Genomic DNA, 48,580 nt, shown 5'->3' with positions numbered 1-48,580 from the left:
TTTGGTCGATGCACCGGCAATAAGTTGGTTGATCGAACTTTCAATGAAAATAATTGACGTAATCACCATCGCCAACAACTGCACTGCTTTTTTATTGGTAACAAACTGAGTTTTTCTGTTAAGGCGCGAACTAAACTTCGAACGCCCCCGGTCACGACAATTAAGCGCATGATCCCGCCAATCATCACCATAAAAATAACGGTACGAGTATTACCTGGAGAAGAGAATATATCAATAATTCCATTTAAAGTGCCACTGATCCCCTGAAGTAGATTGTGATCATTAATAACCGTAAATCCAACAACTATCCCCATTAATAACGACAATATTACCTGCCGAGTAAAAATCGCCAAACAAATAGTTACCAGTGGAGTTATAATTGTCCACACGCCATAATCATGCATATGACTACCCTATTAATTATTGTATAAAGGAAAGGGCTTGCTCTGTGTCTGCTATTAAATCATTAATATCTTCGATACCGATTGAAAGCCGTAGTGTTGTATCGTATATGCCTATATTTTCCCTCTCGTTTTGAGACATAGAACCATGCGACATTGAAGCAGAATGGTTAACCATACTTTCAACGCCCCCAGTGATTCGGCTAAAACAAAATAATTTAGCTTGGCAAAAAGGTTTTCACCGCTGTTATATCGCCTTTTAATCGGATACTGGACTACCGCCCCGCCAGAACGCATCTGTTTTTTACACAATTGATATTGAGGATGTGATTCCAGACCAGGGTAATGGACATCTAGTACCTTAGAATGTTGTGCTAAAAACTGCGCGATTTTAAAGCATTACTGCATTGACGTTCCATACGAACATCAAGTGTTTCATGCCGCGTAATGCCAAATAGGCATCAAACGGCGAAGCAATAGCCCCAACGGTGGTTTTACAAAAATCCAGTTGGTCAGCAATATTCTGCACATTGGTAATAACTGCACCACCAATTAAATCTGAATGCCCACCAATATATTTACTGGTAGAGAGCATAACAATATCAGCACCTAAAGTGAGCGGCCGTTGGTTCCAGGCACTGGCAAAGGTATTATCCACGCAGCTCATTATTCCCCTGCTTTTGGCAACCTGGCATACCACTTCAATATCAACTATTCCAACAGTGGGTTAGTGGGCGTTTCAATCCAGATTAAAGCTGTATTCTTCTGAATATGGCTATTTACTGACGCCAGATCGTTAGATCGACATAACTGAATGTGGTGCCTGAAGTGTGTTTACGCAGACGTTCAAACAACCGATAAGTACCGCCATAGACCCTTTCATTACTAATACATGGGAATCTTTAGGTAGCAACTCCAATATAAGTGCAGTTGCTGCCATACCGGAAGCGGTCGCTGTGGCATAGATACCACCTTCTAACTCAGCCAAGGCGGTTTCATACGCATATCTTGTCGGGTTACTGCAACGGGAATAACAAAACTCCCCTTCTTCGCCTAAATTGGGTTGAATGAAAGAACTGGCAGTAGTAATTGGTGGAAAAAATAGCATTATTGCCCCGGTCAACTTGATTCCGGCATGGATAACCAGAGTCGCGATCGATTTTGACTTATTCATTATTGTCCCTTTAAATTTTTACGATAACCCACCGATCATTATAATAATGACGTTAGGCACGCAGTTAAACCGTAATATTATTTACGTGTCATTATACTGATAATTTCTTTATCTGTTTGCCTCATCGGCGATAACACTAATTTACATAAATTGTTGATAGAACCTTCAACATTACAAGAAACAATGCCATCACGCTCCCTGCAACGCTATTTTGTTGCGCCATCAACACCGACTTAAATGCGCAGGCGGTGGCAGTAGACACTTTCATCGCACAACTATTTGATGCACCATCACAAATAATCCCACTGATATCACTGATCATATTACTGACCGCGTAGGAGATAGTCTGAAAATCTTGGGTCAATAACCAACTCATACCTGCCGCTGCGCCCATTGCTGCCGTTGAAGCCGCACACAATGCAGACAATCGGGTATAACGCATATGAATTGAAATTGCAGCCAAATGAGCCAATGCTAATGCCCTGGCCAGGGTTTCATCATCGGTATTTAGATGTCTGGCAAGTGTCACTACCGGCATTGTCACGGTAATCCTTGATTACCTGAGCCATAATTTGACATCGCGGGTAAGGGTGCGCCTCCATACGGCATCTGACGCCGCAGTGGTGTTGATCAACATTTGGCTCAGTAAGTCAGTGCTGATAAAGCCGTTTTTCCTGGCCTGCGACAGCGCCCCACTCACGTTCAAACCATAGCTCTTCCTTTGCCCCTCATCAGAAAGCGCAGTATTAATCTCAGCACTTTTCAACATAAACATAATATCTTTAGCACCAACATCGGTCACAAATTTAAATGCGTCGTTAAGTGAAAATTCGGGTAGTGCGCCCTTTTCATTGTCGGTGATTAAGTCTCGGGCTAATATTTGTTTTATATTATTAATATATACTTGCGTGACATTGGTATGGCCACCTTGAATCACAACCCGGCAGTGTTCATCAAGGCTATATAACGTAATATCAATAAAATAAAGTCCGCAGCATCTACTGCGTTTAAACACACTTTACCTGATTCATTGAACATATAAGCTTGGGTAATTTGTGCCGCAGTAATGTCTTTCAATACTTCTAAATCGGCATCCGCGTTACCGCCAATAGCCCCTATCGCCGCCGCAAGAGTCACTCCGCAATAAGTTGTTCCCGGGATAGTGACCCCATCGCATTTTTATACAGATTCTCCGATATCTCCCCCGTTATTTTTAATATCGGTGCGTTGAGATATTTGGCAGCCACCGCAGCAGCATACGCAATAGCAATAGGTTCAGTACAACCTAATGAAAGTTTTACTTCTTTTCTCAACCAATCGAGCAACTGTTGATGCGTAATTTTTTGCATTTGAAATAATTAATCAGTGATTTTATTTATTTTTATCTTATGGTTTTAATGGGAGAAATACTTTTCATATTTTCCTGTTGTTTTTAATAGCTGGAGAATATTATTCTCTTTAATGAAAAATTAAAATACAGATAAATTTAATTAAAAATACATGAAATACAACAAGTTAAATAATTTACTTACCATAAGTACCACACCCAATGAGATACTAGTCACAAAACAATAAAGAGAATATTTTCCCCCTTGGGCGAGATTCTTTCTCTGAATCCATAAACCGCCGATTAAAAAGGCGAGTTAGCTACTGCCAACTCGCCTAAAATAAAACCTAAGCTATCACGATATTCTCGCTTCAACCTGTCCTAGTTTGATAACCCGTGCTACTGAGGAGACTGCTGCATGGTCCAGTTGAGCACTTGGGTGGCTAACTGGTCACTGGCCAGGCCAAAGGCCTGAATCACCTCATTCATCTCGCTACCTGTTATCGGTTGGCGAATTTCAAACTGGCGGGTCGCAATAATCCTACGGTCCGAAATTCTTACCAGCCGGGCATCAAAGCGGATCAGCACTTCGCTGCTACCAACATGATATACCCCTTGGAACGCAGACAAATCACCACTCAACTCCACATCAGCCTGTAGGCTGTCATCATCGCTACTGACTGCGCGGATTCGTCCATCACTACGGAACGCCTGAATAAGACGATTGCGCACCAGAATCGGCGCTGAATCACTCCAACGAGAGTTTTTATAAACTGCAATCTCCTGGCCCTGAGGCTGCACCGCTATGCGTGAGCTATTAAGAAACTGGTTCGTCGCCGGTTGTGAAACCCGTAATGACCAGTTTACTGTCTGCGCGCGCGGCGCACTCACTGCTGGTGGCACCGGCAGAAGATAAACTTGTGATACGGGGGCCGAGGGTAAAATGGTACAGGCAGAGAGCAGTATCGCCCCGCCAGATATCATCAATAGCCACACACGGCGGCCTGCATAGCGCATTAGATTAAGAGAGAGCATTAAGGCGTAAACTCCTGTGTTCTTTCACGGCCGCGCAACAAGGCCGCTGGGTTTTCTTCCAAACGAGAAACGGCGGCACGTAATGTCGCTAATGTTCTGCGCAGCTCATCCACAGCCGGCCCCAGCTCATTCATCCCTTGCATCCCGTTATTGAGTGAGGTTTTATTTTCATTCACCAATTTATTGAGGATGGTACTGGTATTTTGCAACGATGCCATGGTCTTGGCGGCATCATTGACCAGTTGTTTCCCCTGCCCATCCATTAAGCCGTTAGCATTACGCAGCAGGCGATTAGTTTGGGCCAGTGTCTCATTAGCCTGTTTACTGGCCTGCGCCAACTGCTGTAACAGGGTACGAAGATCGCCACGTTGATCAGCCACGGTTTGAGTGACCAGCGCGAGATTATCCAGTGTCGTTATCAGGCGCTGCTGGTTATCCGGTGCCAGCAGCTGGTTCAAGCGCACCAACACTTCATTCGCATTGGTCATGAAATTCTCACCGTTAGCCAGTAACTGACTCATCGGCGAAGGGGTGGCAATAATGATAGGAACATCGCCATCTTTGCCTTCCAACAACGGGCTGTCCTGGCTGCCACTGCTGAATTGAATATTTGAAGTGCCGGTAATACCCGCAACTGTCAGGCGGGCTTGAGTATCCTCGCGTATCGGAGTAGATGCAGAGACGCGGATACGTGCCCAAACCTTATTAGGATTCTCTCGGTCCAACCGCAATTGTGTCACCTCACCGACTCGAATCCCGCTGTACTGAACGGTGCTGCCCTGTGACAGGCCACTCACCGGTTCATTGAAAACGATATCGTACAATCTGAACTGGCGGTCAGAACCGGAATTTGTCAGCCATAGGCAAAACAGCAGCGCGGCACTCACCACAATAAGAGTGAACAAACCAATAACAACATGATGAGCACGGGTTTCCATATTACCACCTCTCTCCACTGTTAATTGCCGCTGCCTGATAAGCAGCCCGGCCTCGTGGGCCATGAAAATACGCCTGAATCCAGGCATCATCAGTCGCCGCAACTTTATCCAGAGTATCAACCACCAGCACTTTTTTCTGCGAAAGCACCGCCACACGATCACACAACGTATACAGCGTATCCAGATCGTGAGTTACCAAAAATACCGTCAGATTGAGGGCATCCCGCAGGGTGCGGATCAAACTGTCGAACGCCGCCGCACCGATGGGATCAAGGCCCGCTGTCGGTTCATCAAGAAACAGAATATCTGGGTCCAGCGCCAAGGCACGGGCTAACGCAACACGTTTGACCATGCCACCCGACAGTGATGCCGGATACTTACTGCCAGTGCCCGGCGGTAACCCGGCCAGTGCCAGTTTAACCTGAGCCAGACGCTCAGCCTCAGCCCGGGTAACCCGGCGTTTTCTATTAATGGCAACGCCACGTTTTCGGTCACGGTTAGAGAGCTGAACAGTGCGCCTCGTTGAAATAATACGCCAAATCGGCGCTCGACCATGGAGCGGGATTGACCTGACAGTGTCATTAAATCTTCACCAAAAACATGAATTTGCCCGTCAGTCGGACGACGTAGCCCAACAATACTGCGTAACAGAACCGATTTACCGGTACCCGAGCCGCCAACCACGCCCAAAACCTCGCCGCGCTTAACATCAAGATTTAACCCTTGATGCACGCACTGTGCGCCAAAGCAGTTAACCAGAGAGCGAATTTGAATAATTGCATCTTGCGTCATTTGGCTCACCACCCCATTTCCATGAAAAATAGCGCTGCCACGGCATCAAGCAAAATCACCACAAAGATCGAATGCACCACACTGGTGGTGGTATGGACCCCGACAGATTCAGCGCTACCCGTCACTTTGAACCCCTCCAGACAGCCAATAATAGCAATCAGGAAAGCAAAAATAGGGGCTTTGCTTATACCCACCAGAAAATGCTGCAACCCATTACTGTTTTGCATAATCGACAAAAACATGGTTGGAGAGATATCCAGTGTTAAGGCGCACACCACCATGCCACCAAAAATACCACAAACCATACCAATAAAGGTCAGCATCGGCAGAGAAATCAATAGTGCCAAGACGCGCGGTAGCACCAGCAATTCGACCGGATTCAAGCCCAGCGTCTGGATAGCATCAATCTCTTCATTGGCTTTCATCAAGCCAATTTCAGCGGTAAAAGCACTGGCTGTCCGCCCTGCCATCAGGATAGCGGTAAGCAGTACCGCAAATTCACGTAAAAAAGAAAATACCACCAAATCGACGGTAAAAATGCCCGCGCCGAAGGTAGTGAGTACGGTGGCACCGAGAAAAGCGATAACTGCCCCCACCAAAAAGGTGAGCAACATAATGATCGGTACAGCATTGAGGCCAATCTGTTGAATATTGGCAATTAATGAGGTAATGCGCCAGCGTGAGGGCCGAAAGAGTGTTCCCAGCAAGGTTTCCAGCGTCAGGCCAATAAAGCCCAATAGTGACTTAATATCTTGCCATAAGTTATCTACCGAACGGCCGGTGTTAGCCAGCATCTCCAGCCAAAATCGTGCGGGTTTTTCTGACGGCTCAGGCGCTAAGTCAGGCAATACATGGCTTACCGTTTCAAGTAAGGTTCGCCGTTCTTCTGGCAATTTAGGCGCAAGTTCGCGTAAATTTGCCACACGATTCTCACCCAGAAGTAGAGCTAGCAACGTTGCACCGGCGGTATCTAACGCCCCGAGTTGGTTGAGGTCAAATACCACGCCACTGGGCATATTCGCGCGCAACTGCGCCACTTGGGGTTCCAAAAAGCGATAATGCGCCAGTACCCAATCCCCCCTGATATACACTATGGGAGGCTGAGCCGCGCTATCGAGATCAAGTTGTACGGAGGACGTTTGCTCAGTCATTGCTCAGACCTTACCTATTTCAAACCCTAATGTTTCAAACCCTAAATAGGTATATCACACAGTTAAGTAAGAGTAATGACTGTTTAATTAATGAAGTGTTAACCACCCGCTAATCAGTGAGGTGTGGCACTCTGTTTGCCCAATTGCCGTATTTTCTTCCCCGGCAGGGTAAACCACACCACCACCGCCAGCAGAATTAACAGTGCGCTGGCAGTACCTAATACCAAACTATGCGAGGCAGAAAAGGCAAGTTTGGCGCTGGTCAGTAGATGCTCATTCCCACCAAGGCTATTGACCACCTGAATAGTTTCACTGATAGAAGCACTGGCCTGCTCAACGAGATCAGCAGGTAAATCTGCTGGTAATTCAATAGACGCGGTATAGGCCCGCGATAACATCAAACCAAATATTGCCACCCCGAATCCCGCCCCCAGCTCATAAGCCATACCCTCAACCGCCCCTGCCGCACTGGCTTTTTCCGGGGGAGCCGCACTCATAATCGCCGCAGTAGAAGCTAATAACGAGGCTTCAATACTGAACCCCAGCACTATCATCCATCCCCATGCCAGATAAACTTGCGTGGCAAAATCGGTCCAGGCCAGGCCGAGAAAACTCAATGAGCTAAATGCAATACCCGCGCTTGCGACGGTACGTAACCCCAATTTAGCCACCAGCCAACCGGATATCGGCCCGCTAACACCACTGGCAATCATCAATGGCATTAGAAATATACCCGCTTCGAGTGGGCTTTTACCTAACACAAACTGCAATTCCTGTGTCAGCAGCAATTCAAAACCAACCAGCGTTATCATTGCCGTCATGGCCATTGCCATACCAACAGCGATCACCCGCTGGCTTATCAGGCGAAAATCGATCATTGGAGCTGTCGTTGATAACTGGTGACGAACAAAAGCAAACAGCATCGCGCCCCCGATACACGCGGTTAGGAAAGTTACCCTCATATCTCCCCCGCCGCGCAGCCCGGTTTTCGCCGCATAGACCAGCAATAGGATCGCAGTAATCAATACCAGTGCCGGAGCCAATCTCCATGACTGTTCCACCCGCACTGGCTGGCTCGGTATAACCAGCAGCGTGGCAATAACCACTGCAATAATAATAGGGATATTGATCAGGAAGACTGAACCCCAGTAGAAATATTCCATCAATAATCCACCAACCAGTGGCCCCATCGCGGCACCCGTCGTTCCGATGGCAACCCATATCCCCAGCGCCAATGCCCTTTCTCGTTCATCGGTAAAGATATGGCGCACCGCCGACAAGGTTGCCGGCAGGATCATCGCCGCACCTATCGCCAAGAAAGCGCGTGCCGCAATGAGCGCGGCAACCGATGGTGCAAAAGCCGCCGCCAGTGAAGCAAGCCCGAACAGTACCGACCCCAACAACGCCAACCGTTTGAAACCGATGCGATCCCCCAGCGCCCCCATTGGCAGCAGCAAACAGGCCATAACCAGTGAGTAAATATCAATAATCCACAGCAATTCACTGCCCGTGGCTGACAGTGCAATACCCAGCCGTGGGGCGGCCACATGTAATACAGTTGCATCAATAGAAACTGGGAGATACATCAGAATAATAACGTAGAAAATCATCCACTTTTTAGACATACAAAACGCTCAAATAAGGCATATATTAATGTTGAACACCTGTTCAATATGTCAATAATAGCGGAAAGTTGAACTAGCGTCCAATTCATCACATAATGGCTGAAACACTAATAAGTCAGATAAGGAGTCTCTTTGGCCTATTTGAACCGTGAGGAACGCCACGACACCCTTTTGCAGGCTGCGATGCGTGTCGCGATAAGTGAAGGGATGGCGGCAACCACTGTACGTCGTGTTGCCAGCGAAGCCGGCGTGGCTGTTGGGCAAGTTCATCACCATTTCACATCAGTCTCACGACTACGCGCAGATGCTTTTCTACTCTTAGTTAAACAGTCGTTATCTGCTTTTGCGCTAAACAGTCAAAACTTACCTGCCGTTGAACGGATACAGCAAGTGTTGGGCTATCCACAAGATGAAGCCGGCCGAAGAGAAACCCGGTTGTGGAATGAAATTTCAATGCTAGCCGAGCGCGATGAACTTATTAAGGAAGCCTATGCGGCGTCGATGTCAGACTGGCATGCGGCTACCGTGGCGGTGATCCATACCGGCATTACCTGCGATGAATTTCGCTCAGATATCAATGCCAGTGATGTTGCCTGGCGGCTGATCGGGCTGGTGTGCGGTCTGGATGGTCTAACCCAGTTTACCGAGTTAGGTTTTTCAGAAGCAGAAATCTTGCGCCATCTGGCCGCAATGATGAGAAGCGAGTTATTGAAAAACCATTAATAGATTCTCACCTTGGCCGGTACTTAACTCAGAGAGTTTTCCCTGATAGGACAGGCTATAATGATTATCTGATTCCTCAAATCCCCAACGTCATTGGCGTGGCAGCACAGCAACCAATCCCGATGAGCTGACAGAGGTTAGCAATTCAGGTGATAAACATGCCGGGAGCAGCTAACGTCAAGGAAGAAGGGACATATTATAAAGTACATAACATGACTAAACAGACTCCTGTCGCCGACAGTATTTATTACAACGGCACAATTTATACGGCAGATGCTGATAATACGGTTTGCAGTGCCATCGCCATCGGCCAGGGCTATATTCTGGCCACGGGCGGTGAGGAGATCAAACAGCAATTCGCTAGCGCGCATACTCAACTTATCGATCTGGCGGGTAAGTTTATGATGCCCGGCCTGATTGACAGCCATATGCACCCGTTTTGGGGCGGGAAACAACTGATTGGTTGTAACCTCAATTACGCTGCGCTAAGTGTTGAACAGACACTGGATATTATCCAGCAACACCTCGATAGCGATCCTTTTAACGGTGAAAATGACTGGCTGACCGTGCGCGCCTGGCAGCGTCAGGCGATGACACCCGTCGGCGCTGATATGAGCCGAAAGGCCTTGGATTCGCTCAATACCTGCCGTCCAATCGCATTGTTCTCCAATGACTGCCACACGCTGGCGGCCAACAGCCGCGCGCTGGAATTGCTGGGTATTGATGAACACACCCCAGTACCGCCAGATGGCAAAATTGCCAGCGATACCCACGGTAAATTGACCGGTATTTTGGAAGATGCGCCCGCCATGCGCGCCTTTGACAGTATCCCCTCCGCCACAGCGGAAAAGAATGTGCAAATTGCGGCCCATGTGCAGCAAGTACTTAATGCGCAAGGTGTCACTACCGTGATGGATACTCGTGTTTTTGCCGAACAGTTACTGGCTTTCCGTCGCTTGCATGAACGTGACGCATTAACCTTACGGGTACTGGGTGCTAAAGAAGTGACCCCTGATAGCCTGCAAGGCCCACAGGACGCCGCTCGCGTGGTACAAGAGGTGCTAGAGTTCGCCCACCAATGGGGAAGCCACGCATGGACACCCGCACCGAGTTTCGCCGTCGATCACCTGAAATTGTTTATCGACGGGGTATTGCAACCCCCAACCATGACCGCTGCATTACTGGAGCCGTATCGTGCCAACCAGGGTTCAGCACAACAACCTGACTGGCAAGATACCGAGCGCTATGGCGACCTCTATTTTAGCGCGCCAGTAGTCAATGCCGTGATTCTGGAGTGCGCCCGCGCAGGTCTTCATCCACACACTCATACCGTGGGTGATGGGGCCATCGAGATGGTGCTGGATGCAGTGGAACAGATGCGCGCCGCCTTGCCGGGCAAAGATATCCGCCCAGGATTAGCACATAACGAGCTGGTTGCCCCCCATCAATATGATCGTTTTGCCAAACTGGGAGCAACAGCAGTGCTTTCCTTCCAGTGGGCCGGCTTACCGGGGGTACTAATTGATGAAGAGCGTGAGATGTTGGGCGAGGCCCGTTTCCTGCATATGGAGCCAGCAGCACGCTTCCTTGATGCTGGCGCACGTATTGCGTATGGCAGTGACTGGCCCATTGACAGGCTAGATGAATGGTACAACCTGCAAGTGGGTATGACCCGTCGTGCATGGGATCTCGACGGTCATCCGGCTGGCCCACGGCTGGATAATGATCGTGACCTGACGCTGATTGAAACATTACGTTCTGCCACTATTGATGCCGCTTATATGATTGCCAAAGAGCAATATATCGGCTCACTGGAAGCAGGGAAGTTCGCCGATATTATCATTCTGAAAAATAACCTGTTTGAGCAGTCGCCAAACGCTATTTACCAGACACAGGTGGACTCTACGCTGATCGGCGGTAATGTGGTTTATCAAGCCTAGTGAATGCCCCGCATCATTGATTCACGTCGGTGATGCGGGGGGCAAATCTGTCAGGAGCAGAGTTGAGCACGACAACATAGGCTAAGAAGGAAGTCATTGGCGTTACAGCGACCCTTATGTCAAAATCCGCTCCTTTATGTTCTATAGCTGCATAAAAATGCAGCGTAACGGTGCTTTTTCTCACCAGGAGATGATACGGTAATGCCACAAAACATTCAGTTGCGCAGAGTGCTTAAAACCCCCGCGCTGGTCGCTTTCGGGCTTGCCTATATGGTGCCTTTAGGCGTATTCACTACCTATGGACAGGTGACCGTATTAAGTCAGGGGCATTTGCCCGTTGCCTATCTGGTGACTGTTGCCACCATTCTGTTTACCGCCCTCAGTTATTGCCGGATGACCAGCGCCATGCCGCTGTCTGGCTCCGCCTATTCCTATGTTCAGCGTAGTTTTGGCGGGAAAACCGGTTTTCTGGTGGGTTGGGCGCAAATTTTGGATTATCTGTTCCTGCCAATCCTTAATTATTTAGTTTTAGGCATTTTCTTGCATGAGGCATTTCCGGCTATTCCCGCTCCGGTATTTATTATTGCGTCTATCATCAGTGTCAGTCTGCTTAATATTCTGGGCGTGCGTTTACTCACCTCAGTTAATTTCTCGCTGATCGCAGCACAGATGGTCTTTATCATATTATTTATTGCGCTCTCTTTCAGTCAGGCCGATTTAAGCCCGGAAGCGTTAATGAAGCCGCTGCTGGTGAATGCCGGTGACCTATCCGGGTTACTCTCTGGTGCGGCAGTGCTCTGTTTGGCCTTCCTCGGTTTTGATGCCATCGCGACCATGGCCGAAGAGGCGCACGACGCCAAACGCACTCTGCCACGGGCCATTCTCTTTACGGTGATCAGCGCCGGTGCTATTTTTATCGCCGTTTCCTATGCTGCCCATTTGGCCTATCCCGATTGGAAATTGTTGATTCCACATCAGGATACCGCCAGCCTGATTATCTCCGAGCATGTCGGTGGTAAGTGGATGTATAACTTCTTTATGGCCACCTATTTGACCGGCGTTTATGCCTCCGCAATGACCGCGCAGACCAGTGTGTCGCGTATTTTCTATGCCATGGGGCGTGAAGGCGTACTACCACGCAAAGTGTTCTTCCATCTGCATCGCAAATTCCACACACCGTGGCGGGCCATTTTATTCGTTGCCACCATCTCGCTGCTGGCCCTGTTCCTTGACCTGAACTTAGTGGTATCGATGATAAGCTTTGGTGCCCTCGGTGCCTTCACCTTTGTTAATTTGAGTGTGATAAAGCATTTTATTATCAATGAGAAACGCCGCGGTACTGCGGCTATGTTTAAGTACGGGCTATTACCCATGATGGGATTCGTCATGTCGGTGTGGCTGTGGGTTCACCTTGAGCAACGGGCGCTTGAAGTCGGCTTATTGTGGCTATTGGCAGGCTTTATCTACTTGCTGTGGCTGACTCGCGGCTGGCGTAAATCGCCGCCATCCGTTAATCCAGATGATATTTCACACCTGTTGTAAGAAGCACCAACCACTAATAGAAAAGGGCCACATCGTAACATGTGGCCCTTTTACTACTTGCCATAACGACGCTAACCGTCGGCAACGCCTTTCACTCACCATTTACTGTATTGAACGTGCCCTGCCTACTGCCTCACCTAGCTGCCATACCGCCATCGCGTAATGGGTGCTGTGGTTGTAGCGGGTAATCGTGTAGAAATTGGGTAACCCGTACCAATACTGATAACCGGTGCCGACATCCAGACGCAGTAAGCTGGCCTCTTGATAACCCTCTAGCGAACCAGACGGGCTTAGCCCTGCGGCAGATAACATCGAGATAGGGTATTTCGTCTTAAAGCCATTATCAAGGTACGGCGCTTGCCCATTAGCGGGCACCGCGACCATCGCACCTTTGGTCCAGCCATGGGATTTGAAGTAGTTAGCGACACTGCCGATGGCATCTTCCGGATCCCATAAATTGATGTGGCCGTTACCATTAAAATCAACAGCATAGCTTTTGAATGATGATGGCATAAATTGGCCGTACCCCATCGCGCCCGCATAAGACCCCCGCAAGCTGAGCGGATCATTACCCTCCGCACGAGCCATCAACAGGAAGGTTTCCAGCTCGCCAGAAAAGTACTCAGCACGGCGTGGATAAGCAAAGGAGAGTGTTGCCAGGGCATCAATGATGCGCGTTTTACCCATCACCCGGCCCCAGCGAGTCTCAACCCCAATGATTCCGACGATAATCTCTGGTGGCACGCCGTAAACCTCATAGGCGCGTTGCAACGCCTCTTGATGTTGGTTCCAGAAGTTAACACCGTTTTGCACATTATCCGGGGTAATAAACTGTTTGCGATAGCGGTTCCACGCACCATTAGGGCCGGAAGGACGGCCTGCCGATGGCGCTTGTTTATCCATCAAGCGGATAACAAAATCCAGTTTTTTAGTTTGGGCTAATACATCATGCAGTTGTTGAGGCTCAAAACCGTGTTCACGCACCATTTTGTCAACAAATCGGGCTGTGTCGGCGTTATAAGCAAAATCACCGTTTTGCAAATGCCCCACATGTTGCGGCTCAAGCAAGAAACCGCTCTGTATCAGGCCCGCCGATGGCTCGGCAGCAACAGGAGGTGTCGGTTTGCTACTACAGGCAGAGAGCAACGTAAGTAAGGGAACAATAATAGCCAAGTAGCGCATCGAATACCCATAAACCATACAAAAAAGTGATAGCTATGTTAAGTCATTGTCTGCCACGAACAAACAGGAAAATTCGAACAATAAAGGAGGTACGATGCATTTATAAATCAGAACCCACGGCCACAACTGGCGATTAAGGAAAGATGACTGGAGCCGCTCAGATTTACCACCAGGCAGAAGATCGAAGTGATCACAGAACTGGGTCAGTTGATCATACAACAGGTACTATGGCTAAGCGTGATTGTAAGTCAGAACAGGCAGCAACTGAAGAAAAAGAACATAAGCCAATGATTATACAGTGTATTATTCACCTAGTGGCGGTAAAAAGCACCCTCAGCCTAAACTTATCCTGAGCGGTAAGTGGCTGGAAGCATTGGGATTTACTACCGGCTAGCACGTTACTGTTACCCCCGAACACGGCCAGTTGATTATCCGCACCGCGCCCGCCACGGAGGGGAATGTATGAACATCACTTTTACCCCTGAGCCGATCCCTGAACTGACGATCGAAAGCGTGACGTTGGCCAAACTCGGTTTTACCGCTGCAACTGACGCTCCAACATCACCAGCTCTGGATCACTGTCGTCACCGACGCCACCACCTGGGACGCGCTGTGCGAAGCCAGCCAAGACCGGCAAGATTTGGGGGCGGATTGGGTGCGGGAGAACGGCGAGGTGATTATCGGCAGGGATTGGATCACCGATTCTGGGATCACTGACGCGGAACAACTGGAGGTGACCGCCGCGCCCGGTGTTATTCGGTTGTGGCGGCGGGAAGTGTGGGGATTTAGGGCTTAGAAGTAGTAACCCCCAGCCAAGGCTGGGGTTGCTACTTTTAGTTGTAGTAGCTTAGACCTGATCTAACAGTCACCACCATTTAGGATAATCATTAAACGCTGCATATATTGCAGATTTCGCATCGTCCGTTAACTTTTCTCTGCCTTTTGATACTGTGGTATATCCATGCAGTTCTTCTTTAGCACATGACCATTCAAGCCATCCTAAAACTGGATTTACAATCAACTCAAAACATCCATTCATATCTTTAAGATGGGCTATATCATCATTCCGTATATTGTCGATAAATTCATCAAAGCATTGGCATTCAAGCCATACCTGGGAACTGACATTCAAACTATAACTAAATTTATCTACTTGAATCGCCAGATTAAACTTCAATGATGGAATATGTTCATCAAGTTCTATTACGTCCAATGTGATATTGATCGGACTTGTAATTTCTATATCCATTTAATTTGCCCCTAGATAACGAGCATGAATGACTGTTGGCAACTCACCAGCAGCACGTGGAGGTTTGATTTCCAGTTGCCAACCATCGACTGTTATACGCCCATATGACATACCGTTCTTTGTCGCGGTATCTAACGCAGCTTGAAAACTTCTGAGTTCTGTCTGGCTGGCAAGTCTGACCGCCTCTGGCGTATTAGTTACGGCTTTAGATGCCGCATATTCTGCCATGTGTTCTGTAGCATTGCCATGTACCCACACTTTTTGACCGTTAGGTAGTGTCATTTCAAAAGATTTCGGTATAACAGAACCAGGGTAAACAGGCTGGGTCCCTTTTATAGAATCAAATACAGTACCAGTTTTGCCTATATCAGCAGCAATAGACTCGGCCTTACCAGCAACACCATCAGGTAGTTTCTTGCCTGGTAGAAGAATACCTGCCAGCATTCCACCTGTGGCTTCCAGAGCAAGCTGGTTACCTTGAGCCGCTTCTTTCACCTGTCCTGCAACCGCTGACCAGGTTTCACTCTTCATCAGGGCTTTCAGCGTATCTGCCGCTGCCTGATTTTTACCCGCCAGATCGTTCAATGCCTGAGTGCAGTAACTGTCTCCCATGGCGCATGAGGTGAGCGCCATCGCCGCATCAGCACCGTAATCCGCTCCACCTAATAACGCATCACCGCTATCTGCCGCCGCACCGATAATGCTGTTAACAATAGCAGACAATGTCCCTTCACCAAGTTTATCCCTGACCTGATCTTTCAGGTTGGCCGTCACCTGTTTAACTGTTTCACGCGCCGCATCACCACTCAGCGAGTTATTCTCCACCGCGTTCTTCCCAGCCTGCGCGCCGATGAGAAGGCCGGTGCTGCTATCAGTACTTAAGCCACCCAGGATACCGGCAGTTAAGGTACTAATCGCACTAATAATTCTCTTATCAGGTTCGGACAAATCAGCGATTTTCTTGCCTGGATGCACCTCATCCATATAGATGTTGGCTGCCCACACTACCAGTGGCGGAAATTATACAGACACTGCGCAAAACCTGTAAGTTACCGAACCGTAAGCAGCAGTCCACTGATTTTATTGAGATGATGCTGGCTAAGAAACCGCCTGGCAGGAAGTGGACTTGATGAGTTGACTGGCAGGTAAAAAAATCCCGGCTTGCATTTGTCTGGGATTTTTTATTATGAACCGAGTTACCCATACAAAAAATAGTACTGAAAATGAAACATTTGGTAGCAAATAACGCGAATGATTTTCACTATCATTGTTAATTTCTTTCTATACAATTGCTCTGTTTTGCGGTTGCCTGACAATCTCGTTTTCTTCTTTGAGCTTTTAAAAGGATCTCAGTTTATGAAGTTACGTTTCCCCTCTTTCGGCCCTGTCGCCCTACTGGCTTCCTCAATGATGCTGGCGTTCTCCGTCAATGCCGCATCAAATGATGAAGGTATCGTGATTTATAATGCTCAACACGAAAATCTGGTGAAATCCTGGGTTGACGGTTTTACCAAAGATACCGGCATCAAAGTGACTCTGCGTAATGGCGGCGACAGCGAGTTAGGTAATCAACTGGTTCAGGAAGGCAACTCATCTCCCGCCGACGTTTTCCTGACTGAAAACTCGCCGGCAATGGTGCTGGTCGATAACGCCAAATTGTTCGCACCACTGGATGCCGCCACACAAGCACAGGTTGCGAAAGAGTATCGCCCTGAACATGGTCGTTGGACCGGTATTGCGGCTCGTAGCACCGTGTTTGTCTATAACCCGGATAAAATCAGCGAAGCCGAATTACCTAAATCCATTATGGATTTGGCAAAACCTGAATGGAAAGGCCGTTGGGCTGCCTCACCATCGGGTGCCGACTTCCAGGCCATTGTCAGTGCCATGCTGGAATTGAAAGGCGAAAAAGCCACGTTGGAATGGCTAAAAGCCATGAAAACCAACTTCACTGCTTACAAAGGTAATAGCACCGTGATGAAAGCGGTGAATGCGGGCCAAATCGATGGCGGAGTTATCTATCACTATTACCGTTTCGTCGATCAAGCCAAAACAGGTGAGAACAGCGGTAAAACCAAACTGCATTATTTCAAACATCAAGACCCTGGCGCATTTGTGAGTATCTCCGGCGGCGGTGTTCTGGCATCCAGTAAGCACCAGAAACAAGCGCAGGAATTCGTCAAATGGATCACCAGCAAATCAGGCCAGGATATCTTGCGTACCAACACCGCATTTGAGTATGCCGTTGGTGTCGATGCCGCTTCAAACCCTAAATTGGTGCCACTGAAAGACCTGCAAGCACCGAACGTTGAGCCGTCTAAACTCAACAGTAAAAAAGTGGTTGAGTTAATGACTGAAGCCGGTCTGCTGTAATAAGGACAACCGACTGATAGAATGCATTTTTAGCCCGTCACATCACTATGGCGACGGGTATTTAACAAGCCGAGCGCCTTGACTATTATGGCTAATATAAGCACCGATATTGTATCGGTTCCACTGCATAAGGCAGCCCAACGGCAGTATAACCATCGCCCGGGGTTTGGGATTGTGGCTATTGCGATTCTGTTGTCACTGCTATCCCTGCTGCCATTAGGGTTTGTTATTGGTATCGCTATTGATACCGGTTGGCCAACAGTCAAAGCCCTGGTTTTTCGCCCCCGCGTGGGCGAACTACTGATTAACACCGCGCTCCTGGTGCTCTTTACCTTACCGCTTTGTGCCATTATTGGCGTTGCACTGGCATGGCTGACCGAGCGTACGGCCCTGCCCGGCAGGCGGATTTGGTCACTATTGGCTATTGCACCGCTAGCCGTACCTGCTTTTGTACAAAGTTATGCATGGATTAGTCTGGTGCCATCAATGCATGGCCTTGCCGCTGGCGTGTTTATCTCAGTAATTGCCTATTTCCCCTTTATTTATCTGCCCGCATCCGCTGTATTACGCCGCCTTGATCCCGGCCTTGAAGACGCAGCATCATCATTGGGTAGTCCCCCAACAGTGGTCTTCTTTCGCGTGGTTCTGCCGCAACTAAAATTAGCCGTATGGGGCGGTTCGATACTGATTGCGCTGCATCTATTAGCGGAATATGGCTTGTATGCCATGATCCGTTTCGATACTTTTACCACCGCTATTTTTGACCAATTTCAATCCACGTTTAATGGTCCGGCGGCCAATATGTTGGCAGGGGTTCTGGCGTTATGTTGCCTGGGGCTATTGTTAATCGAAGCCACCAGCCGTGGCTACAACCGCTATGCTCGGGTCGGCTCCGGTAGCGCCAGGCGCCAAACTGCATATTCAATGGGTACAACCATCACACTACTGTGTCTGTTATTGCCATTGGTACTCACTGCACTCTCGCTGGGCGTGCCCTTTATCACGCTGGCCCGCTGGCTCTATATTGGTGGAATTGATGTGTGGCTGAATCCTGAACTGCTACCAGCCTTGAAGCAAACACTGGCATTAGCACTGAGCGGTGCGGTTATTATTACATTGTGTGCCGTCCCCATGGCATGGCTATCGGTGCGCTATCCGGGGCGCTTGCACCGTGTGATGGAAGGCTGTAATTATGTCACCAGCTCGCTGCCCGGTATCGTGGTCGCGCTGGCGCTGGTGACCATCACTATCCGTGTTGCTCGCCCGCTGTATCAAACAGAATTCACTATTTTGCTGGCTTATTTATTGATGTTTACCCCACGCGCTTTAATCAGTTTACGGGCCGGGATTGCGACCGCCCCGGTCGAATTGGAAAACGTGGCCCGCAGCTTGGGCAAAACACCCACTCAAGCCGTATGGAGCACCACCATGCGCCTTGCTGCTCCTGGCGCCGCTGCCGGGGCGGCACTGGTGTTCCTCGCTATCTCCAATGAGCTGACCGCCACACTATTACTGGCCCCGAACGGCACCCGAACACTGGCGACTGGTTTTTGGGCGTTGACCAGTGAAATTGATTATGTCGCGGCATCACCCTATGCACTGCTGATGGTGGCACTATCTCTGCCGCTAACCTGGCTTCTTTATTCTCAATCGCAACGTACGGCAGGATTATGAGCACGCTTGAACTTCAGCAAATCGGTAAGTCTTTCCAGTCTGTTACCGTATTAGACCGAATTGACTTGCAGGTTTCCGCCGGCAGTCGCACCGCAATTGTTGGGCCATCCGGCTCAGGCAAAACCACGTTGTTGCGGATTATTGCCGGGTTCGAAACCCCCGATCACGGTAAAGTTATTCTGCAAGGTCATCCGGTATTCGACAATTCAACCCACGTGCCAGCGCACAAAAGAGGGATTGGTTTTGTACCGCAAGATGGTGCGCTGTTCCCCCACTTTACCGTCGCGGGCAATATTGGTTATGGACTAACAGGGACCAAGCAGGACAAAGCCCGCCGAATTGATGAACTGATGGAGATGGTCGCACTGGATCGGCGGTTATCACAACTTTGGCCCCATGAGATTTCGGGTGGGCAACAGCAGCGGGTCGCTCTCGCCAGAGCGTTAGCACAGCGGCCGGTACTGATGCTGTTGGATGAACCTTTTTCAGCTCTGGATACCGCCTTACGCGCCTCAACGCGCAAAGCGGTGGCTGAACTGTTGGCACAGGCAAATATTGCCTCCATTTTAGTGACGCATGATCAAACCGAAGCATTATCATTTGCCTCGCAAGTCGCGGTAATGCGGGCGGGTAAACTGGCGCATGTTGGCCCGCCGCAAGAACTCTATTTGCGACCGATTGATGAACCTACAGCGACTTTCCTTGGCGAAACATTGATTCTTTCCGCCAATATTGATACCGGATGGGCTGATTGTGCACTGGGCAGCGTCAGGGTTGATGATGAGCAACGCCATGGATTGAGCCGGATTATGTTACGGCCAGAACAGATTACTATCACCCCTTTGCCCGCAGATCATCACTACACCACTCATTGTCTGGCTAAGGTTATCAATATTGATTTTGCGGGTTTTATCTCAACACTCACCCTATATCTGGTTGAAAGTAATGAAACGGTAGAGGTTAAAACCATCAGCCGCGAAGGTATAAGTATCGGTTTAATGGTTGACCTGACAATTATTGGCCAAGCGCATATTTTTGCTAACTGAGTAACCTCACAGGGCATTATAACCTTGGTTTTTGGTTCGCATTGCTCAGTATGGCCTTCATCTGGCTAAGGGGTTTTATGCTGCTGGCGTAATCTTCGATACTCCAGCAACGTCAACACAATAACCACCACATCCAGCGCAGTTATTACGATCAATAACACCGAGTGAGTGAAGGTATAACGATAGAGTTGATAGATAATGAATAAGCTGAATATGACTATTGCCGCCGGATAATAACCCAGCTTTTTGCGCCATAATCCAATAATGACCCACAACTTAACCACGCCGTGGATGAGCAGATAAAATGCGGCAAAATGCAGACTGCTGATTGAGAGATTTTGTGCCGCATGCAGTAAATAATGGGCTACCACATCGCCACGGTCTTCAATAAATTCAACTTGCGTGATGCGATGCAGAATATTTAGCAAAAACTGCGGCGTCACAAAATAGGTTAAAATACCGCTGATAATCTCCATCACGGCTAAGATTGCTTTCAGTAATAAGCTCAGTTCAAAAACTGCGTGAATATTCCTTTCACCTAAGATGTTGTTACCATCGAATCTGTTTTTCATATTCAACATCACGCTGATTCTCTACAATATAATACTCGATGGAGAATAGCGTAACAGTTTACGTGGTGCCAGTTAAAGCACCACGTCATAGCCGTATTATCTGCAATACAGGCGAAATTTAGAATGTAATAACTGTTTTTAATTCGGTTCCCCATACATCTTGCGTTTGGCTTACCCCTGCTGGTGAGTGCCAATATTGTAGATCAGGTTGTAATTCCAGCCATGAAGTGACACGGAAACGATAATACAGTTCGGCAGCAACCGAATACCCAGCTATTGGAGAGTAACGTGGATTATTATAATCAGAAACATTATTGATTTGATTCAGATAGCGTTGATTATCTTTATAATAATCACTCAGTTTAACCATTGATACGCCGAATCCCAACCAATCTTGTGGGCGGCTATCAAATAAGCCGCGATAACGGATGCCTGCGGAGGTAGCGTAATGCATGTAATTGGTCCGTTGGTCCGCCAACGACATGCTGTAAAACACACTTAAACCACGGTTGGCGTCATCCTGATGTTTTGTTACCTGCTGATTGAATCCACTGTAAAAGAACCAAGTATTATTATGGTAACGATAGCCACCTGGATCAGTCGCTCCGGGAGCACCAGAGACCCCGTTATAAAGATCCCGTTGGTTTCATTATTTTCCATTTTTAGAATAACCCGCACATCTAATAATAAATACTCGGTACTTCCCCAAAAATAAGTCGTGTTGCAGTGAGGCAAAACAGTTGAGAGCTGCTTATATCACTGCAACATACAAACGTCGCTATTAGCGTTTCAATGCCTCGCCATTACTCTGAATCACATCGCGATACCAATAGAAGCTCTTCTTACGACGGCGTTCCAATGTGCCATTACCACTGTCATCGCGATCGACATAAATAAAACCATAACGTTTGGATAATTCAGCTTTTGAGGCGCTAACCAAATCAATCGGCCCCCAACTGGTATATCCCATCACCTCAACGCCATCTTCGATAGCCTCACCGACCTGGACCAGATGGTCATTGAGATATTCAATGCGATAGTCATCTTCAATATGGCCATTAACATCCGGCTTATCTTTCGCTCCCAGCCCATTCTCAACAATAAACAGGGGTTTTTGATAACGATCCCATAATTCATTGAGCAAGATACGCAGCCCGTCAGGATCGATCTGCCACCCCCATTCCGAGCTGGCCAGATGCGGGTTCTGCACCATGCTAAGAATATTACCTCGGGCTTTACGGTTTAACTCTTCATCGGCGGTCACGCAGCCGCTCATGTAATAACTGAAGGAGATAAAATCGACAGTCTGTTTTAATGCCAGTTTATCTTCAGCAGTAATTTCAACACTAATGCCGTGCTGTTTAAAATAACGAGCCATATAAGAGGGGTAATAACCGCGAACCTGCACATCGCCAAAGAATAGCCATTCACGATTCTGCTGTAATGTTTCCAATACATCGGCAGGCTTGCAAGTTAGTGGATACATCAGCCCACCCAACAGCATATTTCCGATTCGGCCATCAGGGATAATTTCATGCAATGCAGCAACCGCTTTGGCACTGGCAACCAACTGGTGATGGATAGCCTGATACACGGCACTCTTACTGCTTGCTTGCTCTAATCCTACTCCGGTGAATGGCGCATGCAGCGACATATTGATCTCATTAAATGTCAGCCACAATTTAACCTTATGCTGATAACGCTGACACACGGTGCGGGCATAATGTTCAAAGAAACCAATTGTTTTACGATTACCCCAGCCACCATAATTCTTAACCAGCCCATAAGGCATCTCATAGTGGGATAATGTCACCAATGGCGTAATGTTATATTTCGCCATTTCATCAAATACACGGTCATAGAATGCCAGACCTGCCTCATTAGGCTGCTGCTCATCGCCCTGTGGGAAAATACGTGTCCAGGCAATGGATATCCGCAAACATTTAAACCCCATCTCAGCAAATAGTGCGATATCCTCTGGGTAGCGATGATAAAAATCGATAGCTAGATCTTTGACATAACTGTCACCACTCACCCTAGGAATGATATCGCCAAAAATACCATGGGGTTGTAAATCAGAGGTAGATAGCCCTTTCCCCTCAGCAAGATAAGCCCCTTCTACCTGATTAGCGGCAATCGCACCGCCCCAAAGGAAATTATCTGGAAATGCATGTTTCATCGGTTTTCTCCTAAATCAGTATTAACGAATTACGGTTAATAACGGGGCTTGCTCAGTAATAGAGGTGCCTTTAGCACACAGGACATCCTGATAATTTTCACTGTTGCTGATAATTATCGGCGTCGTCAGGTCATAACCTGCTCCGGTAATCGCCGCACAATCAAACTCCAGCAGTAAATCACCTGCGCTGACCCGGTCACCGGCTTTAACATGAGCGGTAAAATATTTGCCATCGAGTTTGACGGTATCAATACCAACGTGGATAAGGACCTCAGCACCAGAATCAGATTCAATGCCAATCGCATGGTGGGTTTTAAACAGTGACGCTACAACGCCATTAACCGGTGACACGACCCGCCCTTGTTGTGGAATAATCGCAATTCCCGCCCCCAATAAACCACTGGCGAAAATACTGTCACTGACATCCGCTAGCGCTAACAATTCACCACTGATCGGGCTGAATATCACTTCGCCCATACCACTGTGGTTATCGGTGATGGATGAGGTGTGAGACAAATCCTCTGTTTCTGCGGTGGCAACAGGCGCTGGCAGGCCAAAAAAGAAGGTGCTGATGGCAGCAAAGATCAACGCAATCAGGGTGCCAATAATGGCGCCCCATACGCTGGCATCGACACCTGTAGCGGGAATTATCTGGGCAAAAGAGAAGATACTGGCAAGGCTGAATGAATAAACATGGGTCTGGCAGAAACCGACGATGACACCCCCTATCGCCCCGCCTACGCAGCCAAAAACAAACGGTTTTTTCGACGGTAAGGTCACCCCATAAACAGCGGGTTCAGTAATACCGAATATCCCCGCAGTAAATGCCGAACCAGCCAGCCCCTTCATTTTTGCATCGCGAGTACGTAAAAAGACACCGAGCGTGGCCCCCACTTGCCCCATAACTGCCGGTAACAACAGCGGCAACATGGCGTCATAGCCCAGTACACTCAGGTTGTTTATCATCAAAGGGACCAAACCCCAGTGCAGCCCAAAGATAACGCAAATCTGCCATAGCCCGGCCAATACACCACCGGCAACAGGAGGAGCAGCCGAATAGATAATTTGGAACCCCGACGCCAATAAATGGCTAAGCCAGGTTGCCAGCGGGCCAATCAGTAAAAAGGTGGCTGGAACGGTTATTACCAGACACAGTAATGGCGTGAAAAAGTTCTTAATATTGCTGTGTAACACCCGGTTAAACCCTTTTTCTAACCGACTACTAACCCAAGCCGCTAATATGATAGGGATAACCGACGAGCTGTAATTGATAAATGTGACCGGAATACCAAGGAAATAGACCTCAGAAGCCCCAGGTTGCCCGGCTGCGTTAAATGCAGCGAGCATCAAGGGGTGTACTAATGCACCACCAATCGCCATGGTAATAAATGGACTGCCACCAAACTTCTTACCTGCGGTATAACCCAATACCAGTGGGAAGAAATAAAACAGTGAGTCACTGGCAGCAAATAAAATTGTATAGCTGCCGCTGTCGGGTTGTAACCAGCCGCAAACAACACTCAGTGCCAAAAAACCTTTAAGAATACCGGAGGCGGCCAATACACCGAGCAAGGGGGTGAAAATACCCGAAATGATATCGATACAGTGACTGAACAAACTCTCTTTTTGATTACCTGACTTGTTATCATGCTCTTCAGCATCAGCCAACCCCGCTTGGTTCACTAACGCCTGGTAGACCTCACTAACATGGTTTCCGATAACCACCTGAAACTGGCCACCACTTTCCACTACCATAATAACGCCAGGATTATCTTTCAGCGCTTGGGCATCAGCCCGCGCCATATCCTTGAGTTTAAAGCGTAAACGGGTAGCGCAATGTACTACGCTATTAATATTACTCTGCCCCCCTACTCCGGCGAGGATCTCGCTGGCGACCGTTGTGTATTGCATCGTGTTTTCCTTCGGTAACACTCTTGTTTATACAGGTAAAAATTCGGGCAAAAAAAAACCTAAACGCACTCCGCACCGCGACCCAGCGACACAAGTACATTCAGGTTTTGCCTGCCGAAGCAGTAACAATCCAGTTTGGCTAAATTCTCTTACTACTTAGAACCCTTCCCTTTTAAATCATTTAATCTGGCAGATTAAAACTTTCCCGGCGAACGCGTTCAATATGGATAGTCAAAAACATCCGCTCTTCTTTGCTCAAATCTTGTTGATACTGCAATTTCATATGCTGCTGAATCTTACCCGCACAGCGGTAAGCCTCGGCATAATTATCTTTCACTGCATCGTGTAAGGAATCATCATCACTGGTGACCCCATTACGGCCCAACATTCGCTGTGAGAAAAATTTCAGATGGGTAACAAAACGGTGATAACTCAGCCCGTCCTCATCATATTCCAGCTTAAATTGGTACTTCACGATATGCAGTATCTCCTGCATTACCTTCGTCACTTGCATTACTTCAGGCATTTCACCCTTCAACTGAGCATTCACCAGATGGAGCGCGATAAATCCAGCTTCATCTTCACGCAATTGCACCCCAAGGCGTTGTTTAATAATCTGCAAGGCTTCACGACCCAAGGCAAACTCTTTGGGATACAACCGACGAATCTCCCACTGCAATCCATTCGTTATATCCAAACCTTGTTTATGCCGCTCAATCGCATAGAAACAGTGGTCAGTCAGCGAAATGTAGAGGTTATCCTGCAACTTACCCAGTTTTGCCGTTGCCTGCGTGATGATACAGTCACAAGCAATCATTACTTCTAATGGAATACAGCTCAGCAACTCACTCAGCCGCGAAACCAATTCATTGTCTTTTAGAGCAAACACTTTTTCGATCAATGTGTTATCTAGCGATTCACCTGGGTGTTTTTGAAAGCCAAGACCACGTCCCATAATGACTTGTTCCTGACCATGCTGATCGAGAACAATAACTACATTGTTGTTAAGTATTTTAGCGATTTGCATGCTTTAGCCCTGAAAACAAAAAAACCCGACTCAGCAGCATTCATCATGCTACTCAATCAGGTTTTGCCCGCCATTGACGGTAACAATCCAACTATTCGGTAAACTACCATGTTAATGCACGACTGCAAGCTGGAAGAGATAAGAATCGTGATGCAGATCTCTTCTTATCTGGATAAATAGATCAGCATGTCATTTTAGCCATTATTTAGTTAGGGTTAATACCACCAACCATTGCCGTTATGGTGATAAAGAATAGCGGTAAAAACAGCCGTTTCTTTATTAAGACTTTTCTTAAGATCATAAAGATAAATTAAATTAACCCATAAAATAATGGAAATAATAACAGCACCCGGTCATTTGAGATTGATTCTTTATTACAACTACTAACTTTATATAAATACATTAATTTTATGTATAGGGAATGGTTAATATCTTACGGTAAATTATTAATAACCTTCGCCTCACTCACAAAAAACAGCGCGATATTTCCGTTATATCGTCTTAATTGATTTACATCATATAAAAGTAACAAGTTATTTCCTAAGGTGAGACATTGCCGCTCAACCCTAATTTTCTTATTTTTCATTAAAAAAGTGTCCTCCGCAAAGGTAATGTCGATGAATAACAATAAAAGACCTATCACCGGCTCACTAAGCCGCCGTGAATTTATTCAAACATCCGCCGCAGTCACCGGGGCTGCGGCTATTGCCAGTTCTATCACCCTTCCTTTTTCAGTACATGCCGCGCCAGAAGAGCACGCAGCAACAACAGAGGAAACCGTTAAATACAGTGCTTGTCTGGTCAACTGCGGTAGCCGCTGCCCACTAAAAGTGCATGTGAGAAATGGCGAAATTATTAAAATTGCTAATGAAGCAATTTATGATGACTCTACCTTTGGTGAGCATCAAATTCGCCCCTGTTTACGTGGCCGATCGGTAAGATGGAAAACATATAACCCGGATCGGGTCAAATATCCCATGCTGCGTGTTGGCAAACGCGGCGAAGGTAAATTTAAACGTATTAGTTGGGATGAAGCTACCACTATTGTCGCTGATAATCTAAAAAGAACCATTGCACAATACGGCAACGAAGCAATTTATTATCAATATGGTTCTGGTTCGACCGGCGCTAATTTACAAGGCCGCAATGCCTGTAAAAGAATGCTGAGCTTGCTGGGTGGTTTTCTCGATCAACACGGTACTTATTCCACCGCCCAAATAAATACGGTAATGCCGTATATCTATGGCAATGCAGACGAAACTTTGCTGGATGAAATTAAAAACTCAGATCTGGTGGTTATGTTTGGTCATAATCTGGCAGAGACTCGGATGTCGGGCGGCGGGCAATATATCGAAACCGTTCATGCTCTGGGGCAAAGCAAAGCCAAAGTTATTATTATCGATCCACGCATGACCGACAGCGTAACGACCCTCAACGCAGAATGGCTCCCCATCTTCCCAGGTACCGATGCCGCGCTGGTGGCCGCATTAGGACATGTATTAATTAAAGAAAATCTGACTGATGAAGATTTCCTGGCACAATATTGTGTCGGCTGGGATGCCACAACACTACCCGCCTCAGCCCCCGCCAATAGCTCTTACAAAGATTATATTTTAGGTAACGGCCACGATGGGGTAGAAAAAACACCGCAATGGGCCAGTGAGATAACCGGCATTGCACCGACACAGATTATTCAATTAGCCCGTGAGTTGGGAAATGCCCGTGCAGCATGGATATCACAAGGTTGGGGGATTCAGCGCAGTGCTAATGGCGAGCAGGCGGCACGCGCCATTATGATGTTGCCATTGATGACTGGTAATATTGGCCGCGCCGGAACCAATACTGGAGCCTGGGGCGGGAATGTGAAATATCCGGTGCCGGGATTCAGTATTCCGAACCCAGTGAAGACTGCTATTCCCTGCTTTATGTGGACCGATGCTATTTTTCGTGGCACTGAAATGACAGCGAAAAATGCGCATGTGAAGAATAAAGATAAACTTGATACCAATATTAAGTTTATGTGGAACTACGCCAGTAATGTTATCGGCAATCAGCATTCTGATCTGAATAAAACCCACCGCATTTTACAAGATGAATCACTGTGCGAGTTTATTTTGGTGTGGGAAAACCACATGACCAACTCTGCCAAATATGCTGATTTATTACTGCCCGATGTCACCTCAGTTGAATCAAATGATTTAATTGATAACTCCTACGCTAGTGGGGCTTATCACTACGTCACGCGGTTGCAAAATGCGATCGAGCCGCTGTGGGAGTGCCGCCCGTCTTATGATGTGTTAGCCGAAATTGCCACCAAGTTAGGAATTGGCGATGCCTTTACCGAAGGCCATACCCAGCAAGAATGGATTGAAATCAGCTATAACAAAATGCGTGAGAAAAACCCCGCCTTGCCACCTTTTGAACAGACCAACGACCAAGGCATCATCGATCGTATTTATGCCGACAGCAGTCAATATATCGCGTTAAAAGATTTCCGTGATGACCCTGTGAACCACCCGTTGAAAACCCCGTCTGGCAAAATTGAGATCTACTCAGAAGCGCTGGCAACATTGGAAAAAGAGTGGCAACTGGCACCCGGTGATCGCATTACCGCTGTCGCTGAATATTGCCCAACCTTTGAAGGTGTTAGCGATGTAGAAACCATGAAAAACTACCCTTTGCAGATGACAGGCTTCCATATCAAAGGCCATACCCACTCCTCTTATTATAACGTAGCCATGCTGCGGGAAGCGGTACCACATCAGTTTTGGATTAACCCCATTGATGCCCAGCCTCGCGGTATCCAACAAGGGGATATGGTCGAAATTTTTAACAGCCGAGGCCGCATGCGTATTGCAGCAAAGGTTACCGAACGGGTGTTACCGGGGGTTATTAGCGTGCCGCAGGGGGCATGGCGAAATACCAATAAGGACGGCATTGATGTGGGAGGGTGTATCAATACCTTAACAACACTGCGACCGTCACCACTGGCAAAAGGTAACCCACAACACACCAACCTCGTTGAAGTAAAACGTATATAAGGAGTTGAATAATGAAGCAATATGGTTTTTTTGTCGACTCCACCAAGTGCACCGGATGTAAGACCTGCCAAATCAGTTGCAAGGATGAGAAGAAGTTGGATCTCGGACCGAAGCTGCGTCGGGTTTACGAATATGGCGGCGGCAGTTGGACTCAGCAGAACAATATCTGGGTACAAAATGTCTTTAACTACTACCTCTCTATCGCCTGTAACCACTGCTCATCACCTACCTGCGTAACGGGTTGCCCAACCGGTGCCATGCATAAACGCGAAGAAGATGGTTTGGTGGTGGTTAATCAGGATCTCTGTGTCGGCTGCCGCTATTGCGAGATGCGCTGCCCGTATGGTGCGCCGCAATTTGATGCCAAGAAGAAACTAATGACCAAGTGCGATGGCTGCTATCAGCGGGTTGCCGCAGGTGATAAGCCAGTTTGTGTCGAATCCTGCCCGCAGCGGGCGTTAGATTTTGATGAAATCACGCTATTGAGGGATAAATACGGTGAAGAGAATGCCATTGCGCCATTGCCGCACGCGCATCTGACACACCCCAATCTGGTTATCAGAAGCCACCGTGATGCCAAGCCATCCGGTGATACATCAGGCTGCATCCAAAATCCGGCGGAGGTATAAAATGCATGAATTACCCTTGGTGTTTTTTACCGTACTGGGGCAAACCGCTGTCGGGTTGTTTGCACTGGTGCTACTGAGTCACAAACTCGGTATGACCACGCCACTACAACTCAAACAAGCCAATATCATCGGTCTGCTGCTGATGATGGTAGGCCTGATCGTTGGCACACTGCATGTTGGGCAACCATTGCGCGCCGCCACCATGCTATTGGGTGTTGGTCGCTCGCCGATGAGTAATGAGATAGTGCTCAGTGGATTGTTTGTCGCCATGGCCTGTGGCACCGTATTTTTCTCAACCATAGCCAAAAATACATTACTGGCAATGCTGTGCAATGTGGCAACGGTTATCTTCGGCCTGGTCTTTGCCTGGTCAATCACCCAAGTTTATCAACTGACAACCGTGCCTAATTGGGATACCTCGTATACCTCGCTACAACTGTGGATGACGGTACTGGTTGGCGGTGGCGCTTGCGCTATTCTGACCGGCGCTCGTCAGCTTGGCGCATCAGCGGTGTTGGTCGGTGCCATTGTGACCTTGGTGAATAAACCAGGTTACCTCAGCTTTCTGGGTCAAAGTTCAGCGGAACTGAGTAGCCAGCAGGCGCTGTTTTGGGGAATTCAAATTCTGCTGCTAACGCTCGGTATCTTTGTTGCTGCCGCAGCATTACTGAAAGACAGGATCCCTCGGGTTACGCTCGCGGTCAGTGCCTCGGCGCTGGTTATCGGTGAGTTGGCCGGGCGTATCGCTTTCTACAATCTCTGGCAAGTGCCAATGTAAATTAACATATTGATTCTATTGGCCTACTGACAAATAGCTGCTTAGCCGTGATACCTGCGGCTAAGCCGTATTGAGATAGCTGGACCTGAAGAGAGAAAATTTTGATGTTACTGAACACCACTCTGCCGAGGATTTTAGGTGCCTGTTTTTACTATCCACCACAGTCCGATACCGTACAGCGCCTTTGGCCACTACTGCCACAGATTGCTGAGATTTTTCCGTGGCCGAATCCGGCTAAAATTGTACGATATTGCCAACAGATGCCGAGTATCCAACCCGAACAACTGGAATATGATTTCTCGATTTTGTTTGAGGGACAAGGTGAAATGCCCGCCCCACCTTGGGGGTCTGTTTATCTGGATAAAGAAAATATCTTGATGGGGGCGAGCACCCTGCAATATCGCCAATTCCTGTCAACATTCGGGTTGGTAAATCAAAGTGCGATACGTGAACCGGAAGATCAATTTGGCCTCATGTTACTGGCATGGGTTCATTTAATTGAACAGCAGCCGACAACTAAGCCCCCATCGGATAAAGCCGCGCTAGCACTGCTCACTGAGCATTTACTGCCGTGGGCCTATCGCTATCTTGAGCTGGTAACCAACAGCCAAACCGAGTATCAGGTATATCCGTTGCTGGCAAAAATCACCGAGTGCTACCTGAAAACCTTACAAACTGAACTGGGCCTATTTCCTCAGCCCCGTGAGCTATTTCGATGATAAAAGACGAGCGCTACTACAAGGCGTATCTGGAAAACCGCACCATCAGTCGCCGTGGGCTATTTCGTGGCTTGCTAAAAAGCGCCCGCCAACAACCACTTACCCTCCCATCGGGGAGCGCAATCAGGCCACCGGGAGCCATTGTTGAAAGTGCTTTCACGCAAACGTGTACGGGTTGTGAAGCCTGCATGCACGTCTGCGGCGAGCATCTGATAGTCATGGTCGAGCAACGGCCTGAGTTGGATTTTTCTACCCAATATTGCAGCCGTTGTCTGGCCTGTACCACTGCTTGCCAAACCGGTGCTTTATCACCCTCTACCTACCATATTACGGCGCACCCTCGCGTAGAAAACATCTGTCAAAATACCTATATCTACTGCGACAGTTGCGCCGATTACTGTGATAAACAGGCTTTGGTGTGGCAGCCCCACCAGCCGCCGACACTGGCTTTAGCGCAGTGCGATGGCTGCGGTGAGTGTGCATTCAGATGCCCGGCAAGGGCGCTGGAAATGCGGCTGACATCACCCAAAATGGCCGATTGAATCAAAGTGCTACTACGTTAAATAAGTAACCCCGACCTGCTGATGTCAGTACAATGCCACTACCTTTAGTAGCTTGTACCCCACAGGAGTGACACCGTGTTCCATTACCCAGCCCATTATGCCCTTGATGAAGCCAGCGGCGAGTACCACATCCAGTATCGCGACTTCCCTGAATTGGAATCAGTGACCTACTCTCAGGAGGATATTGAACTGGAAGCACAGGACGGTATTAAGAATGGTATTGCAGCAGAAATGGAAGAGCGCCGCCCCGTCCCCGCCCCCTCAGCGCTGCAACCGGGTGATATTGCAGTTCATGTGCCCATTCTGGTGCGACTGAAAGCTGAATTACACAATGCCATGTTAACCACCAATACCCGCAAAGCAGATATGGCGCGCAAGCTCGGTTTGAATGCCGCACAGATGGATCGCCTGCTGGATGTGTACTACGCTTCCAAGGTTGAAGCACTGGAACAAGCCCTGTATTTACTGGGCTTTGAGGCCAATATCGGGGTAAAAAAAATAAGCTGATTGTCTGGACCTCGACCAGATTGGCTTAGATTGTAACCAAGAGAGTAACAAATTGTTATTTAGCGATAATTTAAAAAAACGTTAATAGCTTCACACTTCAATGCATTGGCTCACAATATTTGCGGTTTATATACGAAAACGTGATCTAATGCATAAAATTACAGTATTGAAAGTTTCTCCCTGTTGGGATTACATTAGCCCGATCCTGTCGTATACCACTGAGTTAGCTCAGGCTGGCACGACAATTCGGATGTATCTCAGATTGATAGCTGGCCAGTTGTGATGAAATGGCTACCATTGATTAAAAACGTGATTCGTCCACATTTAATACCCAAAGAACTTGGCATTACAGTCAGGCAGAACGTGAGTTGATACCGACAAGCTGACATCAGTCAGTGACTCGGGTGAGTGAACGTAGCGAACACCACTGTAATTTTAAGTAACAAGGGTAAACGTAGCACAGCAATTTGGATCGTTACTGGCGAGGTAGCTCCAAGGGGAGTTGTTCAGTGAAATATTTCTTTATGGGTATCTCTATTATGTTGGTGGTTTGGGTTGGCACCTTCATGATGATGGTCGAGTAATATTAACTCGAACCATCCACAATCTGACATCGTATAGAGGGCGCATTCGCGCCCTTTATCATTTTCCTGGCATCATTCGGCGTAATGTATCATCCCGGCGAATATAGTGATGATAAAGCGCGGCCAGTGCGTGAGCGCCAATCACAAAATAGCCTAAATTGGCAATTAGCTCGTGAGTCTGCTTAAGATAACCACGCGCGACATCATCCGGTGTTACCCACTGCGGTACCTGCCACCCCAGCAAGAACCAGGTTTTCCCACCATAAGCCTGAGCCAACACCCCCAGCACCGGTAATGATAAGAACATTAAATACAGACCCCAATGCATAATCTGCGCCCCTAACAACTGCCAGTTAGGTAACCTTGGGGTGATCGCTGGTGTTATATTGCGCTGGCGCAACCACAGTCGTACCAACATCAGTAGCCAGACAGAAATACCAAAATTGAAATGCAGATTTTTCACTAATGTACGATCTTCATCCGGTACCGTGTCACTGAGTAACATGGCGGCATAAGTCAGAATGATCATCACTAGCGTCAGCCAGTGCAGGGTTATTTGGGGGAGTGAATAGCGATTTCTCATTGTGGTGCTCCACTGACTTCATCAAGTTAATAATCAGTATGGTGCAAAATAGATGAAGAAAACATTAAGGAGGGCGGATAACGTTTTGAACACAAGGTACTTTATTCTGACCGGACAGCGTGGGTCGCCGGTCAGAATAGAGAGTTAGCTATTTAGTTGATGGTAAGCGCGGGGTTAGATACCGTCACCTGAAACCGCTTTACTCGGTTTCAGCAAACCATCAGTACGAAACATACTCTTAATTCCGCGCACCGCCTGACGGATCCGGTCCTGATTCTCAATCAAGGCGAAACGGACATGAGTATCACCGTAATCACCGAATCCTATCCCCGGCGAAACGCAGACTTTTGCCTCAGACAACAGGCGCTTGGCAAACTCGAGTGAGCCTAAATGGGCGTAAGGCTCTGGGATTTTCGCCCAGACATACATCGACGCTTTGGGGTTTTCAACCATCCAACCAGCCTCATGCAACCCACGTACCAACACGTTACGCCGCTGGCGGTATTTTTCAGCGATATCACGAACACACTGTTGGTCCCCTTCCAAGGCAGCAATTGCCGCCACCTGCAACGGGGTAAAAGTGCCATAGTCGTGATAGCTTTTGATGCGAGCCAGCGCATTAACCAATTCCGGGTTACCCACCATAAAACCAATACGCCAACCGGCCATATTGTAGCTTTTGGATAAGGTGAAAAACTCAACCGCAATGTCTTTTGCCCCAGGCACTTGCATGATTGACGGCGCTTTCCAACCATCATATACAATGTCGGCATAGGCCAAGTCATGCACCACCAGCACGTCGTATTGCTTCGCTAACGCCACCACCCGTTCAAAAAATTCTAGCTCCACACATTGTGCTGTAGGGTTAGACGGGAAGCCGAGGATCATCATTTTCGGTTTAGGAATGGTTTCACGAATCGCACGTTCCAATTCACAGAAGAAATCAATGCCCTCGGTCAATGGGACCGAGCGAACTTGCGCCCCTGCAATCACCGCACCATAAATATGAATCGGGTAGCTAGGATTCGGCACCAATACTGTATCACCGTGGTCCAGTGTCGCCAGCATCAGATGAGCCAGCCCCTCTTTCGAACCGATAGTGACAATAGCTTCAGTTTCAGGATCAATATCCACTTGGTAACGCTCGGCGTACCAGTTGGAAATGGCCCTACGCAGCCGCGGTATACCCCGAGAGGTTGAGTAGCCGTGGGTGTCTTCACGTTGCGCGACACTGCACATTTTCTCAACGATATGGGGTGGTGTCGGACCATCGGGATTACCCATACTGAAATCAATAATATCTTCACCGCGACGGCGGGCCGCCATTTTCAACTCAGCGGTAATATTGAAAACATAAGGGGGCAGGCGATCAATACGGGTAAAACGACGCTTAGCAGGGAGTTCAGCCATAATTTCCTCGAGGATACGTTAGCGCCCGGACCGTCCGAGCGACGCTGACCATCAGATGGTCTGTTTATGAACATATCCCAGCGCTAAAGGGCTGTCGAGTGGCTGGTAACAAATATCTAACTCATCGGAGAAGTTACTGAGAATCAAACTCACTCGCCAGCATCCCTAATACCCAGTCATCACACCATTGCCCGCCAAGTTGATAATTATCACGCAACGTCCCTTCCAACTGAAAACCACAGCGTTCCAGTAACCCGCGTGAAGCATGGTTGCCCACAGTAACCGTGGCTTTCATTTTATGAAACTGACATTGCTGGAAACCAAACGCCAATACAGCCAACAAGGATTCTTTGGCAAAACCTTTGCCCTGGCAGGACGGTAACATGGCATAACCCACTTCAGCTTGCTGTAATGGCAACCATTCAGCCAAAAAGCCGGTAAGCCCCATGCTCTGTCCGCTGGCGCGTTCACGAACCACCAGACATAGCCAATGGTTGGAGGTCTTTTCCCAAGGGGTTAAACGTGATTCAAAACGCTCACGAATCTCGGCCATATCCATCGGATCTGCCATATAACGCTGAACCACAGGATCTTGGTATAAGCGTAAAAACAGCGGCCAATCCTGCTCTTTGAGGCTCTCGAGCACCAACTGTGGTGTTCTCAGAGAAATCGGCGAGCTACTGAACATCGGGATCACTGGTGACATTTTTCCCTCGAATTGAAGATGTTAGCCATAAACAGAACGCAGAATATTAAAGAGGAAATTTTTCCATAACCTCATCCCTTTATTCTTCTCCATTTTACTTAAATAATGTTCACTTCAAGATAACAAAAAACAAACAAATGGTCAGCATCGCGCGCGCCATTACCACGGCCCTCCCCTACAGCTATCGGAGAATCAGTATTATGGCTTCATTACAAATAAACGATATTCCCGCAGCAATCAAAGCGGTGAAGCAGCAATTACGTCAGGCGCTGCCTGATTATCAGCAGGTCTTCCAAGCCGTGGAAGAGAATATTCGCCAGCAAGTCACCGAAATCCGCCGTAGTTTGGCGCAGGGTGAGAATCCTGTTCCCCAAATTCATGCCGATGATATTATCAATGGTAACGTTACTGAAGAACAAAAAGCACAAATAAAACAACGAGGATGCTGTGCCATTCTCGGTGTCTTCCCAACGGAAAAAGCAGCAGCGTGGAACCGTGAAATCGGTAACTATCTCGAACGTAATAATTTCGTCGAACGCCTGAAAAATGCTGCGGAAGATAACTATTTCGGTACGCTGGCTGCCAGCAAACCGCAAATTTACGGAATTTACTGGTCAACACCGCAGGTTGAGGCTCGCCAGGATCAGCGCATGAATGCGGTGCAGGTATTCTTAAATAATCTGTGGCGAACCGAGAGTAACGGCAAGCAGCATTTTGATGCTAACCGGGTGGTGACTTATGTCGACCGGACCCGTCGCCGCCCGCCAAAATCATCGTCACTGGGCCTATCACCCCACGTTGATGGTGGCTCCATAGAGCGCTGGTTGGATGAGAACTTCCGTCATGTGTACCGCCACGTGTTCTCGGGTGACTGGCAGAAGTATGACCCATTCGCCGCTGAAGGCCGCCCACAAGTGCGCGAATTCCCCTCACCGGCAGTGTGCTCGATGTTCCGTACCTTCCAAGGCTGGACGGCCCTGACACCACAGCGAACCCATGCGGGGACGCTGAATGTTATCCCGATCGCTAATGCCATGGCCTATATCCTGCTGCGCGCATTACAAGATGATGTTGCTGACGATGATCTGTGCGGTGCAGCACCAGGGCGCGCTTTATCCGCCTCTGAGCAGTGGCATCCTCTTTTAATGGAAGCCATTTCCCCTATTCCAGATTTGGAAGCAGGTGATACGGTATTCTGGCATTGCGACGTGATTCACTCAGTGGAAAATGAGCATAATGGTGAGTTTGACAGCAACGTCATGTATATCGCGGCGGCGCCATGGTGCGACAAGAACGCCGCATACCTGCCACGCCAGTTAGCCAGTTTTATTGATGGCCGCTCACCACCAGACTTTGCCGCCGATGATTTCGAGGTGGATTTCAGTGGCAGAGCCACCGCCGATAACCTAACCACCCTCGGCAAACAACAGTTGGGTATGGCTGAATAACATTCCTATCAATCCCGTGTTTCTCTGCCAATAAGAACGATATAAATAATCTCCTCAACGTTATCTCTGCTGGCGCGACCCGCCAGCAGACTCCCCTGCAATCCGCCGCATCGATTTACCGGATAACGCGGATAAAGTGGCAGTTGCCGGTCATTTTCCTTATAGTTAGCCGCTTATTCGCCGCCGAATCTGATGGTCCCAAACTAAGATTCAAGGCTATCGCCAAGAGAAAATAGTGTGCACCAGATATTTGAAATGCTACTGGCGGTGTTTGATCGTGCCGCATTAATGTTGATTTGTTTATTCTTTCTGACCCGCACCCACCTGTTTCGTCAGTTATTGCAAAAAGAGAAGCACACACCACTGGAACTGGCAGCGGTAACCGCTATCTTCTCGTTGTTCGCTATTTTTGGTACTTATTCCGGTATTAACGTCGAAGGTTCATTAGTGAATGTTCGGGTTATTGCTGTCATGTCTGGCGGTATTTTATTTGGCCCGTGGGTAGGTATCATTACCGGACTTATCGCCGGCTCTCACCGATATTTAATTGATATTGATGGAATTACATCAATCCCCTGTCTGATTACCAGCATTATAGCCGGCCTGATGTCCGGCTATATAAATCTGAAAATAAAGAAAGAGCGGCAATGGAGTATCGGTATTCTGGCAGGCATGATTTGTGAGTCACTCACCATGCTATTGGTGATTATTTGGGCCAGGCCGACCGCATTAGGTATTGATATTGTGTCTAAAATCGCCATTCCTATGATCTTAGGGGCGGTTTGTATCGGGTTAATTGTCCTGCTGGTACAGAGTGTCGAAGATGAAAAAGAGGTTATTGCCGCGCGGCAAGCAAAACTGGCACTGGATATCGCCAATAAAACCCTGCCCTATTTTCGCAATATCAACGGCGAATCACTGCGCAGTGTGTGTGAGATTATTCGCACCGATATTAAGGCAGATGCTGTCGCCATTACCGACACCCAACATATTTTGGCTTATGTGGGGGTGGGCGTTGAAGCCTATAATATCGGTCATGAGATCATCAGTGATATTACCAAAGAGAGCATTCAGTGTGGGAAGATTACTATCCGCAATAATGATGAAGTCCATCGCACGCCACAAATTCACTCCCTCATCATTATTCCGTTATGGGAAAAAGGTGAAGTCACTGGCTCACTGAAGATCTACTATTGCCATGCACATAAAATTACCTATTCACTGAAAGTGATGGCGGTCGGCTTGTCACAAATTATCTCAACCCAGATTGAAGTCTCCCGTATAGAACAACTGCGTGAAATGGCAAATAAAGCGGAAATGCGCGCACTACAAAGTAAAATTAACCCGCACTTCTTATTTAATGCCTTGAATGCTATCTCGTCCTCAATTCGTATTAATCCAGATACCGCGCGCCAATTGATCATCAATTTATCCCGTTATCTGCGTTATAACCTTGAGCTGAATGACGAACAGATTGATATTCGCAAAGAACTACATCAAATTCAGGATTATATCGCCATCGAGCAGGCCCGCTTCGGCAGCAAGTTAACTGTGATTTATGATATTGACGACGATATTGCGCTGAAAATACCCAGCTTGTTAATTCAACCCTTGGTTGAAAATGCCATTGTGCATGGCATTCAGCCGTGTCGTGGTAAAGGTGTGGTGGTCATTGCGGTTAAAGACAGTGGCGACCAAATAAAAATTTCCGTAAAAGACACCGGTAATGGTATTAACCCAGAGACAATTGAGCGCGTGGCGAATAATGAAATGCCGGGCAATAAAATTGGTTTACTCAATGTGCATCATCGGGTGAAGTTACTGTATGGGGAAGGTTTACAGATACGCCGCATGGAACCGGGCACCGAGATCTCTTTTTATATCAGCAAAAATGGCGGCAAAATCCATGCTGACCCCCATATTCCAGCCGGAGTCTAATCCGTGAAAGCAATCATTGTTGAAGATGAGTTTCTGGCTCAAGAAGAGTTGAGTTACCTGATTCGCCAGCACAGCAACATCACCATTGAGGCAACCTTTGACGATGGGCTGGATGTGCTTAAATACCTGCAAAACCATCAGGTCGATGCTATTTTTCTCGATATCAATATTCCATCATTGGATGGCGTGTTATTGGCACAAAACATCAGTAAATTTGCCCATAAGCCTTATATTATCTTTATCACAGCCTATAAAGAGCATGCCGTTGAAGCCTTTGAAATTGAAGCATTTGACTATATTTTAAAGCCTTATCATGAGTCTCGTATTGTCACTATGCTGCAAAAACTCGAAGCGCTGCATAAGCGTGAGCACCAAAATAGAGAACAGACCAGCAGTACCAACCACCGTTCTGCGGCGCATACCATCAATTTGATGAAAGATGAGCGCATTATCGTCACTGATATCAATGATATCTATTATGCCGCAGCACAGGAAAAGGTCACGTTGGTCTATACTCGGCGCGAAGAATTCATTATGCCGATGAATATTACTGAATTTTTCAGCCGCCTACCGGAGGAGTACTTCTTCCGCTGCCATCGCTCCTATTGTGTCAATTTAGCCAAAATCCGTGAAATTGTGCCGTGGTTTAATAATACCTATATTCTGCGGCTCAGTGATTTGGACTTTGAAGTCCCTGTCAGCCGCAGCAAGATAAAAGAATTCAGGCAACTGATGCGTCTTTAAATGCATTTCATTCCGCGTGGAATGCAGCTCATTCCCCTTTCGATCTATAGTGATTAGCCCGCCCGTATACTGGTTTCATTCGGCGGGCTGATAACACCTCAAGACAAGATTTCCGGTGCCCCATCAGCGCGTAATCTTTGGCTTCCGACGCTATTGCAAATCATTGTTATGTTCGCAATAGCCATATTCGGGCCACATTGCATTGATGTTTAAGGAGTCCGGCATGAGCAGTAAACCGGTAAATCGTTGGCTAATTGTTGCGGGTACCATCATTGTTCAAATGGGGTTGGGAACTATCTATACCTGGAGCTTATTTAATCAGCCACTGGGAGAGAAGTTCAGTTGGTCGTTAGGGGCAGTTGCAACCACATTTTCCATTACCAGTTTTTCTCTCGCTATTGCCACTCTGTTTGCTGGCCGCCTGCAAGAGCGCATAGGTATCCGTAAACTGACGTTACTTTCCGGTATCATTCTTGGTTTGGGCCTGATTGCCAGCTCTTTTGCCACATCATTAGGAATGATTTATCTATTGGCTGGTATCGTGGTCGGTTTCGCCGATGGCACCGCCTACATCACCACCCTGTCGAATCTGATCAAATGGTTCCCGGAACGTAAAGGGCTGATTTCCGGTATTTCAGTGGGGGCATTTGGTACCGGCAGCTTATTGTTCAAATATGTAAATGCCAGTCTGATTGCCAACCAAGGAGTGTCGCTGGCATTCTTCTACTGGGGCCTCATCGTGATGGTATTAGTAGGGGCTGGCTCTTTCCTGCTACAAGAGAAAGCAGTGGCCCCACAGGTCAATAACAGCCTGCAAACCGCCCGTGCCGGGCGTGATTTTAGTGTCAAAGAGATGCTGGCGGTTAAAGAGTCTTACTTCTTATTTATCATCTTCTTCACCGCATGTATGAGTGGCTTATATCTGATTGGTATCGTGAAAGATTTAGGCGTACAACTGGCAGGAATGGACTTGGTGACGGCAGCCAACACCGTTTCAGCCATTGCCATCTTTAATACCGCCGGGCGCATTATCCTTGGCGCACTATCAGACAAAGTGGGCCGTCTGCGCGTAATCAGCTTCACCTTGCTGGTCACCACATTAGCGGTATCCGTGTTGAGTTTTGTTCCACTGACTCATGCGCTGTTCTTCTTGTGTGTCGGGGCGATAGCCTTCTGCTTCGGCGGCAATATTACGGTGTTCCCGGCGATTGTCGGCGACTTCTTCGGTCTGAAAAATCACAGTAAAAACTACGGTGTCATCTATCAAGGGTTTGGTTTGGGTGCTCTGGCAGGTTCGTTTATTGCCGCACAACTGGGTGGATATCAGGCGACCTTTATGGTTATCGCGGTGCTGTCAGTACTTTCCTTGCTGCTGACGTTGATAATCAAACCGCCAAAAGGTGCAGCAACCGAGACTGAAAGTACACCAACAGCAACAGCGGGCGTAACTGCCCGTAGCCATGCCTAATAGAGGGTGACACGGCCCACCATAACTAATACAACTCAGCCAGAGTTTGTAAAGTATGGGGGCTGGTTTAAAGCAATGATGTAAAAAAGCAGAGCCTTGGCTCTGCTTTCATATTTCAGCGATAGCGAATAAAAACCTTATAATTCATGTCCTAATGTCTGACGCAAGTAAGCGCCCGCCCCCAGCAAACCCGGTTGCTGATTGGTAATCATATAAACAGGAATATCTTGCAGGAAATCTTTGAAACGGCCTTTATCTTCAAAAGCACTGCGAAAGCCCGAAGCTGTAAAGAAATCCATAAAGCGTGGCACGATACCGCCAGCAATATAAACGCCGCCAAAAGTGCTGAGATTCAATGCCAGATTGCCGCCAAAACGGCCCATAATCACACAAAACAGTGATAAGGCGCGGCGGCAGTCAGTACAGCTATCCGCCAGAGCGCGTTCAGTAATATCTTTCGGTGCCAGATGTTCCGGTAGGCGTGCATCAGAAATCACGATAGCTCGGTATAAATTAACCAACCCCGGCCCGGAAAGTACTCGCTCGGCAGAGACATGGCCCAGTTCCTGACGCAATACCGCCAAAATAGAGTCTTCTTCTTCGCTGTTCGGGGCGAAGTCCACATGACCGCCCTCTCCCGGTAAGCTAATCCAACGGCGGCCCACATTAACTAAATGGGCCACACCCAGCCCAGTACCTGCACCATAAACCGCCACTGGTTTACCCGCTTGAGGCGTTGTGCCACCAAATTGCAACACATCCTGTTCGGACAACACCGGAATCGCCATCGATACTGCCGTAAAATCGTTGATCACCTCCAGATGATCCAACCCCAGGCTTTGCTGCATAGCTGCAATAGAAAATGCCCAAGTATGATTGGTCATCGCCACCCAATCCCCGGTAATCGGGCAAGCAATAGCGATACAGGCATCCTTTACGGTGACTGTATGCTCTGACAGATATTGCTTAATGACATCTTCCAGACTGTCGAATTCCAACCCTGAATATGTTTTTGCTTGTGATATTTCGCCCGTCGCCACAGCGCAAAGCGCCAAACGGGCATTAGTGCCGCCAACGTCACCCACCAGGGCATAGCTTGTCATCAGAAACTTCTCCGTTACAGGGATGCTTAACTTCAACTATGTCCACTGTAAAATCAGGCTGGAGAAACAACAATATCAATGCGCTAAACCCTTTCGCTTTGCGATAAAGATCACATAAAAACGTTTCAGCAACAGCAAAATACCGCTGCTGAAGGTGAAAAATGACGTAAATATTTAGCGTGAATTGCGCCCTTCCTCAGAAACCGGCTGCAATGTCGCAAGCTGGCGCGAGCGGATAACCCGCATCCGCAGGCTGTCATAGGCCCAGTTGTAACATACGGTGTAAGGCAGGAAGAACAAGAAGAAACCGATCTCCAACATAAATGCCTGTAATAGCGAAACACCCAACGTGAAAGCCGCGATAGGTAAGCCTATCAGGATAAAACCACCCTCGAAGCCCAGCGCATGGAGTACCCGCACGAGCAGAGTCTTTGCTACCCGACTGACTGGCCAGAAGTGGTCGAACAGACTGTTGTAAACAATATTCCACAGCATTGCCACTGAGGAGAGGATCAAGGCCAATGTTCCCATTTGCAGTATGGAGCGATCCAGTAACCATGCGCCGACGGGCGCACAAATGGCAACGGCAATCACTTCAAACCCAACGGCATGAATAATCCGCTCCAAGAGAGATCGGTGATGAACTTGCATAAAACACCTACTTAAATTAACTGATGACAGATTGTTAGAGGTGATTATCATCGTTTTTTAAGATAGATTAAAAATAGAACCCATCGATAAAATAGATAGTTTATGCATTATTCTCCCGAAGCCTTAATTGCATTTGTTGAAGCCGCAGCCCTTGGGTCCTTCTCCGCGGCAGCCCGTAAGCTACGCAAAAGCCAATCAACTATCAGCACCGCCATCGCCAATCTGGAAGCCGATCTGGGTTTGACCTTATTTGACCGCCAGGCGCGCCAACCGGTATTAACTGACCATGGTCGCCGGGTGCTATCCCATGTGCAGGAAATTCTGGCGGCCAGCGAACGGCTGGATAATCTATCAATACGTCTGGCAGGTCAGGTTGAAACCCGACTGACTTTTGTCCTTTCTGATACTTATCAACCAACACATCATGAGGACTTACTACGTCGCTTTGAGCAGCGTTACCCTGATATCGAATTTGAGTGCCTGATTGCCGAAGAGGGCGACGTCATTGACCTGCTGCAACTACGGCGAGCGCATATCGGTGTAGTAGAAGTTCAGTCGTACTATCCACCGGATATTGCGGCCAGCCGATTAGCCGCACAGACTGAAATGGCGATATTCGTGCAGCAGGGTCATGCGCTGGCAAAGCTCCCTCAGGTTCACCCCGAACAACTGGCTACCGCCCGGCAACTTTGCCTCAATACTTACAATCGTACTGAGCGCAACCAGTCGCAAGGGCTAATGTGGTCTGCCCCCAGCTACTTAATGTTGTTAGAAATGGCGGAGCAAGGCTTCGGCTGGGCGATTTTGCCACGCTGGCTGGTGGAGCAATACAGCCGTCAAAAACTGGTCGCGTTGCCCACCATTGGTTGGCCTAAAATGATCTCTATTGATGCGGTTTGGTCGAAAAAAAGCCCACCGGGGCCAGCGGGCTATTGGTTGTTAGACCAATTAACCGGTCGTAATGGTATCGATAAACCAGATGCCTAATTAGCTACCACTGTAATTATTTTCTGACATCCCTTTCTCCGCCTTATCTTGTGATCCCGTTAGCTTACGTCGTCGGTGAAAACGCATACACTAAACTGTCGTTTACTCTCGTTAATAAGGGTCATCATGGTCTATCAGGCAGCTTCCTCCCGTTATCAAGAGATGAAGTATCATCGTTGTGGTCGTAGTGGATTAATGCTTCCGGCAATTTCTCTTGGCCTGTGGCATAACTTTGGTGACAGCACGCTGTACGAAAATAGCCGCAATTTAGTGCATCGCGCTTTCGATAGTGGTATCACCCATTTTGATTTAGCCAATAACTATGGCCCGCCGCCCGGTTCAGCCGAGCTGAACTTTGGCCGCATCCTGCAACAAGACCTGCGCCCCTATCGTGATGAACTGATTATCTCTTCCAAAGCGGGATACACCATGTGGCCCGGCCCTTATGGTGACTGGGGTTCGAAGAAATATCTGGTAGCCAGTATCAACCAAAGCCTACAACGTATGGGGCTAGATTATGTAGATATTTTCTACCACCATCGCCCGGATCCTAATACACCATTGGAAGAAACCATGGCCGCATTGGACCTGCTGGTGCGCCAAGGTAAAGCGTTGTATATCGGGTTGTCCAACTATCCAGCGGCGCAAGCCCGTCAGGCCTGTGAAATTCTGGCAAATCTCGGTACGCCTTGCCTGATTCATCAGCCTAAATACTCTATGTTCGAACGCTGGATTGAAACCGGGCTGCAAGATACTTTGGATGAGTATGGCGTAGGATCTATTGCCTTTTCTCCGCTGGCAGGCGGCGTATTGACGGATCGCTATTTGGCGGGTATTCCGCAGGACTCAAGGGCTGCCAGTGGCAGTAAATTCCTTAATCCCGAGCAGCTTACCGCAGAAAAACTGGCCAAGGTGCGCCAGTTGAACGCATTGGCCCACGAACGCGGTCAGAAGTTGTCACAGATGTCTTTAGCCTGGGTATTACGTGGCGGGCGGGTGACTTCAGCACTGATTGGTGCCAGCAAAATCAGCCAGATTGACGACGCGGTTGGTATGCTAGCCAACACTGATTTCAGCACCGAAGAAATCAAACGTATTGAAGATATTCTGGTGTAAACGCTCTCTCCAAAGTCCCCAACAGGGGCACTCCGGTGCCCCTAATCCATCATTATTACAGATAAATCTCAATTTTTTATTTTACAGTTTTATCTGAATCACAGTTGCCGAACCGCAGTTTAAGATAGGCCATAGCCAATAAAGCTGCGCAAGGATAAATCATGTCAAAAGTGGATGTTTTGAAACCAACGATATTTAGACCTATTGCGTTAAGACCACTGTTATTAGTAACGATATTAGCCTGGTTTCCTCTCGTTCCTATGGCAAATGCCGAAAGTATTGAGCTACTCCCCAGTGTTTCATTGCAGATCGGTGAGCAAGATCGCCGTGGCAATTATTGGGATGGTTATGACTGGCGCGATCAACGATGGTGGCAGGATCATCAGGGGCAGGATTTAGGCGAACGAAATCGCCATGGACATTACTGGGATGGGCACCGCTGGCAAAACAGAGACTGGTGGCAAAAGAACTATTATTACCGTGAAGGGCGCTATCAGAAACACGATAAACATTATGACAACCACGGCAAGAAACATCATCGAGGGAAAGGGCATGACCGCCATCATGATGATGACTAATTAAAAAAGCTTCTGGCGGATGATTGGCTATCGATCCCGCCAGTATGAAGAAGTTAGAGCAAGCTAATCAACAGATAAGCATTTAATCCAACCACCACTAACACAATCATCTTCCCCAAAATCTGAATCAATTTTGAGTTAACCATCTCTCCCATCAATTCTTTATTGCCAGTAAAGACCAGCAATGGAACTAACGCCAACGCAATACCAAAACTCAGCAGTACCTGGCTCATCACCAAGATCCGTGTTGCATCCATACCCGCCAGAATGACAATAAAGGAAGGCAACATCGTGACCGAGCGTCGCACCCAGATAGGGATATAAAACCGGACAAAGCCTTGCATGACGACCTGCCCTGCCAAGGTCCCCACCACTGTCGATGACAACCCAGCGGCAACCAGACTCAAACCAAAAATAGTGGCTGCGGCATTACCTAACAGGGGTTGTAGTGTGAGGTACGCTTGCTCGATTTCAGCAATACTGCCATAACCATTGAAATGGAAAGCCGCCGCCGCCGTTGCCATCATAGCCAGATTCACAAAACCGGCAATTGTCATGGCAATCGCCACATCCAATTTAGTCGCAGCATAACGGGATGCCTTGGAGTTTTCTCCCGCCGTTTGCGTCAAGGATGAATGCAGATAAATAACATGCGGCATAATCGTGGCACCTAATACCCCGGCCGCTAGAAACACCGCGTCACGGTTAGGCAAGTCAGGAACCAACATACCGCGACCCAACGCCGCCAGTTCTGGTCGGGAGAAAATAAGTTCTACAATATAAGCCGCCGCTACAAATAACAGCAACCCACCGATAACCAGTTCGAGAGGTTTTTGCCCACGCTTTTGCAGCATAAGAATCAGGAAAGTGGCAATGCCGGTCAGGACAGCACCTTCAAGCAGGGTCACACCTAGCAGTAATTTAAACCCGATTGCCGCCCCAATAAACTCGGCCAGATCCGTGGCCATGGCGATGATTTCGGCTTGTACCCAGTAGGCCCATACCGCAGGCCGTGGAAAACGATCACGGATATGCTCAGCCAGATTTTTACCAGTGGCAATACCGAGTTTAGCGGACAGTAATTGGATCAACATAGCCATGATGTTGGCCCAAACCACCACCCACAATAAGGTATAACCGAAAGAGGCCCCCGCCTGAATATTGGTTGCGAAGTTACCGGGGTCGATATAACCGATGGCCGCGATAAAAGCAGGCCCCATCAGGGAGAGTTTTATCCTCCTTGATGTACGGCGGGATGTATCGACAGTACGGCTATTCAGCATTCAGTATTACCCTTGAAAACTTACGTCTACTTTCTTATCAATAATAATATCTAAATGATAATAATTATCAAGCGCACTTGGCGTGGTAGAACTTATCTCTCTGATAGCTAACACCGTATAATCAGCCGTGTAGCAATCACCCGTGGTAGCTTTCTGAAAAGTTGGGTTAAATGTTCCATCGCCCTTTTCGTAACGAATGACTACAATTGTTCAACCTAGCATATTTAAACTACTTCCGTAGCAAATTATTAACATCCTATTTTTTGTGATCCACTCCACTAATTCGTTTGCATTAGTGCAAGTGAATTTCTATATTTGCTGCCTACATCTCGTTTTTAATGTAGCCGTTACATAAAATGTCCACCGAAATCTAGCCTGCCTCAAATTTGGAGCACACATGTCCCATATTCTGCAGTTTGCGTTGGCCTTAGTCGTGGTGGCCATATTAGCTCTGGCGATCTGTAAGGATCGTAAAAGCATCCGCATTCGGTTTGTTATTCAATTGCTGGTAATTGAAGTGTTGTTGGCGTACTTCTTCCTCCATTCGGAAGCTGGATTGGGTTTTGTGAAAGGATTCGCCGGTTTATTCGACAAGTTGCTTGGATTTGCCGCCAACGGTACCGACTTTGTCTTTGGCAATATGGGTGATAAAGGTTTGGCGTTCTTCTTCCTGAGAGTGCTGTGCCCTATCGTCTTTATTTCTGCTCTGATTGGTATTCTGCAATATATCAAAGTTCTCCCCGTCGTTATTCGTATCATTGGTACTTTGCTGTCTAAAGTTAACGGCATGGGTAAGCTGGAATCATTCAACGCCGTCAGCTCACTGATTCTGGGTCAATCTGAAAACTTCATCGCCTATAAAGACATTTTGGGCAAAATGTCTGAAAAACGCATGTACACCATGGCAGCAACTGCGATGTCGACAGTTTCTATGTCAATCGTGGGTGCATATATGTCAATGCTGGACGCGAAGTTTGTGGTTGCGGCGCTGGTACTTAACATGTTCAGTACCTTTATCGTGTTGTCATTGATCAACCCGTATAAAGCAGAGGACGAGGAAGAGTTGCAACTAAGCAACTTGCACGAAGGCCAAAGCTTCTTTGAAATGCTGGGTGAGTACATTCTGGCCGGTTTCAAAGTTGCTATCATCGTTGCAGCCATGCTGATTGGTTTTATCGCGTTAATTTCTGCGATGAATGCCTTATTTAGCTTGCTGTTCGGTATCAGCTTCCAGGGTATCTTGGGCTATGTCTTCTTCCCGTTTGCCTGGGTGATGGGCGTACCGACTCATGAAGCCTTACAAGTTGGTGGCATCATGGCAACCAAACTGGTATCTAACGAATTCGTGGCAATGATGGACTTGCAGAAAGTGGCATCAGAACTGTCGCCACGCAGCGTGGGTATTCTGTCAGTGTTCCTGGTTTCATTCGCTAACTTCTCCTCTATTGGTATCGTAGCCGGTGCGATTAAAGGTTTGAATGAGCACCAAGGGAATGTGGTTTCACGCTTTGGCTTGAAGCTGTTATACGGCTCTACGCTGGTCAGTGTGCTGTCCGCCTCTATTGCGGGCCTGGTACTCTAAGTATCAGAAAAAAATCTCTAAAGAGGCGCTACGGCGCCTTTTTTTATACCTGCGATTCATACCCGGACTATTTACACGGATGATGACTCTTTGAGTAATCAAAGGCTGGACAACTTTAGTGGGTAAGTTTAATGCCGCGACTGATGTGATATGCCCGTTAATAAGCAATAGATGACGTTCTAAGTCAGGTAGTAAATATAATGGTGGGTCGTGCGGGATTACTCGGTCTCTGACCTCGCCCTTCGGGTCAACGCTCCCGCGTTGCTGTCTCGCTTCGCTCGGCTCGAACCTGAACGCAGGG

Annotated in this window: 37 protein-coding genes, 1 other RNA gene and 8 pseudogenes (1 of these 46 only partly in view); 23 read left to right on the top strand and 23 right to left on the bottom strand. The window is 47.9% G+C overall.

Features of this window, described 5'->3' with window-relative positions; all coding sequences use genetic code 11:
• The 8 genes and pseudogenes from A6J66_023590 to A6J66_023555 form a co-directional block, all read right to left on the bottom strand.
• A pseudogene (locus tag A6J66_023590) lies at nt 1-404 on the bottom strand (sodium:proton antiporter).
• A 16-nt stretch (nt 405-420) separates the two neighbouring features.
• Nucleotides 421-1,575, bottom strand: a pseudogene (locus A6J66_023585) (cystathionine beta-lyase).
• Nucleotides 1,576-1,652: 77 nt separating this feature from the next.
• Nucleotides 1,653-2,924 (bottom strand): annotated as a pseudogene (locus A6J66_023580) (serine dehydratase subunit alpha family protein).
• Between the two features lie 377 nt (nt 2,925-3,301).
• A complete protein-coding gene (locus A6J66_023575; GenBank protein PNM26858.1) occupies nt 3,302-3,937 on the bottom strand; it encodes an ABC transporter in 636 nt (211 codons plus the stop codon).
• Nucleotides 3,937-4,875, bottom strand: coding sequence for an MCE family protein (locus tag A6J66_023570; protein ID PNM26857.1), 939 nt, complete (start codon nt 4,873-4,875; stop codon nt 3,937-3,939). The genes A6J66_023575 and A6J66_023570 overlap by 1 nt, the downstream gene beginning before the upstream one ends.
• Nucleotide 4,876: 1 nt before the next feature.
• Nucleotides 4,877-5,676, bottom strand: a pseudogene (locus A6J66_023565) (ABC transporter ATP-binding protein).
• Nucleotides 5,673-6,818: an ABC transporter permease gene (locus A6J66_023560; GenBank protein ID PNM26856.1), complete on the bottom strand. Its 1,146-nt coding sequence runs from the start codon at nt 6,816-6,818 to the stop codon at nt 5,673-5,675. The pseudogene A6J66_023565 and the gene A6J66_023560 overlap by 4 nt, the downstream one beginning before the upstream one ends.
• A 113-nt stretch (nt 6,819-6,931) precedes the next feature.
• On the bottom strand, nt 6,932-8,443 hold the full coding sequence (locus tag A6J66_023555) for a methyl viologen resistance protein SmvA (protein ID PNM26855.1): 1,512 nt from the start codon (nt 8,441-8,443) through the stop codon (nt 6,932-6,934).
• 132 nt (nt 8,444-8,575) lie between these two features.
• Here A6J66_023555 and A6J66_023550 point away from each other — a divergent pair, with 132 nt between their 5' ends.
• From A6J66_023550 to A6J66_023540, 3 genes are all read left to right on the top strand, one after another.
• Nucleotides 8,576-9,166: a TetR family transcriptional regulator gene (locus A6J66_023550; protein ID PNM26854.1), complete on the top strand. Its 591-nt coding sequence runs from the start codon at nt 8,576-8,578 to the stop codon at nt 9,164-9,166.
• 212 nt (nt 9,167-9,378) lie between these two features.
• Complete coding sequence (locus A6J66_023545) at nt 9,379-11,106, top strand: amidohydrolase (protein PNM27144.1); 1,728 nt, start codon at nt 9,379-9,381, stop codon at nt 11,104-11,106.
• 201 nt (nt 11,107-11,307) lie between these two features.
• Nucleotides 11,308-12,648: an APC family permease gene (locus A6J66_023540; protein ID PNM26853.1), complete on the top strand. Its 1,341-nt coding sequence runs from the start codon at nt 11,308-11,310 to the stop codon at nt 12,646-12,648.
• Nucleotides 12,649-12,750: 102 nt separating this feature from the next.
• On the opposite strand, the gene A6J66_023535 is transcribed toward A6J66_023540, so the two are convergent.
• Nucleotides 12,751-13,848, bottom strand: coding sequence for a murein transglycosylase B (locus A6J66_023535; protein PNM26852.1), 1,098 nt, complete (start codon nt 13,846-13,848; stop codon nt 12,751-12,753).
• A gap of 209 nt (nt 13,849-14,057) precedes the next feature.
• Between A6J66_023535 and A6J66_023530 the strand changes: the two are divergent.
• Together A6J66_023530 and A6J66_023525 are read left to right on the top strand one after the other, a co-directional pair.
• Nucleotides 14,058-14,296: pseudogene (locus A6J66_023530) on the top strand (hypothetical protein).
• Nucleotides 14,293-14,626, top strand: a pseudogene (locus A6J66_023525) (hypothetical protein). The pseudogenes A6J66_023530 and A6J66_023525 overlap by 4 nt, the downstream one beginning before the upstream one ends.
• Nucleotides 14,627-14,695: 69 nt before the next feature.
• Here the strand turns inward: A6J66_023525 and A6J66_023520 are convergent.
• Both A6J66_023520 and A6J66_023515 read right to left on the bottom strand, forming a co-directional pair.
• On the bottom strand, nt 14,696-15,079 hold the full coding sequence (locus tag A6J66_023520; GenBank protein ID PNM26851.1) for a hypothetical protein: 384 nt from the start codon (nt 15,077-15,079) through the stop codon (nt 14,696-14,698).
• 405 nt (nt 15,080-15,484) lie between these two features.
• Nucleotides 15,485-16,027: pseudogene (locus A6J66_023515) on the bottom strand (adhesin).
• Nucleotides 16,028-16,435: 408 nt separating this feature from the next.
• On the opposite strand from A6J66_023515, the gene A6J66_023510 reads away from it, so the two are divergent.
• From A6J66_023510 to A6J66_023500, 3 genes are all read left to right on the top strand, one after another.
• Nucleotides 16,436-17,452 carry an iron ABC transporter substrate-binding protein gene (locus A6J66_023510; protein PNM26850.1) on the top strand — a complete coding sequence of 339 codons (1,017 nt, stop codon included), beginning with the start codon at nt 16,436-16,438 and terminating at the stop codon, nt 17,450-17,452.
• An 87-nt stretch (nt 17,453-17,539) separates the two neighbouring features.
• Nucleotides 17,540-19,126: an iron ABC transporter permease gene (locus tag A6J66_023505; protein PNM26849.1), complete on the top strand. Its 1,587-nt coding sequence runs from the start codon at nt 17,540-17,542 to the stop codon at nt 19,124-19,126.
• Nucleotides 19,123-20,172 carry an ABC transporter ATP-binding protein gene (locus tag A6J66_023500; GenBank protein PNM26848.1) on the top strand — a complete coding sequence of 350 codons (1,050 nt, stop codon included), beginning with the start codon at nt 19,123-19,125 and terminating at the stop codon, nt 20,170-20,172. The genes A6J66_023505 and A6J66_023500 overlap by 4 nt, the downstream gene beginning before the upstream one ends.
• A 65-nt stretch (nt 20,173-20,237) precedes the next feature.
• Here the strand turns inward: A6J66_023500 and A6J66_023495 are convergent, their stop codons facing one another.
• The 5 genes and pseudogenes from A6J66_023495 to A6J66_023475 all read right to left on the bottom strand — a co-directional run bounded on the left by A6J66_023495 (nt 20,238) and on the right by A6J66_023475 (nt 25,861).
• Nucleotides 20,238-20,753: a DUF2127 domain-containing protein gene (locus tag A6J66_023495; protein ID PNM26847.1), complete on the bottom strand. Its 516-nt coding sequence runs from the start codon at nt 20,751-20,753 to the stop codon at nt 20,238-20,240.
• Nucleotides 20,754-20,862: 109 nt separating this feature from the next.
• Nucleotides 20,863-21,387: pseudogene (locus A6J66_023490) on the bottom strand (carbohydrate porin).
• A 138-nt stretch (nt 21,388-21,525) separates the two neighbouring features.
• Nucleotides 21,526-22,923 (bottom strand): 6-phospho-beta-glucosidase, encoded by a 1,398-nt coding sequence (locus A6J66_023485; protein ID PNM26846.1) that lies wholly within the window; start codon nt 22,921-22,923, stop codon nt 21,526-21,528.
• A 21-nt stretch (nt 22,924-22,944) separates the two neighbouring features.
• Entirely contained in the window at nt 22,945-24,834 is a 1,890-nt protein-coding gene (locus tag A6J66_023480) for a PTS beta-glucoside transporter subunit IIABC (GenBank protein PNM26845.1), read from the bottom strand.
• A 181-nt stretch (nt 24,835-25,015) separates the two neighbouring features.
• Complete coding sequence (locus tag A6J66_023475; GenBank protein PNM26844.1) at nt 25,016-25,861, bottom strand: PRD domain-containing protein; 846 nt, start codon at nt 25,859-25,861, stop codon at nt 25,016-25,018.
• Between the two features lie 617 nt (nt 25,862-26,478).
• On the opposite strand from A6J66_023475, the gene A6J66_023470 reads away from it, so the two are divergent.
• The 7 genes from A6J66_023470 (at nt 26,479) to ypdK (ending at nt 32,682) form a co-directional block, all read left to right on the top strand.
• Nucleotides 26,479-28,902: a dimethyl sulfoxide reductase subunit A gene (locus A6J66_023470; protein PNM26843.1), complete on the top strand. Its 2,424-nt coding sequence runs from the start codon at nt 26,479-26,481 to the stop codon at nt 28,900-28,902.
• A gap of 11 nt (nt 28,903-28,913) precedes the next feature.
• Nucleotides 28,914-29,531 (top strand): dimethylsulfoxide reductase, chain B, encoded by a 618-nt coding sequence (gene dmsB / locus A6J66_023465; GenBank protein ID PNM26842.1) that lies wholly within the window; start codon nt 28,914-28,916, stop codon nt 29,529-29,531.
• A gap of 1 nt (nt 29,532) precedes the next feature.
• The gene (locus A6J66_023460) at nt 29,533-30,309 is read left to right on the top strand and encodes a diguanylate cyclase (protein ID PNM26841.1); all 777 of its coding nucleotides are present in this window, start codon (nt 29,533-29,535) and stop codon (nt 30,307-30,309) included.
• A gap of 104 nt (nt 30,310-30,413) precedes the next feature.
• Nucleotides 30,414-31,028: a molecular chaperone gene (locus tag A6J66_023455; protein PNM26840.1), complete on the top strand. Its 615-nt coding sequence runs from the start codon at nt 30,414-30,416 to the stop codon at nt 31,026-31,028.
• Entirely contained in the window at nt 31,025-31,570 is a 546-nt protein-coding gene (locus A6J66_023450) for a (Fe-S)-binding protein (GenBank protein PNM26839.1), read from the top strand. Before A6J66_023455 ends, A6J66_023450 begins: the two co-directional genes overlap by 4 nt.
• Nucleotides 31,571-31,666: 96 nt before the next feature.
• Complete coding sequence (locus tag A6J66_023445) at nt 31,667-32,098, top strand: hypothetical protein (GenBank protein PNM26838.1); 432 nt, start codon at nt 31,667-31,669, stop codon at nt 32,096-32,098.
• Nucleotides 32,099-32,607: 509 nt separating this feature from the next.
• Nucleotides 32,608-32,682, top strand: coding sequence for a membrane protein YpdK (gene ypdK / locus A6J66_023440; GenBank protein PNM27143.1), 75 nt, complete (start codon nt 32,608-32,610; stop codon nt 32,680-32,682).
• A gap of 58 nt (nt 32,683-32,740) precedes the next feature.
• On the opposite strand, the gene A6J66_023435 is transcribed toward ypdK, so the two are convergent.
• The 3 genes from A6J66_023435 to A6J66_023425 all read right to left on the bottom strand — a co-directional run bounded on the left by A6J66_023435 (nt 32,741) and on the right by A6J66_023425 (nt 35,381).
• Nucleotides 32,741-33,265, bottom strand: coding sequence for a cytochrome b (locus A6J66_023435; protein PNM26837.1), 525 nt, complete (start codon nt 33,263-33,265; stop codon nt 32,741-32,743).
• A 174-nt stretch (nt 33,266-33,439) separates the two neighbouring features.
• A complete protein-coding gene (locus tag A6J66_023430) occupies nt 33,440-34,675 on the bottom strand; it encodes an alanine transaminase (GenBank protein ID PNM26836.1) in 1,236 nt (411 codons plus the stop codon).
• Between the two features lie 133 nt (nt 34,676-34,808).
• On the bottom strand, nt 34,809-35,381 hold the full coding sequence (locus tag A6J66_023425) for an N-acetyltransferase (protein PNM26835.1): 573 nt from the start codon (nt 35,379-35,381) through the stop codon (nt 34,809-34,811).
• A gap of 200 nt (nt 35,382-35,581) precedes the next feature.
• Here A6J66_023425 and A6J66_023420 point away from each other — a divergent pair, with 200 nt between their 5' ends.
• The 4 genes from A6J66_023420 (at nt 35,582) to A6J66_023405 (ending at nt 40,979) form a co-directional block, all read left to right on the top strand.
• On the top strand, nt 35,582-36,829 hold the full coding sequence (locus A6J66_023420) for a DUF1479 domain-containing protein (GenBank protein PNM26834.1): 1,248 nt from the start codon (nt 35,582-35,584) through the stop codon (nt 36,827-36,829).
• A gap of 237 nt (nt 36,830-37,066) precedes the next feature.
• Complete coding sequence (locus A6J66_023415) at nt 37,067-38,767, top strand: sensor histidine kinase (protein ID PNM26833.1); 1,701 nt, start codon at nt 37,067-37,069, stop codon at nt 38,765-38,767.
• A gap of 3 nt (nt 38,768-38,770) precedes the next feature.
• Nucleotides 38,771-39,511 carry a DNA-binding response regulator gene (locus A6J66_023410; protein ID PNM26832.1) on the top strand — a complete coding sequence of 247 codons (741 nt, stop codon included), beginning with the start codon at nt 38,771-38,773 and terminating at the stop codon, nt 39,509-39,511.
• Nucleotides 39,512-39,734: 223 nt separating this feature from the next.
• Nucleotides 39,735-40,979: an MFS transporter gene (locus tag A6J66_023405; GenBank protein ID PNM26831.1), complete on the top strand. Its 1,245-nt coding sequence runs from the start codon at nt 39,735-39,737 to the stop codon at nt 40,977-40,979.
• A gap of 137 nt (nt 40,980-41,116) precedes the next feature.
• On the opposite strand, the gene A6J66_023400 is transcribed toward A6J66_023405, so the two are convergent.
• On the bottom strand, nt 41,117-42,082 hold the full coding sequence (locus tag A6J66_023400) for a glucokinase (protein ID PNM26830.1): 966 nt from the start codon (nt 42,080-42,082) through the stop codon (nt 41,117-41,119).
• A 174-nt stretch (nt 42,083-42,256) separates the two neighbouring features.
• Nucleotides 42,257-42,733 (bottom strand): Na(+)-translocating NADH-quinone reductase subunit E, encoded by a 477-nt coding sequence (locus A6J66_023395; GenBank protein ID PNM26829.1) that lies wholly within the window; start codon nt 42,731-42,733, stop codon nt 42,257-42,259.
• A 102-nt stretch (nt 42,734-42,835) separates the two neighbouring features.
• Between A6J66_023395 and A6J66_023390 the strand changes: the two genes are divergently transcribed.
• The 3 genes from A6J66_023390 to A6J66_023380 all read left to right on the top strand — a co-directional run bounded on the left by A6J66_023390 (nt 42,836) and on the right by A6J66_023380 (nt 45,414).
• Complete coding sequence (locus tag A6J66_023390) at nt 42,836-43,720, top strand: LysR family transcriptional regulator (GenBank protein PNM26828.1); 885 nt, start codon at nt 42,836-42,838, stop codon at nt 43,718-43,720.
• 126 nt (nt 43,721-43,846) lie between these two features.
• On the top strand, nt 43,847-44,836 hold the full coding sequence (locus A6J66_023385) for an L-glyceraldehyde 3-phosphate reductase (protein PNM26827.1): 990 nt from the start codon (nt 43,847-43,849) through the stop codon (nt 44,834-44,836).
• A 161-nt stretch (nt 44,837-44,997) separates the two neighbouring features.
• Nucleotides 44,998-45,414 carry a DUF2502 domain-containing protein gene (locus A6J66_023380; GenBank protein PNM26826.1) on the top strand — a complete coding sequence of 139 codons (417 nt, stop codon included), beginning with the start codon at nt 44,998-45,000 and terminating at the stop codon, nt 45,412-45,414.
• Nucleotides 45,415-45,467: 53 nt separating this feature from the next.
• Here the strand turns inward: A6J66_023380 and A6J66_023375 are convergent, their stop codons facing one another.
• Complete coding sequence (locus tag A6J66_023375; GenBank protein ID PNM26825.1) at nt 45,468-46,697, bottom strand: divalent metal cation transporter; 1,230 nt, start codon at nt 46,695-46,697, stop codon at nt 45,468-45,470.
• Nucleotides 46,698-47,094: 397 nt separating this feature from the next.
• Between A6J66_023375 and A6J66_023370 the strand changes: the two genes are divergently transcribed.
• Nucleotides 47,095-48,279 (top strand): NupC/NupG family nucleoside CNT transporter, encoded by a 1,185-nt coding sequence (locus A6J66_023370; protein PNM26824.1) that lies wholly within the window; start codon nt 47,095-47,097, stop codon nt 48,277-48,279.
• Nucleotides 48,280-48,480: 201 nt separating this feature from the next.
• Here the strand turns inward: A6J66_023370 and A6J66_023365 are convergent.
• Nucleotides 48,481-48,580, bottom strand: a non-coding RNA gene (locus A6J66_023365) — RtT sRNA; it runs 26 nt beyond the window's last position.

This window comes from Yersinia enterocolitica (genome assembly GCA_002082245.2).
GTDB lineage: Bacteria > Pseudomonadota > Gammaproteobacteria > Enterobacterales > Enterobacteriaceae > Yersinia > Yersinia enterocolitica_E.
This window is presented reverse-complemented; position numbering and strand designations above follow the sequence as displayed.

Excerpts from the sequence above, each read along its gene's own strand:
- A6J66_023390 (PNM26828.1), top strand. The coding sequence starts at position 42,836 with ATGCATTATTCTCCCGAAGCCTTAATTGCATTTGTTGAAGCCGCAGCC.
- dmsB (PNM26842.1), top strand. The coding sequence starts at position 28,914 with ATGAAGCAATATGGTTTTTTTGTCGACTCCACCAAGTGCACCGGATGT.
- A6J66_023495 (PNM26847.1), bottom strand. The coding sequence starts at position 20,753 with ATGTTGAATATGAAAAACAGATTCGATGGTAACAACATCTTAGGTGAA.
- A6J66_023480 (PNM26845.1), bottom strand. The coding sequence starts at position 24,834 with ATGCAATACACAACGGTCGCCAGCGAGATCCTCGCCGGAGTAGGGGGG.
- A6J66_023555 (PNM26855.1), bottom strand. The coding sequence starts at position 8,443 with ATGTCTAAAAAGTGGATGATTTTCTACGTTATTATTCTGATGTATCTC.
- A6J66_023545 (PNM27144.1), top strand. The coding sequence starts at position 9,379 with ATGACTAAACAGACTCCTGTCGCCGACAGTATTTATTACAACGGCACA.
- A6J66_023475 (PNM26844.1), bottom strand. The coding sequence starts at position 25,861 with ATGCAAATCGCTAAAATACTTAACAACAATGTAGTTATTGTTCTCGAT.
- A6J66_023485 (PNM26846.1), bottom strand. The coding sequence starts at position 22,923 with ATGAAACATGCATTTCCAGATAATTTCCTTTGGGGCGGTGCGATTGCC.
- A6J66_023535 (PNM26852.1), bottom strand. The coding sequence starts at position 13,848 with ATGGTTTATGGGTATTCGATGCGCTACTTGGCTATTATTGTTCCCTTA.
- A6J66_023570 (PNM26857.1), bottom strand. The coding sequence starts at position 4,875 with ATGGAAACCCGTGCTCATCATGTTGTTATTGGTTTGTTCACTCTTATT.
- A6J66_023400 (PNM26830.1), bottom strand. The coding sequence starts at position 42,082 with ATGACAAGCTATGCCCTGGTGGGTGACGTTGGCGGCACTAATGCCCGT.
- A6J66_023405 (PNM26831.1), top strand. The coding sequence starts at position 39,735 with ATGAGCAGTAAACCGGTAAATCGTTGGCTAATTGTTGCGGGTACCATC.
- A6J66_023435 (PNM26837.1), bottom strand. The coding sequence starts at position 33,265 with ATGAGAAATCGCTATTCACTCCCCCAAATAACCCTGCACTGGCTGACG.
- A6J66_023500 (PNM26848.1), top strand. The coding sequence starts at position 19,123 with ATGAGCACGCTTGAACTTCAGCAAATCGGTAAGTCTTTCCAGTCTGTT.
- A6J66_023375 (PNM26825.1), bottom strand. The coding sequence starts at position 46,697 with ATGCTGAATAGCCGTACTGTCGATACATCCCGCCGTACATCAAGGAGG.
- A6J66_023455 (PNM26840.1), top strand. The coding sequence starts at position 30,414 with ATGTTACTGAACACCACTCTGCCGAGGATTTTAGGTGCCTGTTTTTAC.
- A6J66_023540 (PNM26853.1), top strand. The coding sequence starts at position 11,308 with ATGCCACAAAACATTCAGTTGCGCAGAGTGCTTAAAACCCCCGCGCTG.
- A6J66_023470 (PNM26843.1), top strand. The coding sequence starts at position 26,479 with ATGAATAACAATAAAAGACCTATCACCGGCTCACTAAGCCGCCGTGAA.
- A6J66_023450 (PNM26839.1), top strand. The coding sequence starts at position 31,025 with ATGATAAAAGACGAGCGCTACTACAAGGCGTATCTGGAAAACCGCACC.
- A6J66_023560 (PNM26856.1), bottom strand. The coding sequence starts at position 6,818 with ATGACTGAGCAAACGTCCTCCGTACAACTTGATCTCGATAGCGCGGCT.
- A6J66_023420 (PNM26834.1), top strand. The coding sequence starts at position 35,582 with ATGGCTTCATTACAAATAAACGATATTCCCGCAGCAATCAAAGCGGTG.
- A6J66_023380 (PNM26826.1), top strand. The coding sequence starts at position 44,998 with ATGTCAAAAGTGGATGTTTTGAAACCAACGATATTTAGACCTATTGCG.
- A6J66_023395 (PNM26829.1), bottom strand. The coding sequence starts at position 42,733 with ATGCAAGTTCATCACCGATCTCTCTTGGAGCGGATTATTCATGCCGTT.
- A6J66_023370 (PNM26824.1), top strand. The coding sequence starts at position 47,095 with ATGTCCCATATTCTGCAGTTTGCGTTGGCCTTAGTCGTGGTGGCCATA.
- A6J66_023385 (PNM26827.1), top strand. The coding sequence starts at position 43,847 with ATGGTCTATCAGGCAGCTTCCTCCCGTTATCAAGAGATGAAGTATCAT.
- A6J66_023505 (PNM26849.1), top strand. The coding sequence starts at position 17,540 with ATGGCTAATATAAGCACCGATATTGTATCGGTTCCACTGCATAAGGCA.
- A6J66_023520 (PNM26851.1), bottom strand. The coding sequence starts at position 15,079 with ATGGATATAGAAATTACAAGTCCGATCAATATCACATTGGACGTAATA.
- A6J66_023575 (PNM26858.1), bottom strand. The coding sequence starts at position 3,937 with ATGCTCTCTCTTAATCTAATGCGCTATGCAGGCCGCCGTGTGTGGCTA.
- A6J66_023430 (PNM26836.1), bottom strand. The coding sequence starts at position 34,675 with ATGGCTGAACTCCCTGCTAAGCGTCGTTTTACCCGTATTGATCGCCTG.
- A6J66_023425 (PNM26835.1), bottom strand. The coding sequence starts at position 35,381 with ATGTCACCAGTGATCCCGATGTTCAGTAGCTCGCCGATTTCTCTGAGA.
- A6J66_023460 (PNM26841.1), top strand. The coding sequence starts at position 29,533 with ATGCATGAATTACCCTTGGTGTTTTTTACCGTACTGGGGCAAACCGCT.
- A6J66_023510 (PNM26850.1), top strand. The coding sequence starts at position 16,436 with ATGAAGTTACGTTTCCCCTCTTTCGGCCCTGTCGCCCTACTGGCTTCC.